The 56634-nt window shown below is 63.7% G+C and carries 51 protein-coding genes (1 of these 51 only partly in view); 18 read left to right on the forward strand and 33 right to left on the reverse strand.

Translation table 11 applies throughout. From position 1 onward, the window contains the following. The 8 genes from PIN31009_RS13295 to PIN31009_RS13330 form a co-directional block, all read right to left on the reverse strand. Positions 1 to 765, reverse strand: the 5' portion of a protein-coding gene (locus PIN31009_RS13295; protein WP_174997153.1) for a porin. The gene continues 510 nt to the left of window position 1, outside the view; only the first 765 of its 1275 coding nucleotides appear in the window; the start codon lies at positions 763 to 765; its stop codon lies off the left edge, out of view. Positions 766 to 831: 66 nt separating this feature from the next. Continuing rightward, positions 832 to 1737, reverse strand: a complete 906-nt coding sequence (locus PIN31009_RS13300; protein ID WP_150685232.1) for a dihydrodipicolinate synthase family protein — start codon at positions 1735 to 1737, stop codon at positions 832 to 834. An 88-nt stretch (positions 1738 to 1825) separates the two neighbouring features. After that, the gene (locus PIN31009_RS13305) at positions 1826 to 2773 is read right to left on the reverse strand and encodes an alpha/beta hydrolase (RefSeq protein WP_150790563.1); all 948 of its coding nucleotides are present in this window, start codon (positions 2771 to 2773) and stop codon (positions 1826 to 1828) included. Then, complete coding sequence (locus PIN31009_RS13310) at positions 2773 to 3624, reverse strand: ABC transporter ATP-binding protein (protein WP_150790564.1); 852 nt, start codon at positions 3622 to 3624, stop codon at positions 2773 to 2775. The genes PIN31009_RS13305 and PIN31009_RS13310 overlap by 1 nt, the downstream gene beginning before the upstream one ends. After that, complete coding sequence (locus tag PIN31009_RS13315) at positions 3621 to 4364, reverse strand: ABC transporter permease (protein WP_058378496.1); 744 nt, start codon at positions 4362 to 4364, stop codon at positions 3621 to 3623. The genes PIN31009_RS13310 and PIN31009_RS13315 overlap by 4 nt, the downstream gene beginning before the upstream one ends. 28 nt (positions 4365 to 4392) lie before the next feature. Continuing rightward, positions 4393 to 4938: a VOC family protein gene (locus tag PIN31009_RS13320; protein ID WP_150790565.1), complete on the reverse strand. Its 546-nt coding sequence runs from the start codon at positions 4936 to 4938 to the stop codon at positions 4393 to 4395. A 76-nt stretch (positions 4939 to 5014) separates the two neighbouring features. Continuing rightward, on the reverse strand, positions 5015 to 6058 hold the full coding sequence (locus PIN31009_RS13325; RefSeq protein WP_150790566.1) for an ABC transporter substrate-binding protein: 1044 nt from the start codon (positions 6056 to 6058) through the stop codon (positions 5015 to 5017). Positions 6059 to 6095: 37 nt separating this feature from the next. Then, positions 6096 to 7052, reverse strand: coding sequence for a fumarylacetoacetate hydrolase family protein (locus tag PIN31009_RS13330; protein ID WP_087687725.1), 957 nt, complete (start codon positions 7050 to 7052; stop codon positions 6096 to 6098). Between the two features lie 169 nt (positions 7053 to 7221). Between PIN31009_RS13330 and PIN31009_RS13335 the strand changes: the two genes are divergently transcribed. Further along, positions 7222 to 8211, forward strand: a complete 990-nt coding sequence (locus PIN31009_RS13335) for a 2-hydroxyacid dehydrogenase (RefSeq protein ID WP_150790567.1) — start codon at positions 7222 to 7224, stop codon at positions 8209 to 8211. A 161-nt stretch (positions 8212 to 8372) separates the two neighbouring features. Here PIN31009_RS13335 and PIN31009_RS13340 read toward each other — a convergent pair whose 3' ends face one another. From PIN31009_RS13340 to PIN31009_RS13350, 3 genes are all read right to left on the reverse strand, one after another. Beyond that, entirely contained in the window at positions 8373 to 10184 is a 1812-nt protein-coding gene (locus PIN31009_RS13340; protein ID WP_150790568.1) for an LVIVD repeat-containing protein, read from the reverse strand. Positions 10185 to 10265: 81 nt separating this feature from the next. Beyond that, on the reverse strand, positions 10266 to 11315 hold the full coding sequence (locus tag PIN31009_RS13345; RefSeq protein WP_150790569.1) for a porin: 1050 nt from the start codon (positions 11313 to 11315) through the stop codon (positions 10266 to 10268). A 246-nt stretch (positions 11316 to 11561) separates the two neighbouring features. Continuing rightward, the gene (locus PIN31009_RS13350; protein ID WP_246185658.1) at positions 11562 to 12029 is read right to left on the reverse strand and encodes a VOC family protein; all 468 of its coding nucleotides are present in this window, start codon (positions 12027 to 12029) and stop codon (positions 11562 to 11564) included. A gap of 275 nt (positions 12030 to 12304) precedes the next feature. On the opposite strand from PIN31009_RS13350, the gene PIN31009_RS13355 reads away from it, so the two are divergent. The 5 genes from PIN31009_RS13355 to PIN31009_RS13375 all read left to right on the forward strand — a co-directional run bounded on the left by PIN31009_RS13355 (position 12305) and on the right by PIN31009_RS13375 (position 16799). Continuing rightward, positions 12305 to 12955 (forward strand): GntR family transcriptional regulator, encoded by a 651-nt coding sequence (locus tag PIN31009_RS13355; protein ID WP_058378488.1) that lies wholly within the window; start codon positions 12305 to 12307, stop codon positions 12953 to 12955. A 308-nt stretch (positions 12956 to 13263) separates the two neighbouring features. Beyond that, complete coding sequence (locus PIN31009_RS13360; RefSeq protein ID WP_150790570.1) at positions 13264 to 13764, forward strand: inclusion body family protein; 501 nt, start codon at positions 13264 to 13266, stop codon at positions 13762 to 13764. A gap of 90 nt (positions 13765 to 13854) precedes the next feature. Beyond that, on the forward strand, positions 13855 to 14352 hold the full coding sequence (locus PIN31009_RS13365) for an AidA/PixA family protein (protein ID WP_150790571.1): 498 nt from the start codon (positions 13855 to 13857) through the stop codon (positions 14350 to 14352). Positions 14353 to 14571: 219 nt separating this feature from the next. Continuing rightward, positions 14572 to 15798, forward strand: a complete 1227-nt coding sequence (locus PIN31009_RS13370; RefSeq protein ID WP_150790572.1) for an amidohydrolase family protein — start codon at positions 14572 to 14574, stop codon at positions 15796 to 15798. 161 nt (positions 15799 to 15959) lie between these two features. Continuing rightward, positions 15960 to 16799, forward strand: coding sequence for a bifunctional allantoicase/(S)-ureidoglycine aminohydrolase (locus PIN31009_RS13375; RefSeq protein WP_087687734.1), 840 nt, complete (start codon positions 15960 to 15962; stop codon positions 16797 to 16799). 96 nt (positions 16800 to 16895) lie between these two features. Here the strand turns inward: PIN31009_RS13375 and PIN31009_RS13380 are convergent, their stop codons facing one another. The 6 genes from PIN31009_RS13380 to PIN31009_RS13405 form a co-directional block, all read right to left on the reverse strand. After that, positions 16896 to 17789, reverse strand: coding sequence for a LysR substrate-binding domain-containing protein (locus PIN31009_RS13380; RefSeq protein ID WP_150685221.1), 894 nt, complete (start codon positions 17787 to 17789; stop codon positions 16896 to 16898). Between the two features lie 130 nt (positions 17790 to 17919). Further along, positions 17920 to 19470: a gamma-glutamyltransferase family protein gene (locus tag PIN31009_RS13385; protein WP_425495491.1), complete on the reverse strand. Its 1551-nt coding sequence runs from the start codon at positions 19468 to 19470 to the stop codon at positions 17920 to 17922. Between the two features lie 397 nt (positions 19471 to 19867). Beyond that, complete coding sequence (locus PIN31009_RS13390) at positions 19868 to 20404, reverse strand: DUF1097 domain-containing protein (RefSeq protein ID WP_058378482.1); 537 nt, start codon at positions 20402 to 20404, stop codon at positions 19868 to 19870. Positions 20405 to 20432: 28 nt separating this feature from the next. Beyond that, complete coding sequence (locus PIN31009_RS13395; protein WP_150790573.1) at positions 20433 to 21704, reverse strand: amidohydrolase family protein; 1272 nt, start codon at positions 21702 to 21704, stop codon at positions 20433 to 20435. A 317-nt stretch (positions 21705 to 22021) separates the two neighbouring features. Then, entirely contained in the window at positions 22022 to 22666 is a 645-nt protein-coding gene (locus tag PIN31009_RS13400; RefSeq protein WP_087687736.1) for a response regulator, read from the reverse strand. Next, positions 22666 to 23736: a PAS domain-containing sensor histidine kinase gene (locus PIN31009_RS13405; RefSeq protein WP_150790574.1), complete on the reverse strand. Its 1071-nt coding sequence runs from the start codon at positions 23734 to 23736 to the stop codon at positions 22666 to 22668. Before PIN31009_RS13405 ends, PIN31009_RS13400 begins: the two co-directional genes overlap by 1 nt. A 262-nt stretch (positions 23737 to 23998) precedes the next feature. On the opposite strand from PIN31009_RS13405, the gene PIN31009_RS13410 reads away from it, so the two are divergent. Next, positions 23999 to 24661 (forward strand): dihydrofolate reductase family protein, encoded by a 663-nt coding sequence (locus PIN31009_RS13410; RefSeq protein WP_150790575.1) that lies wholly within the window; start codon positions 23999 to 24001, stop codon positions 24659 to 24661. A 43-nt stretch (positions 24662 to 24704) separates the two neighbouring features. Here the strand turns inward: PIN31009_RS13410 and PIN31009_RS13415 are convergent, their stop codons facing one another. The 5 genes from PIN31009_RS13415 to PIN31009_RS13435 form a co-directional block, all read right to left on the reverse strand. Next, positions 24705 to 25433 carry an aspartate/glutamate racemase family protein gene (locus PIN31009_RS13415; protein WP_150790576.1) on the reverse strand — a complete coding sequence of 243 codons (729 nt, stop codon included), beginning with the start codon at positions 25431 to 25433 and terminating at the stop codon, positions 24705 to 24707. A gap of 21 nt (positions 25434 to 25454) precedes the next feature. Next, positions 25455 to 26993 (reverse strand): NCS1 family nucleobase:cation symporter-1, encoded by a 1539-nt coding sequence (locus tag PIN31009_RS13420; RefSeq protein WP_150790577.1) that lies wholly within the window; start codon positions 26991 to 26993, stop codon positions 25455 to 25457. A 219-nt stretch (positions 26994 to 27212) separates the two neighbouring features. Continuing rightward, positions 27213 to 28838: an AAA family ATPase gene (locus PIN31009_RS13425; RefSeq protein WP_087687739.1), complete on the reverse strand. Its 1626-nt coding sequence runs from the start codon at positions 28836 to 28838 to the stop codon at positions 27213 to 27215. A 60-nt stretch (positions 28839 to 28898) separates the two neighbouring features. Continuing rightward, complete coding sequence (locus tag PIN31009_RS13430) at positions 28899 to 29663, reverse strand: alpha/beta hydrolase (RefSeq protein ID WP_425495485.1); 765 nt, start codon at positions 29661 to 29663, stop codon at positions 28899 to 28901. A gap of 84 nt (positions 29664 to 29747) precedes the next feature. Next, the gene (locus PIN31009_RS13435) at positions 29748 to 30638 is read right to left on the reverse strand and encodes a LysR family transcriptional regulator (protein WP_150790578.1); all 891 of its coding nucleotides are present in this window, start codon (positions 30636 to 30638) and stop codon (positions 29748 to 29750) included. Between the two features lie 96 nt (positions 30639 to 30734). Here PIN31009_RS13435 and PIN31009_RS13440 point away from each other — a divergent pair, with 96 nt between their 5' ends. Together PIN31009_RS13440 and PIN31009_RS13445 are read left to right on the forward strand one after the other, a co-directional pair. Then, positions 30735 to 31733: an NAD-dependent epimerase/dehydratase family protein gene (locus PIN31009_RS13440; RefSeq protein ID WP_150790579.1), complete on the forward strand. Its 999-nt coding sequence runs from the start codon at positions 30735 to 30737 to the stop codon at positions 31731 to 31733. Positions 31734 to 31908: 175 nt separating this feature from the next. After that, positions 31909 to 32400 carry a DUF2165 family protein gene (locus PIN31009_RS13445; protein WP_150790580.1) on the forward strand — a complete coding sequence of 164 codons (492 nt, stop codon included), beginning with the start codon at positions 31909 to 31911 and terminating at the stop codon, positions 32398 to 32400. Between the two features lie 42 nt (positions 32401 to 32442). Here PIN31009_RS13445 and PIN31009_RS13450 read toward each other — a convergent pair whose 3' ends face one another. Together PIN31009_RS13450 and PIN31009_RS13455 are read right to left on the reverse strand one after the other, a co-directional pair. Further along, positions 32443 to 33315, reverse strand: coding sequence for an IclR family transcriptional regulator (locus PIN31009_RS13450; protein WP_150790581.1), 873 nt, complete (start codon positions 33313 to 33315; stop codon positions 32443 to 32445). Positions 33316 to 33345: 30 nt separating this feature from the next. After that, positions 33346 to 34023 (reverse strand): cupin domain-containing protein, encoded by a 678-nt coding sequence (locus PIN31009_RS13455; RefSeq protein WP_087687744.1) that lies wholly within the window; start codon positions 34021 to 34023, stop codon positions 33346 to 33348. A gap of 256 nt (positions 34024 to 34279) precedes the next feature. Between PIN31009_RS13455 and PIN31009_RS13460 the strand changes: the two genes are divergently transcribed. Beyond that, entirely contained in the window at positions 34280 to 35542 is a 1263-nt protein-coding gene (locus PIN31009_RS13460; protein WP_058378468.1) for an MFS transporter, read from the forward strand. Positions 35543 to 35650: 108 nt separating this feature from the next. Here the strand turns inward: PIN31009_RS13460 and PIN31009_RS13465 are convergent, their stop codons facing one another. The 5 genes from PIN31009_RS13465 to PIN31009_RS13485 all read right to left on the reverse strand — a co-directional run bounded on the left by PIN31009_RS13465 (position 35651) and on the right by PIN31009_RS13485 (position 41512). Then, positions 35651 to 37531: a feruloyl-CoA synthase gene (locus tag PIN31009_RS13465; RefSeq protein WP_150790582.1), complete on the reverse strand. Its 1881-nt coding sequence runs from the start codon at positions 37529 to 37531 to the stop codon at positions 35651 to 35653. Then, positions 37516 to 38694 (reverse strand): ABC transporter substrate-binding protein, encoded by a 1179-nt coding sequence (locus tag PIN31009_RS13470; RefSeq protein ID WP_150790583.1) that lies wholly within the window; start codon positions 38692 to 38694, stop codon positions 37516 to 37518. The genes PIN31009_RS13465 and PIN31009_RS13470 overlap by 16 nt, the downstream gene beginning before the upstream one ends. 62 nt (positions 38695 to 38756) lie before the next feature. Further along, positions 38757 to 39677 (reverse strand): beta-keto acid cleavage family enzyme, encoded by a 921-nt coding sequence (locus tag PIN31009_RS13475; RefSeq protein WP_058378466.1) that lies wholly within the window; start codon positions 39675 to 39677, stop codon positions 38757 to 38759. Between the two features lie 100 nt (positions 39678 to 39777). Next, positions 39778 to 40704 (reverse strand): 3-hydroxyacyl-CoA dehydrogenase NAD-binding domain-containing protein, encoded by a 927-nt coding sequence (locus PIN31009_RS13480; RefSeq protein ID WP_150790584.1) that lies wholly within the window; start codon positions 40702 to 40704, stop codon positions 39778 to 39780. 55 nt (positions 40705 to 40759) lie between these two features. Next, positions 40760 to 41512: a crotonase/enoyl-CoA hydratase family protein gene (locus PIN31009_RS13485; protein WP_150790585.1), complete on the reverse strand. Its 753-nt coding sequence runs from the start codon at positions 41510 to 41512 to the stop codon at positions 40760 to 40762. A gap of 230 nt (positions 41513 to 41742) precedes the next feature. On the opposite strand from PIN31009_RS13485, the gene PIN31009_RS13490 reads away from it, so the two are divergent. From PIN31009_RS13490 to PIN31009_RS13510, 5 genes are all read left to right on the forward strand, one after another. Next, complete coding sequence (locus PIN31009_RS13490; RefSeq protein ID WP_150790586.1) at positions 41743 to 42666, forward strand: helix-turn-helix transcriptional regulator; 924 nt, start codon at positions 41743 to 41745, stop codon at positions 42664 to 42666. A 175-nt stretch (positions 42667 to 42841) separates the two neighbouring features. Then, positions 42842 to 43351 (forward strand): sigma-70 family RNA polymerase sigma factor, encoded by a 510-nt coding sequence (locus tag PIN31009_RS13495; protein ID WP_150790587.1) that lies wholly within the window; start codon positions 42842 to 42844, stop codon positions 43349 to 43351. After that, entirely contained in the window at positions 43348 to 44358 is a 1011-nt protein-coding gene (locus PIN31009_RS13500; protein ID WP_150790588.1) for a FecR domain-containing protein, read from the forward strand. Before PIN31009_RS13495 ends, PIN31009_RS13500 begins: the two co-directional genes overlap by 4 nt. Before the next feature lie 187 nt (positions 44359 to 44545). After that, positions 44546 to 47011, forward strand: a complete 2466-nt coding sequence (locus PIN31009_RS13505; protein ID WP_246185659.1) for a TonB-dependent receptor — start codon at positions 44546 to 44548, stop codon at positions 47009 to 47011. Positions 47012 to 47019: 8 nt separating this feature from the next. After that, on the forward strand, positions 47020 to 48543 hold the full coding sequence (locus tag PIN31009_RS13510; protein WP_246185660.1) for an enterochelin esterase domain-containing protein: 1524 nt from the start codon (positions 47020 to 47022) through the stop codon (positions 48541 to 48543). Positions 48544 to 48563: 20 nt separating this feature from the next. Here the strand turns inward: PIN31009_RS13510 and PIN31009_RS13515 are convergent, their stop codons facing one another. Further along, positions 48564 to 49031 carry a helix-turn-helix domain-containing protein gene (locus tag PIN31009_RS13515; protein WP_150790591.1) on the reverse strand — a complete coding sequence of 156 codons (468 nt, stop codon included), beginning with the start codon at positions 49029 to 49031 and terminating at the stop codon, positions 48564 to 48566. A 131-nt stretch (positions 49032 to 49162) separates the two neighbouring features. Between PIN31009_RS13515 and PIN31009_RS13520 the strand changes: the two genes are divergently transcribed. Continuing rightward, positions 49163 to 49669 (forward strand): DUF2938 domain-containing protein, encoded by a 507-nt coding sequence (locus tag PIN31009_RS13520; protein ID WP_150790592.1) that lies wholly within the window; start codon positions 49163 to 49165, stop codon positions 49667 to 49669. Positions 49670 to 49812: 143 nt separating this feature from the next. Beyond that, entirely contained in the window at positions 49813 to 50598 is a 786-nt protein-coding gene (locus PIN31009_RS13525) for an FRG domain-containing protein (RefSeq protein WP_058378458.1), read from the forward strand. Positions 50599 to 50607: 9 nt separating this feature from the next. On the opposite strand, the gene PIN31009_RS13530 is transcribed toward PIN31009_RS13525, so the two are convergent. Then, on the reverse strand, positions 50608 to 51039 hold the full coding sequence (locus tag PIN31009_RS13530; RefSeq protein ID WP_087687756.1) for a carboxymuconolactone decarboxylase family protein: 432 nt from the start codon (positions 51037 to 51039) through the stop codon (positions 50608 to 50610). Positions 51040 to 51143: 104 nt separating this feature from the next. On the opposite strand from PIN31009_RS13530, the gene pdxR reads away from it, so the two are divergent. Next, positions 51144 to 52610, forward strand: a complete 1467-nt coding sequence (gene pdxR / locus PIN31009_RS13535; RefSeq protein ID WP_150790593.1) for a MocR-like pyridoxine biosynthesis transcription factor PdxR — start codon at positions 51144 to 51146, stop codon at positions 52608 to 52610. Here pdxR and PIN31009_RS13540 read toward each other — a convergent pair. Together PIN31009_RS13540 and PIN31009_RS13545 are read right to left on the reverse strand one after the other, a co-directional pair. Further along, positions 52494 to 55646 (reverse strand): VTT domain-containing protein, encoded by a 3153-nt coding sequence (locus tag PIN31009_RS13540; protein WP_150790594.1) that lies wholly within the window; start codon positions 55644 to 55646, stop codon positions 52494 to 52496. The two genes, pdxR and PIN31009_RS13540, sit on opposite strands and share 117 nt — an antisense overlap. Positions 55647 to 55833: 187 nt before the next feature. Next, the gene (locus PIN31009_RS13545; RefSeq protein ID WP_150790595.1) at positions 55834 to 56547 is read right to left on the reverse strand and encodes a DUF4142 domain-containing protein; all 714 of its coding nucleotides are present in this window, start codon (positions 56545 to 56547) and stop codon (positions 55834 to 55836) included. Positions 56548 to 56634 lie beyond the last annotated feature (87 nt).

Here is a 56634-nt window from a genome sequence, read left to right on the forward strand (position 1 = left end):
CCATGCCAGCCCGAAATAGTCCTTGTGCAGTTCATAGGCGTAGCGCACACGCAGCGGACCATTCAGGTATTCGAGACCCGCGCCGAACACCTGCGGCGAGATATCGCCTGCTGGCGTCGCCACCTTGCCCTGCGACGGCGAATACGAAAACCGCAAATGCAGGCCGGCCCAATCGGGCGTCCAGTACTGAATGCTGTTGCCCTGTCGACGGTTGAACGTCGCATCGGCCGCGCCATTCACGCGCCCGGATTGCGTGGTCGTATTGGGCACGTTGAACCCGGGGTTGCTCAGAATCGTGCTCAGATCGCCCGTGTACGGATTGCGCACGGGCGAGCCGACCGACAGCGTGGACCATTGATATGGCGTATCCCAGTTGCCGAGAAACGCCGTACCGAACGGCCCCGCCAGCCCCACGTTCGTATTGCGACCCGCGATGGAGACACCCGCCGCTTTGCCATCGATGGCGACCGGTGTTTCAATCTGCCAGATCGCCGAATACCCATCGCCAAGGTCTTCCTTGCCGCGCATGCCGAAGTACGAAATGCTCGACATCATGCGAGTGCTGGTCGCCTCGCCGACATTGATGGCGCCCGCCGGCGCTTGTGTCGGACGCGGTGTCCCGGCGGGCACATGGCGCCCGCTCACGCTGACCCCATCGGTCATAGGCGTGAGAAGCCCGTAAATCTGCACCTGCGCGTGCGACATCTCATACACGCTCATGCCGAGCACGACACCCAGCACACGCGCTCCCGCGTGCCCGGCCATAGCCTGCCGCCGCGTCAACTGCCGGCCCGGCCTTTGAGAAAACCGCAACGCGCCGCGCATCGCCGGTCAGCCCGGCAACGCGAAACCGCACGCCGCCAATTGCGCGTGCAAGGCCGCGTGTTGGGTGTCGCTCAACGGCGAGAGCGGCGGGCGCAGTTGGGCCCATGCGGCATCGTCGCGCTGCGACGCGAGCACGGCTTTGAGCGCCGGAATCATCGGGAACGATTGCACCACGCTGCGCACGGCATCGGCTTGCGCCTGCAATGCCGGGCCGTTGTCGCCGGACCATTCGCGGCACAGCTGACCGATGACGGCCGGATTGATGTTGACCGTTGCCGAGATGCAGCCCTTCGCCCCTTTCGCCGAAGCACGCGAAACCAGCGACTCCGACGCGGGGAAAATGCCGAAGCCCGGGAAGGCATCGAGCATCGCGCTCAGGTTCTGCCAGTCGCCCGAGCTGTCCTTGATGCCGACGACGGTGCTCGGGAAATCGCGAATCAGACGCTCGATGACCGGCAGCGTGATCGGCACGCCCGACAGTGCGGGGATGTGATACAGGTACAGCCGCAAACGGTCGTCGGCCACGGCATCGATGACACGCGCGTAGTAGCTGTACAAGCCGTCGTCGGTAATGCCCTTGTAGAAGAACGGCGGCAACATCAGCACGCCGGCGCAACCGCGCGCCACGGCATGACGCGTCAGCGCCACGGTTTCCGGCAGCGCACAGCAGCCGGTGCCCGGCAGCATGCGTCGTGCGTCGAGCCCCGCATCGATCAGATGATCGAGCAAGGCCATGCGCTCTTGCGTGCCCAATGAGTTCGCTTCGCTGTTCGTGCCGAACGGGGCGAGCCCGACGCCGTGAGACAGCAACCATGCGCAATGCGCGAGAAAACGGGGGGCATCCGGCGTCAGATCCGCGTGAAACGGCGTGACGACGGGCGCAAACGCCCCGGTCAATGCTTGATCGACCATGACAGTTCCTTGGAGGTAGGGAGAGAGGTGTTGCGCTGCCTGTGTGCTTGCTACCGCTTTTCATCACATCAGGCAGGCGCGGACCGCATCAAGGCGATGGGTTGAGTTCGTGCAGGAATTGCAGAATTTCGCGACCGAGGGCGTCGTCCCCCGTATCGATGTGAGCAACGACCGACGTGTGGTTGTGATCGCGCACCTGAACAAACCGCGGTGCGCGCTTGTCACGTTGCGACAGTCGATGGCAAAACTCGAGCGCGTAGGTTTCGAGATGGGGATTCTCGAACTCCGCGACAACGACCATCGCGGGCACCGGCAACGCATCGGCATGAGCCATGGGCGCGTCCGCCTCATGACGCGCTGCGTCAGCGCCGTAGTACGCCACCACGCCCGGCGCATTCGGGTTGTCGGGCAACACATCGGCACGCAGGCGCGCACTGATCAACACCGCGCCCGCCACTTCCGGTTGGGCCGGACGCAAACGCGGGTCGCACAGATAGCTAGCGACGTGCGAGCCACCCGCCGAATGACCGATGAGCAGAATGCGCGACATATCGGCACCCGCTGCCCCCGCGTACTCGCCGAGGTGCCGACGCACCCAGCGCATGGCGTCGGCCACATCCTGAGCGCCGCCCGGGAAGGCGGCTTCCGGCGCCAGCCGGTATTCCACATTCACCGCCAGACAGCCATGACGCGCGAAATAGCGCGGCACGTTGCCATAGATCTGCGCGTTGGCATTCATGTCCCCACGCACGAACCCGCCGCCGTGCACGAAGACGACGACCGGCATCGGCGCGTCGGGCAACGGGTTCGGCCGATACACGTCGAGCCGGTGACGGGCGTGCGAGCCGTACGCCAAATCGCGCACGACCTCGTAGCGGTCAGTCGCCGCAGCATCGGCCTTGGCAAGCAGCGGCGTGTAGGCGTCGAGCACCGCACGGCGGCCGGCAGCAATGTCGTTCGACCAGACAGGTCCGAGCGCGCGCATCACCTCACGCGCGATCTGCCAGTCGGCCACCGGGGGCGTTACCTGCGACATCAGTAGACTCCCATCAATTGCGAGAGCTGCGCGATGTAGCCGGCGTAGCGCGGGTGCTGCTTGATCGTCTGCGGGGCGCGAGGACGCGGCAGGTCGATCGTCACTTCCTCGACGATCTTGCCGGGACGCGCCGACATCACGATGACGCGATCCGACAGGAAAACCGCCTCTTCGATGCTGTGCGTGACCAGCAGCACCGTCTGCCGATGCTCCTGCCAGATGCGCAGCAGCTCGACGTTGAGGTTGTCGCGCGTGAGCGCGTCGAGCGCGCCGAACGGCTCGTCCATCAGCAGAACCTTCGGCTCCAACGCGAGAATCTGGCCGATCGACGCGCGCTGGCGCATACCGCCCGACAGTTCGTGCGGATGGTGATCGGCGAATTGCGACAGGCCGAGCATTTCCAGCAACGCGGCCACGCGCGGCTCGCTCTTCTCCTTCGGAATCTTGCGCAGGCTCGTGCCAAGCAACAGGTTCTGCCGCACGGTCAGCCACGGCAGCATGTTGCTCGTCTGGAACACCACGCCGATCTCCGGCACCGGGCGCGACACGCGCTGCCCCGCCACGCGAATCTCGCCGCCGTCGTGCGGCACCAGCCCCGCGACAATGCGCAGCAGTGTGCTCTTGCCGCAGCCGCTCGCACCGAGAATCGACACGAACTCCTGATCGGCGATCGACAGCGACACGTCGTCGAGAATCCGGACCGGCGCCGCCTTGCGCGCCTTGCCCGCGAAGGTCTTGTCGATGTGGCGAATCTCGATCATCGCGTCGTCGGCTTGGGCGGCCGGTGCGCGACCGGCATCCGCCGAAGGGGCGGCCTGCGCCGCCGTGTGCAGTTTCGTCACGGTATTCATACGTTGATTCCTCGCCACCAGACCATGCGTGCCAGACGCTCGATCACCCAGTACAGCACCACGGCCAGCAGCGTGACCATCAGGATCGCCGCGAACATCACATCGGTACGGGCCGCCGCCGAGGCGAACACGATCAGATGCCCCAGCCCTTCTTCCGAGCCGATGAACTCACCGACGATGGCGCCGATCACCGCGAGCGGCATGGCGATCTTGAGACCGTCCGCAAACGCGGGCAGCGCCGCCGGCAGGTACAGCCGCCAGAAGGTGTCCCACGGGCTGGCGCCGAGTGCGCGAAAGTGCTCGTCGAGGTTGCGCGCCACCGAGGCCAGACCGCCCATGGTGGCGACCACCACCGGGAAGAAAGCGAACAGGAACGTGGACGCCAGCTTGGACGCGAAGCCGTAGCCGAACCACACGATCATGAGCGGCGCGAGCGCGATCTTCGGCATGCTTTGCAGCGCCGTGACGAGCGGGTAAAGCGTGCGGCGCGCGAAGGCGCTGTAGCTGATGACCACGCCGATCAGCAGGCCGCCCGCCACCGCCGCCACGAAACCGGTCAGCACTTCGACGGTTGTGACCCACGTATCGGCCAGCATCTGCGGATGGATTTCCCAAGCGGCGCGAAAGATCGCCGACGGTGGCGGCATCAGGTACGACTGCACCTTGAAGTACGACACGGCCAGTTCCCACAGGGCGAGCAGTACGCCCCAAAATACGATCGTCTGTGCGATGCGTTTCATGTGATGTCTCCTCCAGATTGCCGGCGCGTTACGACTTGCCGCCCGACTTATCCTTGACCATCCCCGGCGGGGGCGGCACCACGAAACGCTCGAAGCGGAACCGGTCGAAGCTCTCGATATTGCGCTCCCACACCTTCGCTTCGTACGGATGCTCGGCGTCGATCTGGGTCATCTCGCAGTACAGCTCGACGTTGTTGCCGTCCGGGTCCTTGAACACGAGGAAGTAGTTCGCGCCCGGGCCGTGGCGGCCGATGCCGCGCACGATCTCGACGTTATGCGCGCGCAGCACGTCGACGGCTTTCTCCATCTCTTCCACACTATCGACGAGGTACGAGAAGTGCTCCATGCCCGGGCGGCTGTAGCGTGGCAGGTCATCGATATCGGGCGAGTTCTTCGGAATCTGCGAGAGCGCCAGATCGTGGTGGTCGCTGCCGGCACGCAGAAAGACCATCTGATCGTCGATCCAGTCGGACACGGTCAGGCCCAGCACTTCGGTGTAGAACTTCACCGACTTCTGGATATCGCGCACGACCAGCACCAGATGGCCGAGACGCTTGGGTTTGAGGCTTGTCATCTCCACTCCTTGCTTTGCTTCTAATCGGGGGCTTGCGAAGGGTATTACGGTGTTACGAGAGGCTTGCTGCGGCGCCTCACTCGACAAACTGATTGGTGTAGATGTCGGTGGCCTTCAACGTAGGCGGCAAATTGAAAGCATCGCGCACGAACTTCGCGGTGGCCTCCATGCGCGGCACCGGCACCCAACCGGGCTTGTGGCCCTTGGTTTCCGCATCGCTGCCCAAGCCGTTGATCTGCTTGACCTGTTCCAACATGACCTGCTTGTCGAGCATCGGGTATTGCGACGCGATGATGCCGGCCGACTCTTCCGGGTGCTCACGCAGCCACGCGTAGCCGCGATACGTCGCCTGCACGAAGCGGCGCACCACGTCGGGCTTCTGCGCAATCATCTTTTCGGTCGTCACGAGGCCGTTGCCGACCATGTCGAGACCGAAGTCGCGATAGCGCAGCATGCCGATCTCGCGGCCCTGTTTGGCAGCCAGCGAGCGCAGCACCGGCAGGTTCGCCCCTTCCCAGCACTCGGTCAGGTCGATTCGGCCTTGCAGGAACGACGGGTTGATGGTCGACGGATCGAGGCGCAGCAGCTTAACCGACGTCGGCGGCAAGCCATTGGCCTTCAACCATGCCGGTACGATGTTTTGCAGCGGCGATGCCCCGCCGCCGCCCATCGTCAGGCCCTTGAGGTCGGCCGGTTTGGTAATCGTGCGGCCGGGTTTGACGAGGTAGCAGATCGCCCCGGGCCAAGCCACGTTGACCGAACCGACCATCACCGTCTTGCCGCCCTGCGCGCGATTGAGCATCACGCTGATGGGGTCGCCATAGCCAAAATCGAACAGTCCCTGATCGACTTCGTTGACGGTGCGCTGTCCACCGTGACCGGCGATGGCCGAAACATCGAGCCCAGCCTCGCGGTAAAAGCCCTTGTTGATAGCGACCAGCACGCCGCCGGTACTGCCCTGCGGCAGCCATGAGAGGTTGAACTTCACTTTCTCCTGCGCGGCGACCGGCGTCGCCCACAGGGCGCCAGCGCCCACTGCGCCGATGGTTCCGATGGTTCCGATGGATCCAACGCACGCCAGCGCCGTCCACCAACGCTTTGCCCACTGCCACTGCTGCATTACTGCCTCCTCATGGCCGCCGCTCTAGCGGCCTTTGTTATTTGCGCTGTGCCACGACGCGGTTCTCGATGGCGCCAATGCCCTCGATGCCCGCCACCATGACGTCACCCGCCTTGAGATACACGCCACGCCCCATGCCCACGCCGGTCGGCGTGCCCGTGGCGATCAGGTCGCCGGGCTTGAGCGTGAGGATGCCGGACAGGTAAGCGATCTGCTCCGCAATGTTGAAGATCATCCCTGCCGTCGTGTCGTCCTGCATCGACTCGCCGTTGACCGACAGCGTCATGCGCAGGTTCTGGGGGTCGCGAATGACATCGCGCGGCACAAACCACGGCCCCAGAGGAGCGAAGGTATCGAAACTCTTGCCGCGAAACCAGTCGTGCGTAAACGGATAGTCGGTGCGGCGGTTGAGATCTCGTGCGCTCACGTCGTTGATCACCGTGTAGCCCGCGATCCATTCGTGAGCCTGTTCCACCGGTACGTGGCGGCCCGGACGGCCAATCACCACGGCCAGTTCGACCTCCCAGTCGACACGCTCGGCATTGGGCGGCAGCACCACGTCGGTGTTGGTGGCCGTCACGCTGGTCTCGGCTTTCATGAACATGTACGGCGAGCTTTCGCTGCGCGGCGCGAGCTTGGTGCCCATTTCGGCCGCATGCTCGTAGAAATTCGATGCCGTGGCGAAGATCCGGCCCGGCTGATACGGCACGCACAGGCGGTATTGGCTGGTCTCCAGCGCGCTGACCTTGTTCACCACGCCAGCATCCAGCGCCTGACGCACGGCCGTCATCACGGTCTCGCCATGCACATACCAGTCGGAGAGCAGCGCCGTCAGATTCTGCGCCGCCAGTGCGCCGTCGTCGTTGCCTGCGCCCGTGTGGCGCAGCACGGCTTCCAGATCGTACAGGCGGCCATGTTGCACCAGTGCCGTACGGCGATCGGCACCGGCTCCCGGTGCCAGCGATTCATAAGTTGCGATACCAAACCAGGTCACACCTTCCTCCTATCTCTTTACTGAAATTCGATGTCGCTTACGCGCATCGGTTGTCTTTTTGATTGCTCTATGAACATACAATACATAGCATATGTATACATGGCAATTGATTTGTATTTTATTTTTCAATCCTTCCTAACGTAGCGATTAACCAGTGAATAAGGCACCCATGAACGACGCTCCCCTGATGCTCAATCTCATCGCACTGGCCCCACAGGCACGCGCACAACTGCTGGCCGCCGGCGTGCGATTGCACGACGTGAACGCGCGTGCGCTGGCCGATGCCACCGATGCCACCGATCGCGCTGCCATCGCCTCGGCGCGTCTGGTGCTCACCAACGGCACGACCGGACTCTCGGGCGCACAGATGCAGGCGCTGCCGCAGCTCGAACTCGTTTGCGCTTTCGGCGCAGGGTTCGAAAACATCGACGTCGTCGCCGCCGCCGAACGCGGCATCACCGTCGGCCATGCGCCCAACACCAACGGTGAGACGGTGGCCGATCACGCCTTGGCCCTGATGCTCGCCGTGTCGCGCGGCCTCGTGACGCTCGACCGCGCAGTGAAGGCCGGTGGCTGGGAGTCGCATCGCGCGCCCCGTCCGACGCTCAACGGCGCGCGACTCGGCATCGTCGGCCTCGGCAACATCGGTCAGGCAATCGCACAGCGCGCGGCAGGCTTCGGCATGTCGATCGGCTATCACACCCGCACGCCACGCACGGACGGCCCAAGCCACGCATGGCAGCACTACGCCAACGTCGGTGAACTGGCCCGCGACAGCGACTTCCTCGTGCTGGCCTGCCCCGGTGGCCCCGCCACGCATCATCTGGTCAGCACCGAGGTGCTGGCGCAACTCGGCCCCAAGGGCTTTCTGGTGAACGTGGCACGTGGCAGCGTGGTCGATACCGTGGCGCTGATCGAAGCGCTGTGCGACGGCCTCATCGCCGGTGCCGCGCTCGACGTCTACGAGACCGAACCCGAGGTGCCATCGGCACTGCGTATGCTCGAGAACGTGGTGCTCACGCCCCATATCTCGGGCCGCTCACCTGCGGCGTTGCAAGCCCAGATCGATGTCTTGCTGGGCAACGTGCGCGCCCATCTCGCTGGCCTGCCGCTGCCCGCTGCGGTGAATGCCGTGCGCGATAACAAAACGTCCAGATAAAAAAAGAAGCGGGCAACCGGGAGACCATCGGAGGTTGCCCGCCTCAACACTTCACCTTGGAGGTCCTGTGAAGTCGTCAGCGGCGGCGGCACGCATTGGCAGTCTTTGCCAGCGCGTGCCGCAGCGTCGCGCCAAATCACACCAGTTCAAACAAACTGCGCTTACCGTGCCGGCCAAGGTTTGGCCGGTGCGCCCATGACCGGCTCACCCAGCAGCGGGCTCGACAGTGCATACGCGCCGTTCTCGGTGAAAGCCCACATGATGTTGCGGTCGTACTCGGTGTACATCGCAAACACGCCCTTGCCCAACGTGTACACAGGCAGCTCGGTTTCATCGGCCAGTCCCGGCACGAAGTAGCCTGCGATGGTCGGCTTGGCCGGGTCCTTCACGTCGAAGATCTGCACGCCTGCGCTATAGAACGAGTACGGCACGATGCCCTGACGCCACGTCCCCGGTTGCCCGATGGAGTTCGAACGCTTCGGACCGTAGTTACCGCCGCGCTGGCAGAAGCTGGTGAACGGTGCGCCTTCGGGCACTTCCGGCTCCGGCAGCTTGGCCGCGACCTTCATCTTGGCGGGGTTACGCGCGTCGACGACAAAGATGTCTTTGTACGGCTCATAGCAATCGCGGTTCATCGGGTAGCCGCTCGTGAGCACGTAACCGGTGCGCTCGTACTGGCTGACGTCCGCGTTGTCGTATTCGGTGCCCGCGAAGCTCGGCGCCGTATTCACGTTGCCGAGTACCTTCGGATGCGCCGGATCGGCGAGATCGAACGACCACAGGCCCAGCCCGCCCATCGCGCCGAAGCCCACCTTGCCGCCCTGTTCCAGCGGTTTGGGCAGGAAGATCGGCATACGCGAACCCATCCACGACGTGCGATTGCCTGCGCGCGCGTTCTGGAGATACGCCTGCTCATGCTCGGCGTTGCCGAGGATCTGGCCGGGCACCGAAATCTGCGAGACGAACTTCGGGTTGGCCGGGTCCGACATGTCCCACACCTGATAACCCGGCGAATACAGATAGTTCGGGTATTCGGAGAGCGCGTAGCTGTCGTCAGGTGCTGCCGACAGAATCATGTACTTGCCGCCGTAGAACTCCGGCGAATCGAGCGAGCCCGAACCGCGTTGTTCGCCCACCGGGGCATTCGGACGCGTGTAGTCGGTGGTGCGCGTGGCGATCAGCTTCCAGTCGGACGGCAGCGGGCCGTTCATCTCGAAGACCTTGAAGCCCTTCAGATCGTTGTAATTGCGCTGTGCGGCAACCTTGTCCGGCTGCTTCGACTTGTCGGTCATCAGGCCGTAGCGGCCGATTTCGAACGACGCCACGAGAATCGGCTTGCCGAGCTTCTTGTTCCAGACGATGGTCGCGCCGCCCAGATAGTCGTGCACGTTGTTCGGGTCGAACTTCTCGCTCGAACCCTTCGGGCCCCACACGCCACCCTTCGAATACACGACCTTGCCGTTGGCCGGATCAGTCACGTCCATGATGCGCAGGTAGTCGCGGTCGTGGATGTACAGATAGCGCTTGCCGTTGAAGTCGGCGATGTTGTTCCACGCATGGAACGGCGAATCCACACCCGGGTAGAAGGCGAGCACCTTCACGTTCTTGGTGTAGCTCTTCTTGTCCCAGTACGGTAGTTCACCCGGGAATTTCTGACCGGTGTGCACTTCGGGCGTGGCCTTCGGCCAGATGTACTTGCCGGTGGCCGGGTCCATGCCGTAGTCGACGCCGGGCTTGAGCGGCTTGGGCGAGCGGTCCGGCGTCAGACGCAGCCAGCCGGCCAGATACGGGTCTTTCACGTTCGGCGTGCCGGGCGTGCCCGACGGTTGCGCGTCGGCTTGTGCCGCGGGGGCTGCATTGGTCGCAGCAGGTGCGGATTCCGGTGCCGATGCGTGGGCAGCGAGCGTCATCGTCAGCGCAGCGAGTACCGCCGTGGCGGTGAGCGATACGCCGAGTGTGGGCTTGCGAAACATGTCTTCCTCCTTCGTTTCAAAGTCTTCTCGCCGGCACAGCACATGCCGGCGGCGTGGATGCAGGTGAATCGAATGCGTGGATCAGAATGCGTGGCGGATACCCAGTTGCACACCCGACGGATTCTGATTGCCGTTGGGCGTGACCTGGAACGTCACCGGGTAATGCACCGTCGTGTCGTTACTGTGCTGCACGTGCGCGTAGGTCGCGTAAAGCGTGGTGCGCTTGGACATGCCGTACATGTAGCCGATCACGAAACCGTTGGCGTTCGAGAGCGCCTTGTTGTCGTCGTCCTGACGGTGGACAAAGCTCGCGTAGAAGCGATGACGGTCGGTCAGCGCGTAGCGAACCCCGGCCTGTACGTCCCAGCCGCGCACGTTGAACGCGACGTACGGCGGGTACGCGTAATAGCCGTTGTACGTGTGATAGATCAGGGTCGGCTCGATGCTGCCGAACTTGTAGGTCGCGGCAAAGTAGTTGTCGCGCGACGAGTGAATCTGGCTCGGCGAGTAGATGTCGCGGGTGTATTGCAACTCGCTCACCGCGCCGAGGAAGATGCCGCCGTTGCGGTACTCGACAGCGGCCGACAGGAAGCGCCCGGCACGCGTGGTGTCGCCCACGCCCGTGGTCGCCATGAAGCGCGCCATCAGGCCGTTCCAGCGCGGCGTGTTGTACGAAATGGCGTTGTCTACGCGGTACGACGCGTAGAAGAACTCCATGTTGTTGACCATACTGAAGTCGGCCGCCCAGCTCGGGTCGGCGTAACCGGCAATCCAGTATGACGGCGTGAATTGGCGGCCCAGCGAGACTTCACCCCACGGGCCCTTGAGGCCCACAAACGACTGACGCGCCTGCGCCGATTGGGTGCCGTTGTTCGCCGAGAACATCGGCTCGTAGGTGAAGAAGGCGCGATTACCGCCGCCCAGTTCTTCAAAGCCGCTCAAATTGAAGCGAGAGTTGTTCAGACCGCCGCTCGACATGCGGGTGACCTTGCCGCCATTGGCGCCCGACTGCCACAACTGCTCGATGTTCAAGTCCACAAAACCCGAGAGCGTGACGCCTCCGGAAGATTGCGCGTATGCGCCCCCTTGCATTGCGCCCAATAGCAATGCACCTATCACTCGCTTCTTCATGCCGTCTCCTGAGAATTCTCGTTTTATTTGCGGCGCCCCTTGTTGGGTGTCTGCCGCTCGCCCGTTGTATGTATACAATCTTTCGAATGATTATACATAGCAAAGAAATTGAATTTCTACCGCTATTTGTTTATACAAACGGGCTATTTTTTTATAGCGGGTTACCCCTGATATGCGGTGTCCGCCGCCGGCACACCGTGGCCGGCGGGGAGATGGCGCCCCAGTTCAGGCGGCGCGCGATGCGGATCAAAGACCTTTGCGGTCGGCTTGCAGACCCTCGTGACGCAGCTTGGGCGCGTCGTCTTTGCCCGTGCCGTCCTTCGATGCACCGCCCCAGCCATGGGCAGTCACGTCGAAGATCACGCCGTTCGTGTCGAAGAACTTGACCTCGTAGAAGATGTTGCTTTTCACCGGCACTTCGCCCATGTAGTAACGCCCGCCGGCCGCTTCGATCTTGGTGCGCGTGGCTTCGACGTCGTCGACCCAGATGCCGATGTGATGCAGGCCCACGAACTCGCGGCCACGGTCGCCGGCGGCTTCGTCGTTCTTGTAATTGAGCAACGCGAGGTTGATGACGCCGTCGGACAGGTACACGCCACGGGCGAGTGACGAGTCGGTTTCGCCGACTTTCTTGAAGTCGAACGCCTGCATATAGAACTCGGCCGCCTTCCAGGGGTCGGGTACGGAAAGCGCGATATGACGCAGTTTGGCCATGATGGAATGTCTCCTTCGTATCGATAGGTCACGTGCGTGACGAACAGAGGCTTGCCGGGGACCGGCAAACTCGTATGTATACTATCTCAGTGAATTGCATTCCAAAATGCATTTTTGAATACAACATCGTGATACCGATCAACAAAATCTTCAGCCATTCCCTTCGAATGGGGCGTCAGGCCACAACTTCGGGAAAAAATACCCTTATAATCCGCATGTATACAATCCGAGCCAATTCAAGAAAAGAGCACGTCCACGGAGCGAGATAACTAACCATGGCCGAAACCATTGCCGCCCGAATCTGCCGGGAGTTGACCGACGAGATCATCGACGGTCGCCTGCCGCCAGGACGGAAGCTGGAAGAAGTTGTGCTGGCCGAACGTTTCAAGGCCTCGCGCACGCCCATTCGCGAAGCCCTGCGCGAGCTGAACGCGCGCGGCCTGATTGAACTCACGCCGCATAAGGGCGGGGTCGTCGCCAGCATCAGCGTCGACGATCTGTCCGACATGCTCGAAGCGATGTGCGAACTCGACGCGCTGTGCTGCCGTCTGAGCGCCCAACGCATGAGCGCCATGCAGAAGAAGCAGTTGGAAATGCTCCACGTTCAGAGCAAGCAATGCATGGATGCCGGTGACGAAGCCGGTTACCTCGCGCTCAATCGCGAGTTTCACCAGTTGCTGAGCGCCGGCACGCAGAACAAGACGCTAATGGCACTGATCGACAGCCATCGCGAACGTCTGGCGCCGTTCCGCGCCGCGCAATCGGATGTCGAGGAGCGCTTCACCGTGTCGTTCGACGAGCACGATAAAGTCGTCGAAGCGGTGCTCGCCTCCGACGCCGAGGGCGCGTATAACGCCATGCGCAGTCATACGGCACGGCTGAGCATTCATGTGCTCGATCGGTTGCAACACAATCGCAAGCCGTAACGCTTCATCTCCAAACGCTTCACCAATACCCGCCCGGGCCGCATCGGCTCGGGCGGCGTCGTTTCAATCCACCGTTTTGTAGTTGTTGACGGATCGCACCCCGCGACGCGCGAAGCCAACGTTCTCAACGTACTGCTCGCAACCGTCGCCTATGAGTTATAGCGCAGTGCAACGCCGATAGGTTGTTGCGCCCTTTCCCGCCTTCTAGCTTCCACAAATGAAACGCGAGGCATCGCTTTTCGCCGCGCGTCGTGCCCGTCGCCTCTCGGACTGACGGCATCTCGCTCTACCCATTTGTGGAGACTTATATGTCTGAAGTTACTGATGTACTCGTCGCGATCGACACCAAGGCGGTTCTCGATCGGTATGGCAGGAACAGCAGCATGTCGAATCCGCCGTTGATCGACGCCAAGCACGTGTTCATGATCGTCACGCACAAGAACGTTGTCAGCGGCCAAGCCGGCGGCGAGCTCGATGTTGCCGCACGGATCGGCGACGTGATTCGCTGGCGGGAAAATTCGCTCTCGCTGGGCTTCGAAGAGTCGTGCATCTTCTACAAATTCGTGAGCACTCAGGTCAAGTTGATCTCCGATCCCTCGCCGCGCGAGGCCGAAGTCAAAATTCCCGTGCCCAATCCGGACGACCCGTCCAAGCCGAAGAAACAACAGGTCTCGAACTACTTCTGGTCTTGCGAAACGCTCAAGACCGGCCGCGTGACGTATCACTTCCAGTTTCAAATTCTGGATCGCAGCGGCAATCTCTGCGGCTGCTATCAATGGGATCCGTTCATCAGCATTCGTAACGACTGAGCGCGCTGACTGAACCCCTGAACCTTATTTGCCGGCGATCCACCGCACGGTGGATCGCGCGACCCCACGCCCCACGGGAAGGAATCTACGATGGCCAAAGACAAGCCAACCCACGCGCGCGAGGCAAACGCCGCCGGTACCAACGTATTGCTCGTCATCGATACCGGCGCGCTGCTCGCCGGGGAATCCGAGCCCGCTTGTTGCTACGCGCTCTGCACCGGCATGGACTCGCTACTGACAAGCAACGACGGGCAACTTCATCTCAATGCGGCGGCCGGCGAACAGGTACACGTCAGGTGGTCGCCGACCGCCGTACGCGGCGAGCATGCCGTACTGCTCGACTTGCAGTTGGCCAATGAGGACGTGCTGACGAATCTCACGCTGCAAACTAACCCGGCGGCCACCGTCCAAGTGCCGCAGATGGGAGAACCGGGCGAATGTGAAGCGCGTCCCGCACACGATGCGTTCTGGCAACTCGACGTCGCCGCCGAAGGCAACGTGGAATTGAAGCTTAAAGCCATCGTGACGGATCGCGACGCGGAAATCGCCGGTACGTTCGAATGGCCCCTGAGCATTGTTGTCGGCTGAGGGCATCGCCCGGGCGTTCCGAGCCTCACTCATCTATTTAGAAATCGAATGGCATGCATTTTGATATTTAATTTGTCGATGCGCAGTCCGTTCGCTATCTTGTAAGTCTTTCCCCGCACTTCACGCCCCCACGCGACCCCGCGGCGCTATTGCGCCAACCCCAGCCAACCTGAAGGAAGGCAGCGCCAGCGAGGCCCCGGGCAGCATAGAGGCCGCTCCATGACTCACCGCGTTTTCGTCGGCGCCGTTGGTGCCGACGGCAGTCCCCTCCACCTCGCCACGCGCGACGGACGCTTCACGTACGTCGGCCCGCAAGCCCCCGACACCGGCGGAGCTCAAGTCATCGATCTGCAAGGCAAGCTGGTCTTGCCCGGCTTCGTCGACGGTCACATCCACCTCGACAAAAGTTTTCTGGGCGACAGCTGGCGCCCGCATCGTCCGGCCGCCACGCTGCGCGACCGGCTGGCCGCAGAAAAAGAGGAAATCGCTGCCGCCGCGCCAATGACGCAGCGGGCCGATGCGCTCATGCGCCAGTGCGTCTCGTTCGGCACGGTGGCCATGCGCTGCCACGTGGATGTTGACGCCAGCACGGGCCTCACGCATCTGCACGCCATCATGGCGATGCGCGATCAATGGCGCGACCTGCTCGACATCGAACTCGTGGCCTTCCCGCAAGCGGGCGTCATGACCTGCCCCGGCACGGCCGAGGTTCTCGAAGCCGCCGTTCGTGAAGGCGTGCAAGTGGTCGGCGGCATTGATCCGACCACGCTCGACGGCGACGCCCAAGGGCAACTGAGCATCGTGTTCGGCATTGCCGAGAAGCACGGCACGAAGATCGACATTCATTTGCACGAACCGGGTGAGACGGGCCTCGCGCAACTGCACCGCATCGCCGCCCGGACGCAGGCGGCAGGCTTGCAAGGCCGTGTGTCGGTGAGCCATGCCTACGGGCTGGGCGATATCGGCCCCGCAGAACTGGACGTGATCGCCCGTGCGCTGGCCGATGCCGGTGTCTCGATCATGACCAATGCACCCGGCGACCGCGCTTTCCCGCCGATTCTGCGGCTGCGCGAAGCGGGCGTGCGGGTGTTCACCGGCAACGACAATATTCAGGACAGCTGGTGGCCGTACGGCAACGGCGACATGCTGCAACGCGCGATGCTGATCGGCTATCGCTCGGGCTTCTATACCGACAAACACTTGCAAGTCGCACTCGATATGGGCACGTATGCTGCTGCCGCCGTGATCGGCAAGGACGACTACGGCCTTCGTGTCGGCAGTGAAGCGAGCTTCGTCGTGTTCGATGCCCCGAATGCTGCCGCCGCCGTTGCCGCGGCACCGGCCGCACGTGCAGTCATTCGCCACGGACGTTATTGGGGTGGCCCGGCGCAGCTTGCGCTGGACGCCGCCCTGTTGAAGGACACAGCAGGGTCCACCCCGACCTGACTGTCATGCGCGGTGCCGGGCCTGCGCGAGGCCATGGCACCGTTGGCGTTCGTCGCGCCGAGGTAAAGCACGCTGCGCGCGCCCCCAGGCGCAGGGTGTAGCCAAGGCAGTCGAAGACGAGCGATGGGGAGAAAAACTAGCGTTATCAGGAGTCACTAGCAATGTCGAAGACCACGTATTACGCGCCGCACGGCGGGCATCCGGCTCAAACGGAACTGCTCACCGACCGCGCCATGTTCACCGAAGCGTATGCCGTCATCCCCAAGGGCGTGATGCGCGACATCGTGACGAGCCATCTGCCGTTCTGGGACAACACGCGCCTGTGGGTGCTGGCCCGTCCGCTCTCGGGCTTCGCCGAGACGTTCGCGCAATACATCATGGAAGTGGGCGCCGGCGGCGGCAGCGACAAGCCTGAGCAGGACGACAAGGCCGAAGGCGTGCTCTTCGTCGTCGAAGGCGAGATCACGGTGACGATTCAGGGCAAGGCGAACACGCTCACGCCGGGCGGCTATGCGTTCATCCCGCCCGCTACCGACTGGCAACTGCGCAACCAGAGCCAGAGCACGGCGCGTTTCCACTGGATTCGCAAGCACTATCAAGCCGTGGAAGGTCTGCCGTATCCGGAGCCGTTCGTGAAGAACGAGCAGGACGTGGAACCGATTGCCATGCCGGGCACCGACGGCCGCTGGGTCACCACGCGTTTCGTCGACATGCAGGACATGCGCCACGACATGCACGTGAACATCGTCACGTTCCAGCCGGGCGGCGTGATCCCGTTCGCCGAGACGCACGTGATGGAGCACGGCCTGTATGTGCTCGAAGGCAAGGCCGTCTACCGTCTGAATCAGGACTGGGTGGAAGTGGAAGCCGGTGACTTCATGTGGCTGCGCGCGTTCTGCCCGCAGGCTTGCTACGCCGGCGGCCCCGGCCCGTTCCGCTACCTGCTGTACAAGGATGTCAACCGCCACATGAATCTGACGCTGGGCGCACAGCCGCGTTAAGGATCATGCAGGAGGGTGTCGTCGCGAATTAGTGGCAAATCGCGACGCGTCAGGCCGGTCGGCACCACGCCGCACCGGCCTTTTTTATGCGGAACGTCACGACTTCGCCGGTCGCGTTTTCGATTCCAGCATGCCGACCAGCACCTTGGCGAGCGCCTTGACCATCGGGTCGGCGGTGGGGCGATGAAAGATCGCCAGCTCGAAGGTGTCGACCACCGGCAGCCCCTGCGCACGCCCCAGCACAACATGGCCCGGCAGCACCGCGCGCGGCGGCACCAGACTCACGCCCATGCCATCGGCAACGGCCCCCTGAATGCCGCTCAGGCTCGAACTCGTGAAGCTGATGCGCCAGTTGCGGCCCATCGCTTCGAGCGCATTGATCATGTCGTCGCGATACAGGCCACGCGTCGGAAACGTGACGAGGGGCACCGGGTCGAGTTGAAACGAGGGATGGGTCGCGCTGTCGATCCACGCCAGCTTTTCGGGCCGGCATGCCACCGATTCCCGGCTGTTGCGCCGCTGCTTGACCAGCACGAGATCGAGTTCACCGTGATCGTAACTGCCGAGCAGATCGCGGCTCAGGCCGCTCGTGACTTCGAGTTTGACCTGCGGATACTGCCGGTTGAAACCTGCGAGTACTTGTGTCGTTGTACCCGTCGCGAAATCCTCGGGTACGCCCAGACGCACCGTCACCGCGACCACAGCGCCGGAGAGCGCTTCGAACATCTGGTCGTTGAGCGCGAGGATCTGACGCGCGTAGCCGAGCAGCATTTCACCGGCATCGGTGGCGTGCACTTCGCGATTGCCGCGATCCAGCAGCTTATGTCCGACCATGTCTTCGAGCCGTCGCACCTTCTGACTGACGGTGGACTGGGTCGAATGCAGCCGCGCGGCAGCCGTCGTAAAACTGCCGCAGTCAGCCACCATGATGATGGAGCGCAACAGATCCAGATCGAAAAGCGGTCGATTCGATTTCGCACTGCCGGCCATGGTTAGTATTCAATTTATCGATGGGCAGTCGATCTTGTATCACGCACGACAGGTGCCCGACAACTGGGGTTTCACGGCGTTGTCGGGCACCCTTTACTGCGATTTCCGCTGAATTTCGAATCGTAAGGCGTTACACCCCCAAGGCACGGCCGTCGCTGCGCGGGTCGTGCGCCCCGCTCATCTGCCCTTGTGCGCTGATACGAATTGCGCCGGGATGCCCGGCCAGTTGACTCTGCGCGGGCAACGGACTCATCTCATGCCCACGCGCCGCGAGGTCCGTGAACACGGCCGCCCCGGCATCCTGTTCCAGTTTGAGGCTGTCGCGACTGTCCGAGAACGTTTTGCCCAGCAGAAAGCGCGGGCGGCCGAGCGCGGTTAGCGGGTCCATGCCGTAGTCGATCAGGCGAGTGAGCACGGCAGCAAGCGTCTGCGGCTGACCGTCGGCCCCCTGCGTGCCGTAAAGCAGGTGTGGCCGTCCCTGTTTGAGATACATGCCGGGATTGAGCGTGTGGAACGGGCGCTTGCCGGCGCGCAACACGTTCGGACTGCTCTCGTCGAGACTGAACGACGCGCCGCGGTTGTGCCACAACACGCCCGTGTCACCCAGCACCACACCACTGCCCCAGTCGAAATAGACCGTTTGCAGCATGCTCACGCAATTGCCTGCGCTGTCGGTGGCGCCGATGTAGACCGTATCACCCGTCTTGTAAACATGCGGCCAAGGCATCGCGCGATCCATGCGAATGCTTCGCGCGTGGGCGTCGAGCGTCGCACTTGCCAGCAAACGATCGACCGGCACATCGACAAAGTCCGGGTCGGCGACATACCGGTTGCGGTCGATGAAGGCGAGCTTCACCGCTTCGACCAGCACGTGGTAATAATCCGCACTCCCCTCCGGCATCGATGCCAGATCGAAGCGGTTGAGAATGCCCATGATCTCAAGCGTCGTCACCCCTTGAGTGGGCGGGCGCAGCCCAAGCAACTCGCCGTCGCGATACGCCACACGCAACGGCACTTCCTCGCGTGCCTGCGTCTTGGCGATATCGTCGAGCGTAAGCGGCGAGCCAACCCGCTTCAGTCCCGCCGCGACGCGGGCGGCCAGATCGCCCTCATAGAATTCACGTCCTCCGTGGGTGGCGATGCTGTCGAGACTGCGCGCCAGTGCTGGCTGGACAAACTGTTCGCCCGCTTGCGGAATGCGGCCGTTCGGCATGTACACCGACGCGAAACCCTCCCAGCCCGACAACTCGTTCGCACGCAGCGTCTGCCAGAATTGCTGCGACGGCGTGACCGGAAAGCCATTAGCCGCGTATTCGGTCGCACGCGAGAACAGCGACGACCACGCCTGTTTGCCGCCCCATTGCGTGCGGCCGAATTCGAACGCCTTCTCCCATATCGCAACGGTGGCGGCCGTCGTCAGTGCCGCGCCGGGGCCACGCACGGGAATCTCCCCACGATAGGCCGGCAGCTTTGCCGCCGACTGCCCGATGCCGGACAGCGTGCGCACGTTGCCATCGCGATCGCTGATGACCATGAACGCGTCACCGCCCAGCCCAGTGAAATGCGGATACGTCACGCTTAGCACGGCACCGATGGCAATCGCGGCTTCGATGGCATTGCCGCCTGCGCGCAAGACTTCAAGCCCGGCCTCGCTGGCCAGTTCGTGCGGGCTGGTGACCATGCCGCGCGTCGACTGCGCGAGACGCGGATCGCCGCGTGTGGCGGATGTTGCGGATGCCGCAGTGGCCGGTGCTGCCGTAGCGGCCTCGGCGGTCGCAGCAGTCGCAGCAGTTGCGACGGGCAACACAGCACTGCCAGCCAGTGCCGCCGTGCTCATCAGAAAATCGCGGCGCGTGGTCCCGCCGTCCCCCGTGATACCCGAGTGTGTCGTTGACAGCCCTGCGGCCGCTGCGTGTGTCGTCGACGGCCTTGCGACCGTTTTTCCTGCGAACGTCATACCCCCTCCCAGCGTGGTGTTATCTCGCGGCGAGGCGCGCCCGACACCGGCAAGCGCCCCGCCGCCACATGCGATGGCATGCCGACTGATGTGTTTCAGTCGTCTGCCTCAGTCGTGGGCTTTAGACTTCGGCCTTCCAGCCCTTCCAGTTGCGGTGATGCGTGACTTCCGGGGCCGAGTAGCGTTCCTTCACCCACGCGTACACCGGGCCGAGCGCGTTCATGGCGATGGCCGCACCGAGCGCCGCCATCGGGTCTTGCGGCACCGGGCCGAAGCCGCCGAACAACGTGGCGAAGTACGTGGCAAAGCCGAAGAACATGCCCGGAATGAAGTTCAGACCCGGGAACACGCGAGCGAGCGCCATCATCGTGCCGTTGCCGGTGAAGAGAATCACCATCTCGGCCAGCACGAGCGTGTTGCCGGTGAACTGCGTCGAGGCCTGTTTGAACCCAAGCACGATCAGGAACGCGAAGAACGATCCGACCGGCAGCGTGGCCCAGATGCGTTTGAGATTGACCAGACTCGGCCCGCCCATGGCGAACGTGGCGGCCCAGCTGATGAAGATCGCCCACGGCGGCAAGTGCAGCGGCAGCATGGCAATCGGGATGGTCGTGACAGCAAGTAGCGAGGCAACAACTTCCGCAGGCAGCTTCTTCATGATTGTCTCCTTGAGTTTTATAAGCACTTCATTGCGCACAACAACATGAATGGCGGTGGATTTCGCAGCGATGCTCCGTTACCACCGTGATGCGCCCGCGCTTGATCACCCATGAGCGAGGCGGGATATCGAGCAGCGCGTCGGCAACTTTGTAGGTATCGAGAATGACGAGGTCGGCCTGCTTGCCCACGGCAATGCCGTAGTCGTGCGACAGACCGATGGCGCGCGCGGCGTTATGCGTGCCCATGTCGAGAATGGCCTGCTGATGCTCCGGCACCCCGAACTGCGCCACGTGGGCGAGCAGGTTGCCGATGAGCAGCATGTCGGCCTTGCCGAACGGCGTGAACGCGTTGCGCACGTTGTTCGACGAGTACGCGACGTTCACGCCTGCGCTGTGCAGTGCTTTGACCGGTGTCAGCCCGCGACGCTGGTTCTGCTGGTCCTTGCGGCCGCCCAGATAAAGGTCGGTGGCGGGCAGCGTCACGATGCTGATGCCGGCCAGCCGGATCTGTTCAATGACGGGGGTAAGCGTGTCGTTGTCGAGCGCCCCGAGGCTGGTCACGTGACCGAGCGAAACGCGCCCCTGATAGCCCGTCTCGATGGTTTTCTGCGCGATGTAAGAGATGGCGGCGAAGCGCTGATCGCTGGTGTCGTCGGCAAAATCGGCGTGCATGTCGACAGGCGCGTCGAAGCGCTGCGCCAGCTCGAACACGATGTCGATGTGGCGCTTGGTGTCGTCCCAGTTCAGTTCGTTGTACGGGCACCCGCCGACCACGTCCGCGCCCATGCGCAGCGCGTCGATCATCAACTCGTAGGTGCCCTTCGACTTGAGAATGCCTTCCTGTGGAAACGCCACGATCTGCAAGTCGAGCAGGCTGTTGTACTCGTCCTTGAGCGCGAGCAGCGTCTCCACACCGATCAAACCCTGAATCAGATCGACGTCCGGGTGAGCGCGCACGGCCACCGTGCCGTGCTTCACCGCCATGTCGAGCACCTGACGCGAGCGGTCGAGCACGTCTTCGCGCTCCTGTTTGCTCTTGAGAATGCCGGTCACGCGAATGGCTTCGTCGAGCGTGCCGAAGCGGGCAGGCAGGCGGCGATGCAGCAGCGCCTTATCCAGATGCAGGTGAGCTTCGATGAGACCGGGGATTGCCGCCCGTCCCTGCGCGTCGATGATCTCGTCGGCCGAGGCGTCGATGCCGGGCTCCAGCGCGACGATGCGCCCGCCTTTGATTGCTATGTCCACGAGCGGCGCTTCATCGCGCACGCACACGTTGTTGATCAGCAGGTCCACATGCATGGTGCGGTCTCCTCAGGTCTCGAATGTTGTCGATGTTGTTGTTGATATGGGGATACAAGTGCGGTGTAACGGCGGCCGGGGTGGCATTCGGCATTCGCCCCGCAGGTCGGGACTGGACTGGCCTAAGTGGGTTTGAACTGGTACTCAGGTTATGGGAGTGCCTCGACGCGGGGCATCGGGATTTGCTGGTTTTCGTCTAAGAATTTCCCTAGACGCGGTGCAGCATTGGTTTGCGAGGGAAATGGGCGTGCATACGCTGGCCGCCGACGGAGGTCGGGGCAACGTAGCAATGCGTTGGAAACGTACGAACAACGCCCTCAGGCGTCGGTGCCGGCGACGATCAGCCCGTGCTCGATGGCGTAGTGCACGAGCCCGGCGGTGGAGGCGATATCCATCTTGGTCAGGATGTTCGCCTTATGGGTGCTGACCGTCTTGCTGGAGAGCGACAGGCAACGCGCAATGTCGTTGATGCCACTGCCCTCGACGAGCATCTGGAAGATCTGGAATTCACGCGCGGTGAGCCGCGTGTGCGGCAACACTTCGGCGGGTTGCTGCAACTGGCGCACGAGCTTGTCGGCCACCAGCGGCGAGACGACGGTGCCGCCACGTGCCACGCGCCGGATCGCCCCCATCAGTTGCTCCGACTCGGCGTTTTTCGTCAGATAACCGGCGGCGCCCGCACGGATGGCCTGCACCGCGTACTGCGATTCCCGGTACATGCTCAACACCAAGATCGGCAATGCCGGATAGGTCGCCTTGATCTGCTGGATCAGTGCGATGCCGCTCTTGCCGGGCATCGACATATCGAGCAGCAAGACGTCGACGGTAGTCAGGCGTAGGCGGTTGAGCACGTCGGTACCGTCGACGGCTTCGGACACCACGCACATGTCGGGCGAGGTCGAGATGATCTTTTTCAGGCCGTCGCGAATGATCGCGTGATCGTCGGCGATCATGATGCGCATTACCGTGGCACTCCGTCAGCGCCCGCCGGATGCTGCGGGATGCGCGCAACGACGCGCGTGCCCTGCCCCGGCTGACTGTCAATCTCGAACGCCCCGCCGAGCATGAGAGCGCGCTCGCGCATGCCCATCAGACCCAGCCGCTGGCCGTGCCCTGCGAGCGCGGTGTCCATACCGCGGCCGTCGTCGGCAATGACGACGTGACAGTGGCCGTCACGCATATCCAGCGTGACCGTCACCTGCGACGCCTGCCCGTGACGGCTCGCGTTGGTCAGCGACTCCTGCACGATGCGGAAGATGGCGGTGCTGCATTCGCTATCGAGCCCGGTCGTCACATCTTCGGCCATATGCAACTGGCACGGCAGGCCGTGGCGCTGCGTGAACGATTCGGTGAGCCACTCCAGCCCGGCGTGCAGACCAAGCTCATCGAGTACCGCCGGACGCAGATCGGCGGCAATGCGATGCACCGCGTCGATGGTGGCGTCGACCAGTTCTTTGAGCATCTGCACGTGGGCCGGTTGATCGGGCGGCACGGTGCCCGGCTGGGCTTCGAGGTAATTGAGGCCGAGACGCAGCCCGCCCAGCCATTGCCCAAGTTCATCGTGCAGCTCGCGCGATAGCCGGGTGCGCTCGGCTTCCCGCACCGATTGCAGGTAGGCCGAGAGTTGCCGCAGTTGGGCGCGGGAATCGAGCAGCGCCATTTCGGAGCGTTTGCGGTCGGTGATATCGCGAGAGATGCCGACGGTGCCCACAATGCGGCCCTGTTCGTCCCGCACGGGCATCTTGACGGTATCGAACCAGCGCGGCGCGCCATCGGCACCGGGGCGGCTTTCCTCGTAACGGCGGCGCACGCCGCTCACGACCACGGCGCGGTCGGTCGACAGATAGACGCGCCCCCAGTCGGACGACCAGACTTTGTCGGGGGTGCTGCCGATAATGTCCTTCTCGGGACGGCCGCAAGCGGCCATAAAGGCGTCGTTCACGAGGATATAGCGCGACTCGGTATCTTTGAGCCACGCCTGATCCGGGATATTGTTCAGTATCGCCCGGTGCAGTTCGCCATGCGTTTCCACTGCGTCTCCTCGCCGGGCCGCCCTCATGGCGGCCACTCGTCTCCTGTGGGAGCGTCCGGGCGCTGGCTGAGGGGCTTGCGAGAGCTGGCCGTCACGCCGGCGCCGGTCTGGCTTCAATATATCCAGACCCGCGCTCGCGCGCGCCTCTAGTTTTCCCGCATATCAGCATGTTGCGGTGCTTCATGACTTATTGTCATGAGCCGCAAAGCGGTATCCAATCACCGCTGGCGATGCATTGCCAGACGCCCAACGGAGGCAAACGATGACGAAAGTTCGCGTTAACGGTTTCACCATTTCGCTCGACGGCTACGGCGCCGGGCCCGATCAGGACATCAACAATCCGCTCGGTATCGGCGGGACGGACCTGCACCAGTGGCTGGTGCCGACACGCACCTTCCAGCAGAAGTTGTTCGGTAAGGACGGCGGGACCACCGGCGTCGACGATGAATTCGCCGCCCGAAGCTTCGAGAATGTGGGCGCATGGATTCTCGGGCGGAACATGTTCGGCCCGATTCGTGGCGACTGGCCCGACCTGAACTGGAAAGGCTGGTGGGGCGACAGCCCGCCGTATCACGTGCCGGTTTTCGTCCTGACTCATCATGCCCGCCCGTCGCTCGAGATGGCGGGCGGCACGACATTCCACTTCGTCACAGGCGGCATTCACGAGGCGCTTGACCGCGCACGCGAGGCCGCAGGCGGCAAGGACGTGCGCATCGGCGGCGGTGCGGACACCCTTCGGCAGTATCTGCGCGAGGGCCTTATCGACGAGCTTCACATTGCTATCTCGCCGATCTTGCTTGGCCGTGGCGAGGCGCTGTTCGAAGGCCTTGATTTGCGAACGCTGGGCTACGAATGCGTGAAATCTGTCGCCTCGGAGAAGGCCACGCACGTCGTACTTCGGCGACAGACGCCCGCGAAAGGCTGACCGGTCGAAGTCGGACGTGCGCGTCTGAAGCATGGTCAGCGCATCAACGCATCAACGCTTCAGGCCAGCCCACGATCTGTTTGCGGCGCGGCGTTGCGTACGTGCGCACTTTGGACGTGCGCAGTCCCAGCCGCACCAATGATTCGGCGAGCGCAACGGCAGCAGAAACGCCGTCCACGACCGGCACGCCGGTGCGCTCGCGGATCTTCGCATCGAGCCCCGCCATGCCGCCGCAGCCCAGACAGATCACCTCGGCATGATCGTCGCGCACGGCGAGTTCCGCCTGCTGCACCACCGCTTCCACGGCGCGCACCGGGTCTCGCTCCAGTTCCAGCACCGGCATGCCGCTGGCACGTACCGACGCGCAACGTGCGTCGAGCCCCGCCAGCATCAGCCGGTCTTCAATCAGCGGCACCGTACGGTCGAGCGTCGTCACTACCGAATACCGATGACCGAGCAGCATTGCGATGCTCGCCGCCGCCTCGGTGATATCGACGACAGGCACGCTCAGTAGCTCCTGCAAGCCTTCGCGGCCATGTTCGCCATAACCGGCTTGTATGACCGCGTCGTACGGCTGGTCGTAACTGAGCACACGTTGCATGACGGCAATGGCGGCGAGATAGCTCTCGAAATTGCCCTCCACCGATTCGGCGCCGAAGTGCGGCGTCAAGCCGACAATTTCGGTGCCCGGAGACGCCACCGTGCGTGCATGGTGCGCGATAGCGTCGGTAATCGCAGTCGTCGTATTGACGTTCACGACGAGTATTTTCATGAAGCACTCCTTGGGGGTAATTCAGTGCGCCGCGCTGTCGACCGCAAAGTGTTCGCCGGAGCAGTCTTCGAACGGCTGACGACGGTCGGAAATCGCGTAGTAGACGCCACCGGCGATGGCCGCGCCCAGCAGCCACGAGAACGGCGTCAGTGCGCTGAACGCAGGCACCAGCGCCACGGTGACGGCGGTAAGCGCCGACGGGACGAGCGCGATGATCGCTTTCGGATTCACGCCACGGGCGTAGTGATAGGTCGCGTCGCGGGCTTCGGTATAGAGATGCGGCACATGCACGCAGGTCTTGCGCAGCAGCCAGTAGTCGACGGTGATGATGCCGTACAACGGGCCGAGCAATGCGCCAAGCCCTGAGAGGAAATACACGATCACGATCGGGCTGTTGTAGAGATTCCACGGCAGGATCAGCACGGCAATCGTGGCACTCATGAGCCCCGCGCGGCGAAATGTCAGGCGGTGCGGCGCCAGACTCGTGAGCACGAATGCCGGGGCGACGAAGTTCGCCATGATGTTCACGGCCACTGTGACGACGAGAAACGCCAGACAACCGAGCACGAGGAACGTCTTGTCGGGAATGGTCGCGATGATTTCCGTCGGGCTGTGGATGATCTGTCCGTTCAGGCTGAACTGCGCACCGGCCAGCACGAAGCTGATGACGGCGAAGATCAGGATGTTGACCGGCAAGCCCCAGAAGTTGCCCGTGCGAATCACTTTCCGGCTGGGTGACGCCCGCGTGAAGTCGCAGAAATTGAGCACCAGCGTGCCGTAGATCGCCAGCCACAACGCCCCGCCCGCGAACACTTTGGTCCACATCTTCACACCGGTCAGCGGCTCGCCGATAGACATGGCGATATGCCCGCCCGCGCGGTGGTACATCCACGCGGCGAGCGACGTGACGGTGACGAGAATGATCGGCCCGGCGAAGGCTTCGTACTTGCGCACCATCTCCATGCCGTACGCCAGAATCGCGATCTGTACGAGCCAGATGGCGACAAAGCTTGCCCAGCCGAGGGTCGAGAGACCGAGAATGGCGTTGTGATCGTACGCGGCGACTGTGGGCCAGACGGCGACCAGCAGTACGCGCAATACCACCGACGCGAGGTAGGTCTGAATGCCGAACCACGCGATCGCAATCACGGCACGGATGATGGCCGGCAGTTGCGCGCCATACACACCAAAGCTCATGCGGCTGATGACCGGAAACGGCACGCCGGTCTTGTGGCCCATGTAGCCGGTCAGGTTCATGAAGAAGTACACCAGCGCGGCACCGATCGCCAGCGATGCCAGCATCTGCCAGCCGGACAGGCCTAATGCGAACAGGCCGATGGCGAAGGAGTAGTTGGCGATGTTGTGTACGTCGTTAGTCCACAACGCGAAGATGCTGTACCGGCCCCAGCGCCGCCCTTCCGACTTCGTGGGCGCCAGATCGGCGTTATGCAGCTTCGGGCTCAGGCCGTGAGCGTTAGGGACGTGAGGGTGCGCATGGGAGTGCACCTGCCCGGTCGAGGGCATCGCGCCCAAGACGTCATTCGAAACATCCAATTGCATCCGCATCGTCTCCTTGAATGAAGCAGGATCGGCGGACCGCTTATCGGCGCAGTCTTTCTGCCTCGCCTGCTGAATGCGTGTTGGCGATTTGGAGTATGGGCAGGACGTTTCGAATTGGGAAATTAAATGTTTGGTTGATAGGTATTCGGAAATTGGATGGGGCGGCGTGAGTGTTCGGCGACAACACTCACGCCATTATCGTTTTCGGCCGCCGGCTCCTTACCCCGGATATCCCCGGAACAACCCGCACAGCCGGAACACATCCTCGGTGTACGGCAAGTCTCTGACCTTGCAGTAGCGGCTCGCAAGTTTCATCAGTTCCTTGATGTCGCGCCCGCTCGCATCGGGATACCGGCTGGCCAGCACTTCAATGAGACCGTCATCGAGATACGCACCGACCTGATCCGCCTGCATACGCCACAGACGCCGCGCGTCGGCGGGCGATGGTGTCTCGTAGTGAATCGTCGCGATACAGCGCGAGAGAATCGCGTCGTCCACGTCGCCGATCCGGTTCGTCGTCATGAACAGCAGGCCGTGGAAGTACTCGAGCGAGCGCAGAAACTCCGCCACGATGGCGTTGTGTTCGAGGTCGTTATCGCGTCGGCGAATGTAGACGTCGGCCTCGTCGAGCAACAGGATCGCGTTCCAGCGCATGGCGCGGCGCAGAATGCCCATGAGCGTGGCACCCACCGACGCCGCCGTCGTGCCCAGTTGCCCCGAATGCACGCGGTACAGCGGCTTGCCGACGACTTCCGAATAGATCTCGGCGGTGAGCGTCTTGCCCAGCCCCGGCGCGCCTTGGCACAGAATCGTCGCGCCGCCCGATTTGCCCGGCACGAAGTCGGGCATCATCGTGTCCATGTTCGACGTGAGGATGTCGATCAGATCGTGATGATGCGCGGGCAAGACCAGCTTGTCGCGCAATGCCGGCTGGTATTCGTACTCGGTGATGTTCTGCACGTGCACCCAAAGATTGCGGTGCCAGTCCAGATGGAAGACGTGAACATAGCAGTGCAGCGGAATGGTCTCGAACGCCGAGGCGATCTCGGCATTGCGCCAGAAATCCGCATCGCAGGCCATTTCGAAATTGCGCTCCAGCCGCTCCTCGTCGTTCACGCATTTGGCCGTCACGCCCTCGACCACGCGCACCAGTTCGGTGACGCCTTTCGGGTCGACGGAAAACGCCGCACGGCGCATCACGAACTGTGCACCGAATGCGCGCTGCAACTTCAGAAAACGCTGCGCGTGCTGCTCGTATTCGTGTTTGAACTCCGCACATTCCTTGTAGAAGCCGAACTCGGCAAGCAACTCGGGAATGGTGCGGTTGACGATGTCGTCACGCGTGAACACCAGCGAGGTCGTCATCCCCGAGCGGCGCGGGCGATGTTCCGACGCATTCAAATTGGCCGACTGCATCGTGTTGGCCAGCATGTCCAGCACGACATACGGCGAGCCCTGCTCCGGCTCGACATAACGCAGGCGGCGCACCAGCCAAGGCAACAGCGCGCCATCCCGATGCCGCTGATACAGCCAGCCGTCGATGACGTCACGCGCGAGATAAGCCACGAGCCCCGGCACCAATTTATCGAGGCTCGGAATCACGCGCGCCTGCGGGGCGTTGTAGACGTTATCGAGCGCCAGCATCTGGAACATCAGCGCGCGCTCGTTCTGCGATTTGCACAGCACGTAGAGCGTGTTGAGCGACTTGGCGTCGAACCATTCGCTCGACACCAGAATGTTGCCTCGGCACACGCCGTAGGCGGTCATCTGTTTGCCGAGCGGTGAGTCGGTACCGATCAGCTGCAACAGCGGATGAATCAACGACTCCGGAATTTCGAAATCCATGTACGGCACTCCCCGTAACGCGTGGAGCCCGCGCCCGCATGGCCTGACGGCCGCGTGCGATCAGGCGAGGAAGAAGTCGATGGCGCGTGCCACCACACCCGGTTCGATGATGTGCAAGCCATCGAATTCGACATACTCGACGTCGTAGCCCGACGCCTTGAGCTTGTTGGCGTTGTTGCGCCCGCTCGTGGCGATCGGCAGTTGTTCGTCGATCAACCCGTGGGCGATGAACACGCGCGGCTGCCCTTCCTGCACGAAGATCGACATGAAGCCGCCGGAGAACGCGATGACGTGACTCGCGATATCGCCATTGGTGACGCCGATGGACAGCGCATAGCTTGCCCCGTCAGAAAACCCCGCAAACGCGACGCGCGACGTATCGATCGAATAGCGCGCGGCAACGATGCCGAGGGCTTGTTGCAAGCGCTCGAGATCGGGGCCGTTGCCGCCGATCACGATGTCCCATGTGGGAAACGTGGAGTGCGGCGCGAGCACGAGAAACCCGTGGCGGTCGGCATGCGGCTCGATGAACGGCAACACCTTCTCGGGAAAGCCGCCCGCGCCATGAAACATGACGAACAGCGGGACAGGCTTGTCCGTCGGCAGATTGGGCGGCACGTACAGCACCGCGTCACGCACGTCGCTCAACCCAAGGGGATGACGCCCGGGCGGTAATGATTCAGAGGGTGATGAAGACGCGGCGAGTGCCGGCGCCGGAGTGGCTGAATTGGCTGAAGTGGCGTCGTCTTGCGCTGACGCCGCCAAGGAACGCCCGGGCGTGAATACCCCGGGCGACATCCGACCGAACAATGCGGGATCGAACATGGCGCAGTGAGTGTCTCGTGATCGTTAAAATTATTGATATATTGTATATCATCAAATTTAACGGCTGACACGCGATATTTAGGCTCAAACGGCCATGTAGGCAGACAATCCGGCCACTAGCGCGTCGAACGTGGCCTTGCAGCGGGGGCTCTGGCGCAGGTCTTCGTGCATCGTCACCCAAGTGACGAGCTTGAAGCGAAACGCGTTAGGCAGCACGCGAACGAGTCGCGCATCGCGCCGCGCAATGGGCACCTGACAACCGCCGATGCCATACCCTGCCCGGATCATGGCCAGTTGGGCCACATCGTTGTCCGCACGAAACGCAAACGCGTCGCGCGACCATTCCGGCACGCCCGCTGTCGCGGCCCGAATGAACGGCGTCACGCTATCGAAGCCGATCAGCGTGTGGTCGGCCAGATCGGCCAGCGTGGCCGGTGCGCCGTAACGGGCCAGATAGTCGTCGCGCGCATGCAGGCCAATGTCGATGCTGCCGACGCGACGCGCAATCAACGCATCTTGCTGCGGCGGCGCCATGCGCACCGCAATGTCGACCTCGCGGTGCAGCAGATCCTGTATCCGGTTGGTCGGCACCAGTTCGACCGACAACAGAGGATGCGCGCGACGCAGCGCCGTCAACATGGGCGGCAATACCTCTACCCCGACCACTTCGCTCGCGGAGATTCGCACGACCCCGTTCACACCATCGTCGCGACTGGCTGCCGCGCGTGCGAAGGCCGACGCCGTGTGCTGCATAGCCTGCGCATGCGGGCGCAACGACTCTGCCGCTTCGGTCGGCATCAGCCCCGTTTGCGAGCGCGTGAACAGCGTCTGGCCCAGTGCCTCCTCCAGCGCTGCGATATGACGGCCGGCAGTGGGTTGCGTGATGCCCAGCGCGCGTGCCGCGCCCGAGAGCGACCCTTCGTTCAGCACGGCAAGAAACGTCCGGCAGAGATCCCAACTGAGATTTGATGTCATACAAAAATGTATAGCCGATGGACGGATTTAGGCAATTTTATTCGAATCCGTTCGCGCGGAGAATGGCCTCATCGACAACGTTTTGGGAGCGGCATCATGAACCACGAGAAAGCGGCACGCGCGTTGGTGTTGGGGGCAACGGGCGGGATCGGCGGCGAAGTCGCCGTGCAATTGCTGGCGGCCGGCTGGCGCGTTCGGGCCATGCGCCGTGGCGGTGCGCCGCGCAACGATGCGCCGGATATCGGTATTGAATGGACCGATGGGGACGCCATGAATGCCGAGGACGTGCTGGGTGCCGCGCGGGATTGCGACGTGATCGTGCATGCCGTCAACCCGCCGGGCTACCGCAACTGGTCGACGCAGGTACTGCCGATGCTCGACAACACCATCGCGGCTGCCGCGGCCCATGGCGCGACGATCGTGCTGCCGGGTACCGTCTACAACTTCGGGCCGGACGCCTTTCCAGTGTTGCGTGAAGATGCGGAGCAACGCCCGCTGACGCGCAAGGGCAAGATTCGCGTGGAAATGGAATCACGCCTGCGGGCTGCCAGCCGTCAGGGCGTGGCGACGATCATCGTGCGCGCCGGTGACTTCTTCGGGCCGCACGCGGGTAATAGCTGGTTTGGTCAGGGGCTCGTCAAGCCGGGGCAGACAGCCAAGATCGTGCAAGTGCCGAATGCGCCGGGGGTGGGTCATCAATGGTCGTATCTGCCTGACGTGGCACGCACGATGGTTGCGCTGATCGAGCGTCGCGACACGTTGCCGACGTTTTCCAACTTTCATATGGCTGGCCATTGGGATAGCGACGGTTCACAAATGGCGGGAGCGATTACGCGGGTGATGGGCCGGTATGGCGTGGACGTCAAATCACGCCGCTTTCCGTGGTGGGTCGTGTGGGCCGCCGCGCCGTTCGTCACGACGCTGCGCGAATTGCTGGAGATGCGCTACCTGTGGTCGCGCCCGGTGCGCATGGACAACACGCACCTTCTCAATGCGCTTGGGCGTGAACCGCATACACCCCTCGATGAAGCGGTACATGCGACGCTCAAGGGGTTGGGGTGTTTGCCGCAGAATCACCGGTCGGCAGCCGCTTGAATCTTCAGACGCACGTGTACAAAGGCGGTGCTCGATTGGCCGGCACAGGCTCGTTGAGTACCGATATTCACTTTCCATCAATTATCCAAGCATAATATTGCATAATTTTTCTCACTCCCCTATGCTTTGGCCTACCCACAAAAGCCGAGCCTTTTCCGCCGCAGGAGTGATTTGGATGTTTGATTCGGTCGATGCCTTTGTCGTCTTCAAATGCGTAGTGATCCTCGGCCTCGCGGTCTGGTCAGCGATCGCGGCACTCAATAATCTCGTCGCATTCGGCGCATCCAGCGGGGCCATCGGCAGAACCCTGAGCATGGCGCCACTGCGCGAGGCGCCCGCCATCGACATCCCCATAGTGCGCCGCGCAGTCGATGCCAAAGGGCTGGCCGTAATGGCCCTGATCGTGATGATTGTCTTGCAGGGGATGGCGGCGATCTGCCTCGCCTATGGTGGCGTGCAATTGGCCGTTGCGCTCGCGTCCGGAGGGCCGGACGCCGCAGGAATTCAGTGGGGAATGTTTGGACTCACGGCACTGGCTGCCGCTTGGCTGCTGATGATGATCGGCGGCCTGTGGTTCGGGTACTGGATTCGTCAGGAAGGGCTGCAACTCACGCACATGGTGCTGCTCGTGCTGACGATTGCCGCCGCTGCCCTGCTGCGGATGTAAGCGACTGCGGCGCCATCTGCGCGCCGCATCACTGCCGTATCTTCAACCGCCCCGCTCACCACCCAGCAATCGTGAAATACGTTTGGCGGCGTCGGTCAACGCGGCCACCGTCTGGGGATTCGGATGCGCCGGCAGATAGTGGATCGAACCCACGATCGCGAGCGTGCCGAACAGCGACCCATCGTCCTGCACGATCGGCGCAGCCAACGCGTTCACGCCCAGAAAAACCTCTTCCGGCGCATCGGCCCAGCCGCGCTCGCGCACCAATGCCAACTCATGCGAGAGCCGCATCGTGTCGGTGATCGTATGGGGCGTGCAAGCATCGAGCGGCCCGGCCAACACAGCCTCACGCCGTTCAGGTGCACCAAACGCCAGCGCGATCTTGCCCTGCGCCACGCTGTGCAGTTTGAACTGCGTGCCCGGGTGCAACAGAATCTCCAGCGGACTGCGCCCACGCATCACGTCGAGCACCACCACATCCGTCTCGGTGAACGAGCTGATGACGATGGTCTGTCCGACCGCGTCGCGCAACTCCTCCATGACCGGACGCGCCAGCCCTACGACGTCGAACTGTTTGACCAGTTTCTGACCCAGCAGGAACAGACGCCAGCCAATGCGATAGCGGCTCGTGCGCGGGTTCTGCACCACGTAACCCTCTTGGCGCAATGCCGTCAGATGCCGGTGCACGCGCGCCTTGGGCACGCCGAGCGCTTCGGCGAGATGCGTCACGCCGCACTCGGCGTTGCGCTCGGCCAGCAACTCCAGAATGCGCAGCGAAATGACCGAAGTCGACGACGTGTTGGGTTCATCGCCGGCAACACCCGTCATCGCACCGCCCTGCTCGGGCGGGCGCGTCGATTGCGTGCTGCGCGGCGTCGACATGACGTCTGCCGGAGTGTCCTTCGATCGTTTCACTGCGTGTCCTTTGTCACTGTCGCGTAGCGGCTATTGCGCGTCGAGCGAGATAAAACGCTCGCCGAACACGTGATAGCGCTGCGGCTTGTTCTTGTTCGCGTCCTCGGGGCGCACGTACCGAATCGAACTGCGATTGCGGCACGCACGCGGCAGGATGAAGCAGCGGATGAATGTCGTATCGCGCGCTTCGGTCGTCGGTGCCAGCACGGGGGCATGACCGAGCTCTAACCAAGCCTCGCCCGCCTTGTGCGTGTGCGACGCACCGAGCGTCTCGATCGTGATCTCGCCTTCAAGCGTGCATCGCACACCGGGGCCCTGATGCACGTGCGTATGCGCCACGCCGCCGGGGGGGAATTGTACCTTGTCACAGCGCATGAGCCAGCGTTGGCGCGGGTCAAGCTCGATCGGCGCATCGAGCTTGAGCGTCGACGACGCGCCCGGTGCCGAAGCGATTTCTCCCGGTGTCGGCGCATCGCCCGACATCAACTCCCAACGCCACAACGTCACACCCTCTCCGCCCGCGATCAACGCGACATCGTCTTCACCCAGCCACGCGGTTTCCGCCACGTGATGCTGCGCGCCCGTGTCGAACTCGATCGCCACATCGCCACGCACAACATAGATCGCCCGACGGGCCGCCGGCAGATACACCGGGGGATGGTTCGGTGCAATGACATCCTCATACAAACGCAATTGAAACGGCTTCACTTCTCAATCTCCTAAGACCTGCCCGCAAGACAACCTGTCCGCGTGGCACTGAATCCTTCTGAACCCTGACTGCCCCGCTACCGGAACAATCCTTGCACTTAGTATCGATTATCGATACGAAAAGCACTATTTATGGTTTACCACGAGACACCACTTCGAAGCGACCTGCTACCATTCAAACGAAATCATGTCCATACGTATCGATAGTCGATACACGAGACATGACATTAGGATGAGTTCCATGAAGGAGACAAGAATGGACACTGGTACGACCGCCCTGAAACCGGCGGGCGCAGCGGGCCGGGCGTGGTATCGCGGCGCTAGCCCGGCGCAATGGCGGGCATTCGGATCGGCCTATATCGGCTGGATGCTCGACATCATGGATCTGATGCTTTTTGCGATGGTGATTCGCTACATCAGCGTCGATCTGCATTTCGACAAAGGCGTCGCGGGCATGATTGCCTCGCTTACACTGCTGGCAACAGCGTTCGGCGGCCTGTTCTTCGGCTTTCTCGCCGACCGCATCGGCCGCACGCGCTCGATGATTCTCTCGATCCTCTGCTACTCCATCGGCACCGCGCTGTGCGGCTTCGCCGATTCGGTCACGCAATTGCTCGTGTTCCGCTTTCTGCTGGGGTTGGGGATTGGCGGCGAATGGTCGGCCGGTGCAGCGCTCATTACCGAAACGTGGCCTGCCGAGCACCGCGCCAAGGTGATGGCGTGGGTGCAGAGCGCGTTTGCCGTCGGTTATGCGGTGGCGGCCATCGTCGCGGCGGTGATCCTGCCGCACTTCGGCTGGCGCTGGGTGTTTGCCTTCGGTCTGTTGCCGACGGTGCTCGCGTTCTGGGTGCGCCGTCATGTGGAAGAACCGGCCATCTGGCGTGAACAGCGCGTGCGCCTCACGCTCGGTCAGACGCTCAGCATGTTGTTCGGCCCCTACGCCCGCAGCACGTTCGTCGGACTCGCCTTCACGGCGGCAGCCATGTGCGGCTACTGGGGCTTGTTCACGTGGATTCCGGCGTATCTGTCGACGCCCATCGATCAGGGCGGCCCGGGCTTCGACCTGATGCGCTCGACCACGTGGATCGTGATCATGCAGATCGGGGCGGCAGCAGGCTTTGTGTGCTTCGGCTACATCGCCGACCGCATCGGTTGCCGCAAGTCGTTTCTGCTCTTCTTCTTGGTGTCGGCGGTGACGGTGCCGCTTTACGTGGCGATTCGCGAACCGATGCTGCTGCTCGCCTTCGGTCCGGTCGTGGCGTTCTTCGGAACAGGGTTCTACAGCGGCTTTGCACCGACCTTTGCGGAGATGTTTCCGACGCAAGTGCGTGCCACGGCGCAGGGCTTCATCTACAACACCGGGCGCGCGGCCAGTGCACTGGCGCCGGCTGCCGTCGGCCTGCTGTCACGTGGTGAAAACGTGAGCGCGGCCCTCGGCGCGACGGCCGGGTTCTTCCTGCTCGCGGCCATCATCGTCTACTTCTTCCTGCCGGAAAGTCACGGCGAAGCGCTGGCCTGACACGCGTCGTCCATTCGACCTCAAGCGACTACAAGCGACTTCGCGCGCCGACGGCTCAGATTGCCGCCGGCGCGCAGCCGCTTCTGCCCCACTTCCCCCAACCTTGCATCACGCCGATAGTGGCAACGCCAGATGGATCACCGATGGACAATCGGAATACAGCCGCGCCACATCCTCGGCACGCAGGTTCAGCACCGCACGCTGATTGACGTAGCCCTTGTCGGTAATCTCCCCTTGCTCCAGCGACGGCGGCGACGAAAGAATGGCGGCGCGCGCGGCCCGTTGCGACGTGCCGGCATCCTCGGCGAGTTGAGCCAGCGCCTGCTGTATCAGCGCCCGCACCGCTTCGTGTGACGCCAGCGACTTGCCCGTGTGCTGGGCTGCGGTATCGCCTGCCGTCTTGCGCAGCGCGGGAGACGGGAAGATCAGCAACCCGATTTCGTCACGGTCATGCCCGGTGATCACCACGTCGGCGGCATACGGCGCGAGCGCACTCACGGCGCGCAAACGCAAAGCGCCCACCGACACCCACGTGCCGCTTGTCAGCTTGAAGTCTTCCGACACGCGGCCATCGAAGATCACCCCGGCGTTTGGATTGCCAGGGTCGCTCAAACGCCCGGCATCGCCCGTGCGATAGAAGCCCTCGTCGTCGAACGCGTCGGCGGTGGCTTGTTCATCACCGGCATAACGGCAAAACACCGACGGGCCGCGCACGCGCATTTCCAGTTTGTCGCCGTTGGGCACGAACTTGAGTTCATTGCCCGGTGCCGGGACACCAATGTTCCCTGCCCCCGGAATCGGGAAATGCACGCTGGTGATGAGCGGTGCGGTCTCCGTCGCGCCCCACGCCGAGGTGAAGAACGGCAACGCGTTGCCTTCGCGGCAATGACGCGCGGCCAGCCGCTCGAAGCGCTGCCACACGGCAGGCGGCAGGCTCGCCGCCGCATAGAACAACACTTGCAGGCGATCGAAAAAGCGCGCGGCAAAATCGTCGTCGCTTTCCAGATACGGCGCCAGCGCCTCGAACCCCTTGGGCACGTTGAAGTGCAGCGTCGGCGATACGTCGCGCAGACTCTCCACCGAGCGGCCGATCAGCTCCGGCACCGGACGGCCATCGTCCACATAGAACGCCCCGCCATTGCGCAGCGCCATATGAAAGTTGTGATTCGCGCCGAACGTGTGACTCCACGGCAGCCAGTCGACCACAACCGGGGCCGCGTTGTCGATGAACTGCCAGCACTGCGCAATCATCTGTTGATTCGCCGCGAGCATGCGGTGCGTGTTGACGACGATCTTCGGCTTGCCGGTCGAACCGGACGTCAGCAACAACTTGGCGGTGTCGTCGGGCGTCACTTGCGCGAAGGCGGCGTCGAGTACAGCGGTGGCGTGCGTCGATGACAGATCGTCGAAGCGCAGCCAACCCGGCCGCGCATTGTGAGTGGCGACCACTGGGCAGCGCACCGGTGCGCCGTCGAGCGCACGGGCGTACGTCTCGCCATCTTCGACATAGATCAACGCCGGGTCGAGCCGCGCGAGAATGCCGTGCAACTTGCTCATGTCGCGGGCGATGCGCGAATAGGCCGACGACACAATGGCCGTCTGGCGCCCCGCCATCATCGCGCCCAGCACCAGCAGGGCATGGTTCACGCTGTTGTCCGACAGGATCACCACCGGCCGGTCGCGGGGCACGTCGAGATCGAGCAACGCCTGACCGATACCCCGTGCCGCCGTGAGGGCTTCGCCATACGTCACCCGCCGCCACAACCCACGCCCATCGTCAGCGCCGCTACCGCCGCCAAACCAGCGCTCCGCCACGAACGTTGCGTCGGGCGTACGATCGGCCCACTGCACGAGCCAGTCGGCCGGGCTGCGCGAGAACTCGCCCAGCGTGGCGCGTGAGCGAATCACGAAACTGCCGTCTGCGCGAACATCACGCTCGATGTCCGGTGTGGCGAGACGCCGCTGCTGTACGTTCAGTCGATCGTCCACTTGCCGCCTCTGACCGTAACCAGCACGCGACCGTCTTGGCCGTACGCCGAGTGGTCCTGTGCGTTGATGTTGATCATGCCGTGTGTGGCTGCCAGCCCGCGCGTCTGCTCGATGGCCGTCACCAGCGCATCGCGAAACGCCTGCGTGCCCGGTTGCGCCTGCTTGGCCGCAACGGCCACCGCGTGATCGAGCACCAGATAAGCGTCGTACGCGTAGCCCGCAAACAGATTGCGCGAACCGGCCCCGTACTGCGCCTCGTAGCGCTTGGCGAAGTCCGTCGCCACGGCCTTGCCCGGGTGATTGCCGGGCAGTTGTTCGGCGACGAGGATGTTGCCCACCGGCAGGATCACGCCTTCGGCACTCTTGCCCGCCACGCGCAGGAAGTCGTTATTGGCGACGCCGTGCGTCTGATAAATACGCCCCTTATAGCCGCGCTCGCGCAACGTGCTCATCGGCAGCGCACCGGGCGTGCCGCTCGCGGCAATGATCACCGCGTCGACGTTGGCCGCTTGCAGCTTGAGCACCTGCGCCGTCACCGACTGATCGTTGCGGCCATAGCGCTCGACCGGCGCCACCTGAATCTGCCGCGCCGCCGCCCGTGCCTGAATGTCCTTCAGCCAAGCTTCGCCATATGAATCGGAGAAGCCGATGAAGCCGAGCGTCTTGACCTTGTGCGCCTTCATGTCGTCGAGCACGGCATCGGCCATCACGGCCACCGACTGCGGCAGCGAAAAGACGTAGCGCATCTGCGCCGCACTTGGCACGAACGGGCACAGCCCCAACTGCGGCGTGCGCGTGTCCAACGCCACGGCCGCCACCGCCAGACACGCGGGCGTCGTGGACGAGCCGATGATGGCGTCCGCCTTGTCTTCGGTCGCCAGACGGCGCGCGTTCTTCGTCGCCATGGTCGGATCGGTGGCGTCGTCGAGCACGATATAGCGCGCCGGCACACCGCCCAGTGTCTGCGGCAACATGCTGATGGCCTGCTTCTCGGGAATGCCCAGCGATGCGCCCGGCCCCGTCGTCGACAACGTCACACCGATGGTGACGGCGGCCGGCTGCGCATGCACCGGCGTCGGCGTTGCCAACGCGGCAACGCATAACGAAAGTGCGCTCAGCGAAAACGCCAACGAGTAACTGCGTGTGAACCTGTTTGCCGCCATGTGACATGTCTCCTTGTCTTGTATTTTTGGGGGCCGTACAGCGTGCGACGCGCTGCGAAACATCAACGCACGGCAAACTCCGGCAACACTTCGCGATTGCGCGGCAGGCCCATGATTTCGCGGGCTTCGGCCGGGGTCGCCGGCTCATAGCCCATCTCGCGCACGAGACGCACGACGCGCTCGGTCAGTTGCTGGTTGGTCGCGACCACGCCCTGCTCGTAGTACAGGTTGTCTTCCAGCCCCACGCGCACATGGCCGCCGAGCAACAGCGAGTTCATCGCCGACGGCAATTGCGCCGGACCGATACCGCTCACGCAGAAGATGCTGCCCTTGGGCAACAGATCGACCATCGACTGCAACACGCGCGGCGTGTACGGCATAGCGTTCTGGAAACCGCGATGCACGCCCAGCACCAAATTCACGAAGAACGGCTCGTCGTCGAAGCCGGCTGCCGTGAGCGTGGCCAAGTCCTGCACGATGTGCGTCGGGCTGAACACTTCCCACTCGGGTTTGATGCCGCGCTTCTTCATCTCGATGGCGAGATGCTTTGAGCGCTCGGGCGAGGTATGCATCAGCAGCTCTTTGCCGCCGAAGCTCGCGATGATGGTGGTGGCGTCGAGCGTGCACATCTCGGCGCCGGCATCCATGCCCTTGAGGCGCTCTTCCCAGAGGATTTCCCAATAGCCGCTGTCGCGCTGCCCGATCATGTCGCCGTGCACGCCACCGCCGGTGGAGTTGTTAATGACGATGTCGCATTTGTCGCGGATACGGCGATTGATGTCGCGATAGATCGCCGGGTCGCAAGTGGCGCCGTCGTCGCCCGGACGCCGCGCGTGAATCGCCACGACGCTCGCGCCGGCGTTGTAGCAGTCGTAGACATCGCGCGCGATCTCGTCGGGCTGCGTGGGCAGATGGGGGTTCTGCGACTTGTACGCCATGCCGCCCGTGGGCGCGATGGTGACGATGACCTTGGGTTTGCTCATGCCTGTCTCCTGAGGTGTGCGGCTGCGACGGCTTCGCGAGGCAGCCCGGCTTATGGCTTATCGTTTTTTGACCGACGACGTTCGACTTGCGACTTGCGACTTATGGCTTGTTGGTGAGAATGCCGAGAATGACCGCGTCGCGTTGCGCTTCGATGCGCGCGTTGCCGCGTCCGGCCAGTTCAGCGTCCACACCAGCGACGATGCGGGCCTTGAGTTCGTCGGTCAGCTTTGGTTCGCCCAGATCGGCCCACCACGATTCGATGGGCGGCCCGAGATGCTCCAGCAGATGACCGATGCCGCCCGCGCCACCCGAGAGATGCAGGTTCAGGAACGGACCGAACGCTGCCCAGCGCAGCCCCGGGCCGTAGGCGATGGCGTCATCGATGTCGGCCACCGACGCCACGCCGGTATCGACCAGATGAATCGCCTCGCGCCAGAGCGCCGCCTGCAAGCGATTCGCAATGTGCCCCTTGACCTCTTTGCGCACGTGGATCGGACGCTTGCCGATCGCGAGATAGAACTGCATCGCCGTGGCAATGGCCTCGGCCGACGATTGCTCGCCGCCGATGACCTCGACCAGCGGAATCAGATGCGGCGGATTGAACGGATGGCCCAGCACCACGCGTCCGGGGTGCTGACACACCGACTGCACACGGCTCATCAGCAAGCCCGACGAACTCGATGCAATCACCACCGACGGCGGCAGCGCCGCGTCCATGCGGCGGAAGAGATCCTGTTTCAGGTCTTCGCGCTCCGGGCCGCTCTCCTGCACGAAGTCCGCGCCTTGCAGTGCGCCTTCAAGGGTGTCGTGAAAGGTCATTGCGTCGCGTGAGGCGTCGGTGACGAGGCCAATGCGTACCAGCGTCGGCCAATGCGCGTCGACGGTCTCGCGTAGCCGCTCGCGCGCGCCGGGTGCAGGGTCCCACGCGGAAACACGCAGGCCGCGTGCGAGAAAGTAAGCCGCCCAGCTCGCACCGATCACGCCGGTGCCGATGACGGCAACCTGTTCAATGCTGTCGTATTTCACATTCGTCTCCTGAAGGCATGCCGCCCGGGTTTGGGCGGCTCGGCAGGCGTCAGCGTCATGCGCCGCCGAGGAATCGTTCCATCCGCTCGCGCGCTTCCGGCGTGGCAAGCATCAGCGCACTGGTGACCGACTCGGTGAACAAGCCGTCGGCCATCGACATGTCGTGAATGCGCGAGAGTGCGTGAATCGTTGCCCAGTTCGACAGCGGGCTGTTGGCCGCCGTCTCGCGGGCGAGTTGCGATGCGAGCGCGAGTCCTGCCCCCGCATCGACCAGATAGTGGCCGAGGCCAAGCCGTTCGCCGTCCACAGCGTCGTAGCGGCGGCCGGTCAGCATCATCTCCGTCATCCGGTCAGGACCAAGAATACGCGCGACGCGTACCGACGCGCCGCCACCGACGAAGATGCCGCGCTTGCCTTCAGGCAGTTGAAAGAATGCGCTGCGCTCGATGACACGCACATGGGCCGCCAGCGCAAGTTCGAGGCCACCGCCAATCACCGCGCCTTGCAGCACCGCGACGATCGGACGGCCACCGAACTGCATGTCGTGAAAGACCTTGTGCCAGCGCTGGGAGACGCGCAGTACGTCAAGCGGATCGCGGGTGCTGTTCTCCGCCAGATCGAGCCCCGCACAAAAGTGTTCGCCGGCGCCCGTCAGCACAACGGCACGCACGCTGTCGTCGAAATCGCGAAAGGCCGCTTCGAGCGAATCGATGGCGGCGTTGCACAAGGCGTTGCGCTTGGCGGCGCGATCGAGTTCGACATACGCGATGGCGTCTTCGACGCGCACTCGCAGGTGGGGATAGGTCATGTTTTGCATCGGCTCCAAATCGTGAAAAGTATCTTATAAGATATTTTTCATCTTGCGCGACTTGTGCAATGCAATTCAGGGTTAACAGGGATAAATCATTAAATTACGCAATTTATTGCACTATATGGCGACCTTCATCTGCCTGATGGCAACATCACGCATTGTTGCCGTGATATCTCATAGTATATTTATCGACAATTCCCAGAGAGGCCGTCGAGCCCTATCGAACTATGGTCAAACGCCCGTCCGACGCTGCCGAAACGGTGGATGCCAGTGACGTCGCTGCCGACGCCACAGCCGCGTCGCGGTTGGCGTCGTTGGCCCAACGCGTGCGCAAGTTGCGCGCCCAGCGCGGCATGACACGCAAACAACTCGCCGAGCAATCGGGGGTCTCGTTGCCCTATCTCGCGCGCGTGGAGGCCGGCACGGGCAACGTATCGCTCACCGTGCTGCACAAGCTGGCCGACGCCTTGAACGTCGCCGTCGAAACGCTGGTCGCCGAGCGCATGGCCTACGACGGCGATCTGCTGATGCTGGTCGAGTATCTTCGTCAGCAACCGCCGGAGGCGCTATCCCGCCTGCGACGCCAGATCGTGACGCCCGGCGCGCTCGGTACGCCCGCACGCGGCCACCGTATCGCGTTGATCGGCTTGCGCGGCGCGGGCAAATCCACACTCGGGCCTCGACTGGCAGCATCCATCGGCGCGCCGTTCATCGAACTGGATAAGGAAGTGGAGCGTGAAGCGGGCATCGCCATCGGCGAAGTCATCACGCTGTACGGTCAGGCGGCCATGCGCCGCATCGAACGCCAGTGCATCGAGCGAATCATTGCCGAGCACGAGCATGTGGTGCTCGCCACCGGGGGCGGCATCGTCTCCGAAGCGGCCACCTACGAGCGGGTGCTGCGAACGTTCCGCACGGTCTGGATGAAGGCCCGCCCCGAAGTGCACTTCCAGCGCGTGATGCAGCAGAACGACGCGCGTATCGCGACCGAAGCCCTGCGCAAGGAAGCGCTCGACCATATCCATCGCATGCTCGACGCCCGTGAGGCCCTGTACCGGTTGGCCGATGTCACGGTGGATACGTCGGATCTTTCGCAAGACGACGTGCTTACGACGCTCACGCGACAGCTTGCACCGGCGCGCGCAGCGTGAGCGCTATGAATGACACGCCTATTGCGTCGCCTCAACATTCCCGATTAGAATAAATAAGAATCATTATCATTCGCAGAAAAGCGCTTTCCCGCCGTAGGCTGGCCGCGCGAGCGGTCTGTCCCGAGCACGCTGCGGCGTCGCCCGAGGCGTTCGCGCCATGCGAACACGGGGAATCATGGAAAGTCATTTTCAGCGCGAGGTGAGTGCGCTCTATAGCGACCATCACGGCTGGCTGCGCGGCTGGTTGCGCAAGAAGCTGGGCAGTACGCTCGACGCCGCCGATCTGGCGCATGACACCTATCTGCGCGTGCTCTCGAGCGGACGCGCACCGCAACCCGAAGACTCCCGGCGCTATCTCGCCCGCATCGCCAACTGTCTGGTGATCGACCTGTTTCGCCGCCGCGATATCGAAGCGGCCTATCTGGAAACGCTGGCCGCTCTGCCGGAACCGGTGGCGCCCTCGCCCGAGACCCGCGCGCTTGTGCTTGAAGCCCTCATCGAAATCGACACCCTGCTCCACCGTCTGCCGGCGAAGGCGCGCACCGCCTTCTTGCTGTGCAAGCTCGAAGGGCTCGAATACCGCGAGATTGCCGAACGGTTGCAGGTCTCCGTCTCCTCCGTGGAGAAGTACATCGCGCACGCCCTGCGCGAATGCTATGCGGTGCAATACGGGAGCGACGCATGAGCGCAGGACGCCCCGCTTCTCCAGCGACCAACCCGCAGCAGGCCCCTCAGGCACCGCTCTCCGCCGAAGTGATCGAACGGGCGAGTGTCTGGCTGGCGCGACTCTGGTCCGGTTCCGCAAGCGCCGACGATGTCGCCGCGTGCGACCGCTGGCGTGCCGCGCATCCCGACCACGAGCGCGCGTGGCAACGCCTCGGCGCCATCGGCCGCAAGTTCGAAGCCGTGCCGCCGCGCGTCGCGTTCGACACACTGACCGCCCGCCCCTCGCCACGTGTCTCAACGGCCGGACGCCGTCGCGCGCTGCGCGTGTTCGGCGGCTTCCTCACACTTGCGGGCGCCGGTTACGCGCTCCAGCGGTCTTCCGTCTGGGAGTACGCCGCCGCCGATTACGCGACCGGGGTTGGCGAAGTTCGAAGCCTCGTGCTTGCCGACGGCACGCGCCTGTGGCTCGACACGGCATCGGCGGTGGACATTCGCCTCACGCCCGGCGAACGGCGTATTACGTTGCGGCGCGGACAACTCTGCATCGAGACCGTCCCCGGTGCGACGCGGGCACCACTGATCGTCGCGACGCGCCAAGGCGAGATTCGCGACATCGGCACCCGCTTCTCGGTACGCGACGAGGGTGAGCACACGCAGGTCGCCGTCTATGACGGCATCGTGCTCGTGCGTACCGCCGAGACCGGCCGCACGCAGCGACTCGATGCCGGGCAGCTCGCCCGGTTCTCGGCCGATGCGATCGACCCACCGGAAGCCGCCAACGCCGACGCGGCCGCATGGACGCGCACCCAACTCATCGTCGAGCGCATTCGCCTTGGCGATCTCGTCGACACCCTCGCCCGCTACCGGCACGGCGTGCTGCGCTGCGACGCGGCGGTCGCCGATCTGCGCGTGAGCGGCGTGTTCTCGCTGGCCGATACCGACCGCGCGCTGGCCAGTCTGGCCGTCGGCCTGCCGGTCGAGACGGTGTATCGCACCCGCTACTGGGTGACCGTCAAGGCGAACTAGCAGGTACGGGCACGGGAGCGCGAGTCCTCCCAAAAAATATTTCGACTTTTTTGCATTTTCGATTGCGGGTTTGCCGATCTCGTTCGGAATACCAAGCATGCACCGGCGCAAAACGTGTGACGCCGTGTCACTTCGTGGCACATCCACACCCGCCGGTATCCCTTGATCCGAACCAACAGGCATGCCGATGTTGATTTCCGAAGCTGTTCCCTTGCGCCCTACCGTCTCTGCCGCCGCCCTGCGTCCGGCGATTGCCCTGCTCATCGCACTTGCCGCCGCCGGTGCCGCCTCGCACGCGAATGCTGCCCCTGCCGCTGCACCGTCCGCGCAAGCCGCGTCCGAGGTGCGACGCGCTTGGCAAGTCGCCCCCGGCACGCTCGACGCCGTACTGAACCGCTTCGCCAACGCGGCCGGCATCGAACTGGCGGTGGACGCCTCACTCACGCAAGGACGGCAAAGCCCGGGCATCAACGGCGACTACACGCTGAACGACGCGCTGCATCAACTGCTCGCACCGCATCAGCTGCAAGCCATGCGCGGCAGCAACGGCGTGTACACGCTGCGCGCCGCTGCCCAAGACAACGCCGCCGCGACGCCCGGCGCGGAAGGCGGCGTGCTGCTGCCGACCACCCATGTCGTGGCGCAGGCCGTCGGTCTGCCGGAAGCGTACGACGGCGGTCAGGTCGCGCGTGGCGGCCGCCTCGGCCTGCTTGGCAACAAGGACTACATGGACGTGCCGTTCAGCATCACGTCCTACACCGCGAAGACGATTCAGGATCAGCAGGCGACCACGCTCGCCGACGTGCTCGATAACGACCCCTCGGTGCGTTTCACCACGTCGAGCGGCCACATGTACGAAAACTTCAGCATTCGCGGCTTTCCGCTCACGGCCGACGAAGTCTCGCTCAACGGCATGTACGGCGTGTCGCCTTACGGCCACCTGCCGGTCGAGTTCATCGAACGCGTGGAAGTGCTCAAGGGCCCAAACGCACTGCTTAACGGCATGTCGCCGTCGGGTGCTGTGGGCGGCGCCATCAACGTGGTGACGAAGAAGGCCGAAAGCGCACCGCTGGCGCGCATCACGGCCGACTACCTGTCCGACTCGCAGTTCGGCGTGCAGGCCGACGTCGGGCGCCGCTTCGGCAACAACGAGGAGTTCGGCATCCGCTTCAACGGCTCGCTGCGCGACGGACGCACCACGCTCGACGGCCAGAACAAGCAACGCCAGTTCGGCTCGCTGGCCCTCGACCTGAAAACCGACCGTGCCCGCTTCGGTCTCGATGTCTATACCGACACGGAGAAGTTCAGGGGCGGCAGCCCGTGGATGGCAACGTTCGCGACCAAAGTCGTTGCCCCGCCCGCGGCCGGTACCAACGTGCTGCGCGGCGAGTTCGGCGATATCGAAAGCACCGGTGTGCAACTGCGCGGCGAAGTGGACGTAACCGACGCCATTACGGCCTACGCCGGCGTGGGTGCGCTCAGCTACCGCTACTCCGGGTTCATTACCGGCACGCGCACGGGCCCGATCAAACCGGACGGCAGCTACACCGGCGCCACGTATTTCCAACGCGGCTGGACCGACACGCTCTCGCTCGATGCCGGTGTGCGGACCAAGTTCCGCACCGGCCCGGTCAAGCACGAACTGACGCTCTCGGCGACCTCGCTCGATATCACCAGCGGCAACGTCTTCACCACGAGCGCCAACTACAACTCGAACATCTACGCACCGGTGAATCCGACGCTGGCCAAAGACCCGGGCAGCGCACCGAAGACGTCGACCACCACGCTGTCGAGCTTCGGGCTGGCCGACACGATGTCGTTCTGGCAAGACCGCGTCACGCTCATCGCCGGGGTGCGCAGCCAGCGCGTGCGGGCGCAGGCGTTTGCGGCAGCCACCGGCAAGCAGACCTCGAGCTATGACGAGAACGCCATCACGCCGGCATTCGGTGTCGTGCTCAAGCCGTTCGGGCCGAGTGTTTCGCTCTACGCCAATTACATCGAAGGGCTCACGCAAGGCGGCATGGTCACCGACGTGAGCGCCGCCAACTACGGCGAAATCTTTGCGCCGTACCGCAGCAAGCAGGCAGAAGTCGGTGTGAAGTGGGATGCAGGCAGCTTCTCGAACACGCTGTCGCTCTTCCAGATCACCAAGCCCAGCATGATCAAGGACGTGGCGACCAACACCTACAACCCGGACGGCGAGCAACGCAACCGGGGCGTGGAGTGGAATGTGTTCGGTGAATTCACGCCGCACTGGCGTGTACTGGGCGGCGTGGCGTACACCCGCGGCGAACTGACCAAGACGGCCGGCAACCTTTACAACGGCAACACCCCGTACGGCGTGCCCAAGTGGACGGCCAACCTCGGCACCGAATGGGACCTGCCGTGGGTGCCCGGCGTGACGGTGTCGGGCCGCATGATCACGACCAGCGCCCAATACGTGAACTCGTCGAACACACAACGCATCGGCGGCTTCACGCGCTACGACATCGGCGCGCGCTATGTCACCCGCGTATATGGCAAGGCGGTCGTGTTCCGCGCCGCCGTTGAAAACGTGACCAACCGCATCGCATGGTCGGGCACGTTCAACGACGGCTACGTGATTCAGAACGCCCCCCGCACGGTCAAGCTCTCGACCAGCATCGACTTCTGAGGCTCGACATGACACATCAGACACCTTCGACATCTTCAACACGTTCAACACCTCGTGCCGCGCTGGCCGCCAGCGCCGCCGCCGCACTCGTTCTCTCGCTCGCCGTCAATGCGGCGCACGCGGCACCAGTGAACGCGGCACCCGCCTCGCCGCAAGGCGCCTGCGCTGGTGATCCGGCAGCGCCGAAATATCGTCTGGGGCTTGTGAGCCCGCGTCTGCTGGCACTGAATGCGGCGCTATGTTCCGGTGGCTCCGGCGGCAGTACGGATGCGTTCTGGCAGGACGTGAGCGTCAAAGGAACGCCGCTGATCGAGACCGTGCCCGCCGGTTCGGTCACCGGCGACGAACCCGCCTCGCTACTCGGCCGCGAGACCGAGAACACGTCGCTGGTCACGTTTCTCTGGCGCGGGCACCCGCGCAGCGTGCGCATTCTCGGCGCGCCGTCCGGCGATTACGACGATATGCGTCAGCTCGGCAACAGCGACGTCTGGTATCGCAGCTACGTCGTGCCCGCCAGCACGCGGCTCTCGTATCAGCTCGCGCCCGACGTGCCGGAGATCGAGGGCACAGCGATGGAACGCCGTCGCGCCATCCTGAAAACTTTGCAAGTCGATCCGCTCAACCGTCATCCGTTCGAAGTGGAGGGCTTTGACGGCAAACGCAACGCCAAGTCGTCGGTCACCCTGCCCGGTGCGCCGCCGCAACCGTGGATCGCTCGTCGTGACAACGTACCGGCCGGCACCGTGCAGGCGACGCGCTTCACCAGCGCCGCGCTCGGCAATACGCGCGACGTCTACGTCTATCGGCCGGCAGGCTATCGCGCCGGAGACGAGGCGCAGGGCCTGCTCGTCGTCTTCGATGCGCACGCGTACGTGAACACCGTGCCCACGCCGGTGATTCTGGACAACCTGATTGCCGAAGGCCGGATTCCGCGCACAGCCGCACTGATCGTCGGCGTCATCGATGGCAACACGCGCGGCAAGGAACTGCCCCCCAACCCGGCATTTGCCCGCTTTCTTGCCGACGAGCTGATGCCGTGGGCGAAGGCGCAAGGCGTGTCGGCACCGGCAGCGCGCACGGTGGTGGCCGGGTCGAGCTACGGCGGCCTCGCGTCGGCGTGGGCGGCGTCACAAGCGCCGCAGTGGTTCGGTAACGTGTTGTCGCAGTCGGGTTCGTACTGGTGGGCACCGTCGCAGGGCGATGCGGCCACGCGCGAGACCGGCTGGCTGATTCGGCAATATGCCAATGCACCGAAGTTGCCGATGACGTTCTATCTGGAGTCGGGGCAATTCGAAGACCGGCGCGGGCCGACCGGTATCGGCACGTCCGGCCGGCACATGCGTGACGTGTTGCACGCCAAGGGCTATCGCGTGATGTATGCGTCGACGCCCACGGGACACGACTACTTCCATTGGCGTGGGTCACTGGCCTGCGGGTTGATGGCGCTCATCGGCACACCGGCCACGCAAGCGGCATTGCATGCGGCGCCGGATGCACCGGGCAGTCTTTCGACGGTCTGCCCGATGCAATAAGGGTGAGAGCACCGGGGCGATCAATCGCCCTTGGTGCCTGTCGTCCGGGAGGAAGCGCGGGGCTTGCCACGCGCCGGCACCTGCGGCTCATGCGCCACGCGCCGCGTGCCTGCCAGCTTCAGCAATCGGCGGAACTGCGGGCACGCCAGATGCTCGGTGGCCGGGCATTGCGCGGCGTGACGCAAGCCATCGCGCAACGCACTCAACTGCCGGATCGTACGGTCGATCTCATCGGATTTCTCTTGTAACCGGGCCCGGTCGATACTTGCCTTTCCCTTGGGCATCAACATGCCCGAAATCTCATCGAGCGAGAATCCCGCCGTGCGGCCCAGTGCGATCAACGCCAGCGTCTGAAGCACCGAGTCGTCGTACTGACGGCGCAATCCGCGGCGCCCTGTCGCAGCGATCAATCCCTTCTCTTCGTAATACCGCAACGTCGACGGCGGCACGCCCGCACGCTCGACGACCTCGCCAATGTCCAGTGTCATATCCGCCACTCCGCTTGACTTCAAGTTGACTTGAGTTCGTATAGTGCCTCAATCACGGCGCGCAGGTGGCCGCCGTATCAACCTACGCGACGCACGCAATGTACGCTACGCACGCGAAAGAGACTTCAGACATGACTTCAACTTGGCTTCTATTGGCCGCCCAAGCCGCAGCGGTCGGCGTAATCGCCACCGTGGCGGTGGATGTGTGGGCGTGGCTGCTGCGCCGGCTGTTCGGTATGGCGTCGTTGGATTACGCGATGGTCGGGCGCTGGCTGGGCCACATGCCGGCCGGTCGCTTTGCGCACCCGGGTATCGGGCGAGCCACACCGGTGTCAGGCGAGCGCGCGCTGGGCTGGTTCGCGCATTACGCCATCGGCGTGGGTTTTGGCGTGTGCCTCGTAGCGCTCACGGGCCCGAGCTGGCTTCAGACCCCGACGATCCTGCCCGCACTGGCTTTCGGCATTGCCACCGTCGCCGTGCCGTTCTTCGTCATGCAGCCGGCCTTTGGCGCGGGCGTGGCGGCGTCGAAGACACCGGCCCCCGCGCAGGCACGTCTGCGCAGCCTGATGACGCACGGCGTGTTCGGCGTGGGGCTGTATCTTGGGGCGCAACTCGTCTCGATCGCGGCAGGCAACTGATGGGCGGCCGGCGCTTCAAAATGACGCAAATGAGGCTACGCGCTTGAGCTGTCACACGCGCCGTACTATAGTGGCCGACGCTATGTCTCGCTTGCCGGGGCATAGCGCTTCACCCCAATAAGAAAGCCACTACAAGGATCGCCATGGAAACCACCGTCATTTCGAGCTGGAAGGATTTCATGGAGTTGTCCTCCCGCTTCGAAGGGTGGGCCTTTCGCGGCCAGCAGGACGCCCGCTGGCATCCCCAAAGCTCGCTGTCGCGCTATCTGCACGCCTACGTCTCCGACAAGGAGCAATGGCGCAGCCGCGAAGCCCGGGCGATTCGCATCTTCCGTCGCAAGGCGCTCAACCACGTCAAGCTGCCGGAGATGCTGCACGACGACCTGCGCTGCCTCGGCCTGATGCAGCACCACGGCGCCCCGACGCGCATGCTCGACTTCACCAAATCGCCGTTCGTGGCGGCCTTCTTCGCACTGGAACGGGCCACCAGCGACGCGGCCATCTTCGCCCTGAACACCCCAGCCCTCTACGACGACAGCGCCCGGCCGCGTCATGCCCCGTGGCTCACGCGCGACACGATCGACCCGCGCGTGAAAGGCAATATGGAGAAGTACTTCCTCAGCAACGACAACGAGGTGGTGTGGTTCGGTGAGCCCGAAGAGATGGATGGACGGCTGATCGCGCAATCGGGCACGTTCGTCGTGCCCGGCGTGATCGACCGCCCGCTGCATCGCATTCTCGATGGTTACGAAAGCGAAGAGCCGCTGTTGCGCAAAATCGTGCTGCCCGTTGCGCTACGGGCCGAGGCGATGAAGTGGCTGTACCGCATGAACGTCACCAACGCGTCGCTGTTTCCCGATCTGGATGGGCTGGCACGCTCCATCGCCATCGAGATCGAAATGGTCTGGCCGACGCAGACGTTGGGGTAGCCGCTTCACTCACTGACGCATACCGATCGCCAGACGGTTGAACGCGCTCATCAGCGCGACGGCAAAGCTCAGATCGGCGATTTCGGCATCGCTGAAATGTGCCTTCAGCGGCGTGAAATCTTCATCCGGCGCGTGGGTATGCGCCACATCCACCAGTGATTCGGTCCACGCCAGCGCGGCACGTTCGCGCGCGTCGAAATGCGAACTCACACGCCAGCCCGCCAGACTGTCGATCTTCGCGTCGGCCATGCCGTCCGAGCGCAGCGCCTTCGAATGCATCTCCAGACAGAACGCGCAGCCGTTGATCTGCGAAATGCGCAGGTAGACCAATTCCACCAGCGGCTTGCCGAGCGTGCTTTTCGACAGCGCTTTCTTGGTGGCGGCAAAGCCCTGATAGGCTTCGGCGGACAGGGTGTAATACGGCAGACGAAGGGTGCTCATGACTGACTCCAAGTGGGATTTGCTTGTCGCGGAACCCATACTTTAGGAAAATCATGTCCCATCGAACAGATACAAGAATTGACTGATCGAATAGGACATCGAGTATGGAACTGCATGAGCTGAAGCCCAGCCGTGGAAAAGATGCGAATGCCCCGATTTATCTGCAACTGTACCGGCGCTATCTCGACGTGATCGCTGCGGGCAAGCTGCGTCCGGGTGAGCGCGTGCCCTCGGTACGCAGCCTCGCCAGCGAACTGAATCTGGCGCGGGGCACCGTCGAGCTGGCCTATCAGATGTTGACCAGCGAGGGCTATTTCACTGCGCGCGGCGCCGCAGGCACTTTCATCTCGCCCCGTATCGAGAGTCTTGGCGAGCCCGGGCCGGCTGCCCCGCCACTGCCGCCCGCGACTGCGGCCGACACCGCGCCACGGAGCGCACCGGCTGGCGCCGCACCCCGCCCGTTCCAACTTGGCTTGCCCGCGCTCGATGCCTTTCCGCGCAAGACGTGGTCACGACTGGCAGGCCGCAATGCGCGGGTCATGGACACCGCCGCACTGATCTACCCGGATATCACCGGCTACGATCCGCTGCGCCGCGCCATCGCCACCTATCTGGGCATCTCGCGTGGCATTGCCTGCACACATGAACAGGTTTTCGTCACCGCGGGGCACCTTGGCACGCTGGAAATGGTCTGCCGCACGCTGCTGAGCCCCGGCGATACCGGCTGGTATGAAGACCCCGGTTATTTATTCGCGCGGCATTTTCTCGAACGCGCCGGTATGCGGCTGGCACCGGTACCGGTCGACGAGGAAGGTCTCGATGTGGCGGCAGGTCTCAAGCACGCGGGCGATGCGCGCTTTGCCGTGGTCACGCCTACGCATCAGAGTCCGACGGGTGTCACGCTGTCGCTGCCGCGCCGCCTCCAGTTGCTGGAGTGGGCCAGCCAACGCGATGCGTGGATCGTGGAAGACGACTACGACAGCGAGTTTCGCTACCACGGCCGCCCGTTGCCCGCGCTCAAGAGTCTGGACCGCGACGACCGTGTGCTCTACACGGGCACCTTCAGCAAGGTGTTGTTCCCGGGGCTTCGGTTGGCGTATCTGGTCGTGCCTGCATCGCAAATCGACCGGTTTCGCGACGCGGCGAGACACCTGCCCGGCCCCGGCTCGATTTTGCTGCAAGCCACCGTCGCCGACTTCATGACGCAAGGCCACTTCGCCCGGCATCTGCGCAAGATGCGCGCACTCTACGGCGAGCGGCGCGGCTTTCTCGTTGACGCGTTGTCGCACGTGTTTGACGACACGCTCAGCGTTGCGCCGCAAGCGGGAGGCATCCATGCCTTGGCCAGCCTGCCGCGCGGACGCGATGACAAGGTGTTGGTCGCCGCCGCCCAGCAACAGGGGCTGGCGGTACAGGCTGTCAGCAATTGGCAGATGCGTGCGGCGTCAGGGACATCACGTGCCCGTCTTCCGGCGCGCTCGGGTCTGCTCCTCGGCTTCACCAACATCACCGGCCCCGAGGTCGCGATGCAGTTGTGCGGGCAATTGTTGACGGCCACCCGAGGGGTTTGATGCGCTGGCAGCGCGCACGGGTAGCGTCGTGCGCAACGACGCCACCAGTGGCAGATGATCGGAAGCCAATCTCGCGAGCGGCGTCGTGTGGCGGCGTACGCCGTTCAGATGGGCGCGCGGCGATGTCCAGATACGATCCAGCGCGAATACCGGCCAGCGGGACGGAAATGTCGCGACATGCGGCGCACGCTCGAAATACCGGTGCAGCCAGCGCAGCGGCCGGCCCCAGAGAAACCATTCGTTGACGTCCCCCAGCAGCACCATCGCTGCGCGCGGCTGGTTCGACAGGCATTGCAGCAGACGGTGCACCTGCTCGCGGCGTTCGCCCGGGCGCAAGCCGAGGTGCGTGGCGATCACGCGCAATTGCATCTCGCGCCCCTGTGCGTCCTGCCATGCGAGCGTCGCGTCGATGGCGCCGCGCGGTTCACGGCCATTCACACTCAGGTCGATATGACGGACGGCCACGGGCGCGAAGCGGGTCAGCAGCGCGTTGCCGAATGTCGAACCGTCGCGGTTGAGCGTCGGGCCGGGAATCACGTGCATCCCCCGTGCCTCCGCATACGACGCGAGCAACCCGACGCCCGGGGCGTTCGATGCGACTTCCTGCAACGCAACGATATCGGCGTCGATCTCATCGAGCACACGGGCAATGCGCTCAGGATCATGACGACCGTCGGTGCCGACACTGCCATGCACGTTGTAGCTGGCAACCACCATCTCGCGACTGACGGTCTCCATCGGGCTGTCTGCGCCGTCCGGCACCATGGCGTCGGGACTCGTACGGCGCGACGCCGCATTCGATGCAGGGCTTGATGTCGGACCCGATGTCGATTCAGTCGACGCTGAAACCGCTCGCGCCTTCGCTGCCGACGGCGCAGATTTGCCTCCCATGTGGCGTTTGAGCGCAACGATACCCAACCCCGGGATGACGAGTACCACGGCGAACAACACGGCCGTCCAACCGTTCGGGCGCTGCGCCAACGCGGTCACCCGATCGACGAGCGCCGCCGCGATCAGAATGCCCGGCGTAATCCCGATCACGGTGCCGAGCAGGCAGTCGCGCAAACGAATGCGCGAAGCACCCACCACGAGATTGACCAGCGTGAACGGTGCGAGCGGCATCAGCCGGAGCACGATCATGGCCAGCAGACCGTGATCGCCAATCTGGCGGCTGAGCGCGTTCAGGCGGCGTCCGCCGAAGCGCTGCACGGCATCGCGTCCCGCCAACCGTCCGACGCTGTAACCAGCCATCGCGCCCAGCGCCGTCCCGGCTAGCGCGTAGAGCGCCCCCATCACCGGCCCGAACACGACCACTGTCACAACGATCAGCACGGTCACGGGCACCATGACCAGCGAGCCCACGACATACACCAGCATCATGGCGAGCGACGCCAATCGCATGTGCCGGATCATCTCGACAAACCCGAGCACCCGCTGCATATCGGCCCACTCCCGCAACGGCGTGTAGCGCCACGCCAGCCCAAGCCCGGCGAGTACCACCAGCAACACGATGAGCGCGGTGATACGGCCGATCAACCTCGGACGCGCTTCGTGCGCGATAAAGGTTTCCATCACGTTTTCGAAGTCGATGGGCTCCATCGGATCGAGCACCACCGCCCCCGGCGATGCGGCATCGTCCGCTTCGTCCAGCTCAGGCGTGAAGGCTTCGAGCGTGCGCTCGCCCTCTCGGTGCAGTGCATCGATTGCGCCGTGCAGACCGCCCTGTGCGCGAGTCAGCGCGTCAGCCACGGCCGATTCCGTGACATCGAGATGCTCGGCCAGCAACCGGTTGCGCGCACGGGCGATGCCCGCCGCGATGCGCGCATCGCCATTGGCGGCGACGGCCAGATTGCACTCGGTGTCGAGCCCCATCGAACGATTGTTCAGGTTGGCCGAGCCGATGACGAGCAACGCATCGTCCATCACCATCACTTTGCTGTGCACGTTCACACACGCGGGGGCGATGCCGGGGACCTCCGGGCAGTAGAGGCGAAAACGCGCCTGTGGGTCCACTTCGCGCAAGCGCCGGTACAAGCGCGCTCGCAAGACTCCCATGCTTTGCTCCTGCAACCACCCGCTCTCGGCGCGGCGCGACACAACGGCGATATCCGGGCAGTCGTCGGCGGCAAGCCGCGCCGCGAGGGCATCGCCAATCGGTGTTGCCGTGAAGTATTGATTCTCGAAGTAGAGCCGGTCGCGCGCAGCGGCGATGGCATCGAGATAGAGCGTTTGAATCTCTTGCACCGCGCCCCGCCCTTCGAACGCCGGGGCCGTGCGCGAGATACCGACATCGATGTCGGTCAGATCGGGCGCCACCGATGCAGGCCACGGGTCGAGCGGCGCATACGGTGCGTCGCGGGTATCGCGAAAGCGCAGGTCGACGTGCATGCCGGTGGCCCGATACCACCGCGCCTCGGCAAGCTGCGCGAGCGCGCGGGCCGCCTCACCGTCGACCATCGCGTGCACGTCGTGAAACGGCGGATAGGCGTGACCCGACGGATCGCGCCGGCCGGGCGTATCCGGGGCGTGGGCTGGCGTATCCCACCGGCAACGCGTGAGATCGAGACCACCGACGAACGCAAGGCGCTGATCGATCACGACCACTTTCTGGTGATGCGACGCGCCCGTCGGGTGCCTGCCGTCGAGCCGGAAGGACAGCCGGCGATGCGTCTGCCAGTCGAGTTTGACGGCGGGCAGCCACTCGCGCTCAAGCGCGTAAAGCATGGCGAAGTCCCAGCTCAGCGCATAAATACGCAGCGACTTGTTTCGCCGCACCAGCGCATCGAGAAAGTCGCGCAGCCCGGCGGGCAAGCCGTCGTCCGGCCCTTCCGGTGCAAGTTGCATGCGGCTGTCGATGTCCCAGCCGAGGATGAATACCGTGTGCCGTGCGTGCTGCAACGATTCGCGCAGTGCGCTGAAGTAGGCTTCGCCGTCGACGAGCATGCGCATGCGCGCGGCAGGCTCGATGCGCCAGCAATTGCGGCCTTCACGTAACAATGGCTCGACAACACCAGTCGGAGGATGGGCGGGCTTCATGCCATGTGTGACTCGGCGCGCGTCGCACGAGTTGCAGGCTGCACATGGCGGGAAGCTTTCCGAAGGTTTCTGAACCCGCTCGGGCGTCGCAAGGCGGTGCCGCGAAGGGGCACATTCAGAAAGCGGATTTCGTCGCTAAAACATCGTTAGTCGCGACGAAATCCGCTGATATTGCGTTGAAGCTGCCTTATTTCCCCATTTCGACTTTGGCGGAAACTTCACGGGCTTCACTGAGATGGTGGCGAATTGTAGGCAACGTCTGACGTGCGAATCCGCGCAAGTCTGAGTCCTGTCCCTTATCCGCTTCCAGTGAAAAAAGCTGGACGGCCTGCTCGTGCGCGTCCGGCCCTGCCAGCGCCATATAGGCCACATCGAACGCGTGTCCCTTCTTCTGTTTGAGCGCCTCGATGTCGGGGTTGACGGCCGTGTCGTTGGGGACGCTGACGCCCTTCTTCGCGGCGAGTTGCCGCAGCGCTTCATTCGCCTTGCTATGGTCGGTGACCATCTGCTGCGCAAAGCGCTTGACGGCGGGGTTGGTGGAACGCTGCACCGCGACCTGACTGGCCTGCACTTCTGCCTTGCCCGCCTGCTGCGCCTTGTCGACAAACTCGGCGTCGAGACCCGCGGTCGGCTGTGCAGTGCGTTGGGCTTGGGCAGCCGCGCGCGTCACGTCCACGCCGCCCCCGGCGACGCCTATCTCATCGCCGCCGCCCTGTGCGGGCTCTCCTTTCGGTAGTTCCTGCGCAAACGTCCACGTGCTGAACATCAAGGTTGCGGCGGCGAGGCACGCGCCGGACATTTTGAGGTGTCGTGTCTGCATTCTGTCCTCCCAAGGTTGACGACAACGGATGGCGACGATAGATGCCCATTCGACTACGTAGTCAACGGCACCGTTCGTCATCGCGTCATCGAACTTTTCTATGCGGTGCCGCCCTCCGCTACAAAGTTTCAATGCCGAATGGTTCCTAAGCGGGGTGCCGGGAGACGC

This window comes from Pandoraea iniqua (assembly GCF_902459685.1).
Lineage (GTDB): Bacteria > Pseudomonadota > Gammaproteobacteria > Burkholderiales > Burkholderiaceae > Pandoraea > Pandoraea iniqua.

What these genes read in the sequence shown, in the direction of transcription:
- PIN31009_RS13375 (WP_087687734.1), top strand. Translation starts at nt 15,960, where the DNA reads ATGTCGAAGACCACGTATTACGCGCCGCACGGCGGGCATCCGGCTCAA.
- PIN31009_RS13520 (WP_150790592.1), top strand. Translation starts at nt 49,163, where the DNA reads ATGACTTCAACTTGGCTTCTATTGGCCGCCCAAGCCGCAGCGGTCGGC.
- PIN31009_RS13340 (WP_150790568.1), bottom strand. Translation starts at nt 10,184, where the DNA reads ATGTTTCGCAAGCCCACACTCGGCGTATCGCTCACCGCCACGGCGGTA.
- PIN31009_RS13315 (WP_058378496.1), bottom strand. Translation starts at nt 4,364, where the DNA reads ATGAAACGCATCGCACAGACGATCGTATTTTGGGGCGTACTGCTCGCC.
- PIN31009_RS13440 (WP_150790579.1), top strand. Translation starts at nt 30,735, where the DNA reads ATGAACCACGAGAAAGCGGCACGCGCGTTGGTGTTGGGGGCAACGGGC.
- PIN31009_RS13335 (WP_150790567.1), top strand. Translation starts at nt 7,222, where the DNA reads ATGAACGACGCTCCCCTGATGCTCAATCTCATCGCACTGGCCCCACAG.
- PIN31009_RS13360 (WP_150790570.1), top strand. Translation starts at nt 13,264, where the DNA reads ATGTCTGAAGTTACTGATGTACTCGTCGCGATCGACACCAAGGCGGTT.
- PIN31009_RS13435 (WP_150790578.1), bottom strand. Translation starts at nt 30,638, where the DNA reads ATGACATCAAATCTCAGTTGGGATCTCTGCCGGACGTTTCTTGCCGTG.
- PIN31009_RS13310 (WP_150790564.1), bottom strand. Translation starts at nt 3,624, where the DNA reads ATGAATACCGTGACGAAACTGCACACGGCGGCGCAGGCCGCCCCTTCG.
- PIN31009_RS13510 (WP_246185660.1), top strand. Translation starts at nt 47,020, where the DNA reads ATGACACATCAGACACCTTCGACATCTTCAACACGTTCAACACCTCGT.
- PIN31009_RS13490 (WP_150790586.1), top strand. Translation starts at nt 41,743, where the DNA reads ATGGTCAAACGCCCGTCCGACGCTGCCGAAACGGTGGATGCCAGTGAC.
- PIN31009_RS13495 (WP_150790587.1), top strand. Translation starts at nt 42,842, where the DNA reads ATGGAAAGTCATTTTCAGCGCGAGGTGAGTGCGCTCTATAGCGACCAT.
- PIN31009_RS13470 (WP_150790583.1), bottom strand. Translation starts at nt 38,694, where the DNA reads ATGGCGGCAAACAGGTTCACACGCAGTTACTCGTTGGCGTTTTCGCTG.
- PIN31009_RS13395 (WP_150790573.1), bottom strand. Translation starts at nt 21,704, where the DNA reads ATGCATGTGGACCTGCTGATCAACAACGTGTGCGTGCGCGATGAAGCG.
- PIN31009_RS13525 (WP_058378458.1), top strand. Translation starts at nt 49,813, where the DNA reads ATGGAAACCACCGTCATTTCGAGCTGGAAGGATTTCATGGAGTTGTCC.
- PIN31009_RS13385 (WP_425495491.1), bottom strand. Translation starts at nt 19,470, where the DNA reads ATGGTCACCAGCCCGCACGAACTGGCCAGCGAGGCCGGGCTTGAAGTC.
- PIN31009_RS13545 (WP_150790595.1), bottom strand. Translation starts at nt 56,547, where the DNA reads ATGACGAACGGTGCCGTTGACTACGTAGTCGAATGGGCATCTATCGTC.
- PIN31009_RS13475 (WP_058378466.1), bottom strand. Translation starts at nt 39,677, where the DNA reads ATGAGCAAACCCAAGGTCATCGTCACCATCGCGCCCACGGGCGGCATG.
- PIN31009_RS13410 (WP_150790575.1), top strand. Translation starts at nt 23,999, where the DNA reads ATGACGAAAGTTCGCGTTAACGGTTTCACCATTTCGCTCGACGGCTAC.
- PIN31009_RS13300 (WP_150685232.1), bottom strand. Translation starts at nt 1,737, where the DNA reads ATGGTCGATCAAGCATTGACCGGGGCGTTTGCGCCCGTCGTCACGCCG.
- PIN31009_RS13365 (WP_150790571.1), top strand. Translation starts at nt 13,855, where the DNA reads ATGGCCAAAGACAAGCCAACCCACGCGCGCGAGGCAAACGCCGCCGGT.
- PIN31009_RS13505 (WP_246185659.1), top strand. Translation starts at nt 44,546, where the DNA reads ATGTTGATTTCCGAAGCTGTTCCCTTGCGCCCTACCGTCTCTGCCGCC.
- PIN31009_RS13425 (WP_087687739.1), bottom strand. Translation starts at nt 28,838, where the DNA reads ATGGATTTCGAAATTCCGGAGTCGTTGATTCATCCGCTGTTGCAGCTG.
- PIN31009_RS13500 (WP_150790588.1), top strand. Translation starts at nt 43,348, where the DNA reads ATGAGCGCAGGACGCCCCGCTTCTCCAGCGACCAACCCGCAGCAGGCC.
- PIN31009_RS13420 (WP_150790577.1), bottom strand. Translation starts at nt 26,993, where the DNA reads ATGCAATTGGATGTTTCGAATGACGTCTTGGGCGCGATGCCCTCGACC.
- PIN31009_RS13370 (WP_150790572.1), top strand. Translation starts at nt 14,572, where the DNA reads ATGACTCACCGCGTTTTCGTCGGCGCCGTTGGTGCCGACGGCAGTCCC.
- PIN31009_RS13445 (WP_150790580.1), top strand. Translation starts at nt 31,909, where the DNA reads ATGTTTGATTCGGTCGATGCCTTTGTCGTCTTCAAATGCGTAGTGATC.
- PIN31009_RS13485 (WP_150790585.1), bottom strand. Translation starts at nt 41,512, where the DNA reads ATGACCTATCCCCACCTGCGAGTGCGCGTCGAAGACGCCATCGCGTAT.
- PIN31009_RS13515 (WP_150790591.1), bottom strand. Translation starts at nt 49,031, where the DNA reads ATGACACTGGACATTGGCGAGGTCGTCGAGCGTGCGGGCGTGCCGCCG.
- PIN31009_RS13325 (WP_150790566.1), bottom strand. Translation starts at nt 6,058, where the DNA reads ATGCAGCAGTGGCAGTGGGCAAAGCGTTGGTGGACGGCGCTGGCGTGC.
- PIN31009_RS13350 (WP_246185658.1), bottom strand. Translation starts at nt 12,029, where the DNA reads ATGGCCAAACTGCGTCATATCGCGCTTTCCGTACCCGACCCCTGGAAG.
- PIN31009_RS13400 (WP_087687736.1), bottom strand. Translation starts at nt 22,666, where the DNA reads ATGCGCATCATGATCGCCGACGATCACGCGATCATTCGCGACGGCCTG.
- PIN31009_RS13430 (WP_425495485.1), bottom strand. Translation starts at nt 29,663, where the DNA reads ATGTTCGATCCCGCATTGTTCGGTCGGATGTCGCCCGGGGTATTCACG.
- PIN31009_RS13320 (WP_150790565.1), bottom strand. Translation starts at nt 4,938, where the DNA reads ATGACAAGCCTCAAACCCAAGCGTCTCGGCCATCTGGTGCTGGTCGTG.
- PIN31009_RS13530 (WP_087687756.1), bottom strand. Translation starts at nt 51,039, where the DNA reads ATGAGCACCCTTCGTCTGCCGTATTACACCCTGTCCGCCGAAGCCTAT.
- pdxR (WP_150790593.1), top strand. Translation starts at nt 51,144, where the DNA reads ATGGAACTGCATGAGCTGAAGCCCAGCCGTGGAAAAGATGCGAATGCC.
- PIN31009_RS13380 (WP_150685221.1), bottom strand. Translation starts at nt 17,789, where the DNA reads ATGGCCGGCAGTGCGAAATCGAATCGACCGCTTTTCGATCTGGATCTG.
- PIN31009_RS13305 (WP_150790563.1), bottom strand. Translation starts at nt 2,773, where the DNA reads ATGTCGCAGGTAACGCCCCCGGTGGCCGACTGGCAGATCGCGCGTGAG.
- PIN31009_RS13540 (WP_150790594.1), bottom strand. Translation starts at nt 55,646, where the DNA reads ATGAAGCCCGCCCATCCTCCGACTGGTGTTGTCGAGCCATTGTTACGT.
- PIN31009_RS13390 (WP_058378482.1), bottom strand. Translation starts at nt 20,404, where the DNA reads ATGAAGAAGCTGCCTGCGGAAGTTGTTGCCTCGCTACTTGCTGTCACG.
- PIN31009_RS13355 (WP_058378488.1), top strand. Translation starts at nt 12,305, where the DNA reads ATGGCCGAAACCATTGCCGCCCGAATCTGCCGGGAGTTGACCGACGAG.
- PIN31009_RS13415 (WP_150790576.1), bottom strand. Translation starts at nt 25,433, where the DNA reads ATGAAAATACTCGTCGTGAACGTCAATACGACGACTGCGATTACCGAC.
- PIN31009_RS13345 (WP_150790569.1), bottom strand. Translation starts at nt 11,315, where the DNA reads ATGAAGAAGCGAGTGATAGGTGCATTGCTATTGGGCGCAATGCAAGGG.
- PIN31009_RS13460 (WP_058378468.1), top strand. Translation starts at nt 34,280, where the DNA reads ATGGACACTGGTACGACCGCCCTGAAACCGGCGGGCGCAGCGGGCCGG.